This is a genomic window from Belnapia rosea, from assembly GCF_900101615.1.
In the GTDB taxonomy this organism is placed as follows: domain Bacteria; phylum Pseudomonadota; class Alphaproteobacteria; order Acetobacterales; family Acetobacteraceae; genus Belnapia; species Belnapia rosea.
In genome coordinates this window covers 54503-107660 of the sequence record NZ_FMZX01000002.1, presented here as the reverse complement: position 1 = coordinate 107660, position 53158 = coordinate 54503, and the positions used below count along the sequence as shown (strand labels likewise).

General features: G+C 71.3%; 62 protein-coding genes and 2 pseudogenes (2 of these 64 cut by a window edge). 27 read left to right on the top strand and 37 right to left on the bottom strand.

Annotation, left to right across the window (positions count from 1 at the left end; genetic code table 11):
- The 4 genes from BLR02_RS06685 to BLR02_RS06670 all read right to left on the bottom strand — a co-directional run.
- Positions 1 to 395 carry the start of an ABC transporter permease gene (locus tag BLR02_RS06685; protein ID WP_245704661.1) on the bottom strand. The gene continues 466 nt to the left of window position 1, outside the view, so 395 of the gene's 861 nt are visible here — the first part of the coding sequence; its start codon is at positions 393 to 395; the stop codon falls past the left edge of the window.
- A 22-nt stretch (positions 396 to 417) separates the two neighbouring features.
- The gene (locus BLR02_RS06680) at positions 418 to 1674 is read right to left on the bottom strand and encodes an ABC transporter substrate-binding protein (protein WP_090661819.1); all 1257 of its coding nucleotides are present in this window, start codon (positions 1672 to 1674) and stop codon (positions 418 to 420) included.
- A gap of 20 nt (positions 1675 to 1694) precedes the next feature.
- Positions 1695 to 2654 (bottom strand): ABC transporter ATP-binding protein, encoded by a 960-nt coding sequence (locus BLR02_RS06675; protein WP_245704660.1) that lies wholly within the window; start codon positions 2652 to 2654, stop codon positions 1695 to 1697.
- A gap of 185 nt (positions 2655 to 2839) precedes the next feature.
- Positions 2840 to 3841: an isopenicillin N synthase family dioxygenase gene (locus BLR02_RS06670; RefSeq protein WP_090564758.1), complete on the bottom strand. Its 1002-nt coding sequence runs from the start codon at positions 3839 to 3841 to the stop codon at positions 2840 to 2842.
- Between the two features lie 141 nt (positions 3842 to 3982).
- Here BLR02_RS06670 and BLR02_RS06665 point away from each other — a divergent pair, with 141 nt between their 5' ends.
- Positions 3983 to 4480 carry a PaaI family thioesterase gene (locus tag BLR02_RS06665; protein ID WP_090661816.1) on the top strand — a complete coding sequence of 166 codons (498 nt, stop codon included), beginning with the start codon at positions 3983 to 3985 and terminating at the stop codon, positions 4478 to 4480.
- Here the strand turns inward: BLR02_RS06665 and BLR02_RS06660 are convergent.
- Together BLR02_RS06660 and BLR02_RS06655 are read right to left on the bottom strand one after the other, a co-directional pair.
- A complete protein-coding gene (locus BLR02_RS06660; RefSeq protein ID WP_176849410.1) occupies positions 4435 to 4866 on the bottom strand; it encodes an acyl-CoA thioesterase in 432 nt (143 codons plus the stop codon). The genes BLR02_RS06665 and BLR02_RS06660 overlap by 46 nt on opposite strands.
- Positions 4863 to 5651, bottom strand: a complete 789-nt coding sequence (locus BLR02_RS06655; protein ID WP_090662422.1) for an alpha/beta fold hydrolase — start codon at positions 5649 to 5651, stop codon at positions 4863 to 4865. The genes BLR02_RS06660 and BLR02_RS06655 overlap by 4 nt, the downstream gene beginning before the upstream one ends.
- Positions 5652 to 5771: 120 nt before the next feature.
- Between BLR02_RS06655 and BLR02_RS06650 the strand changes: the two genes are divergently transcribed.
- From BLR02_RS06650 to BLR02_RS06640, 3 genes are all read left to right on the top strand, one after another.
- On the top strand, positions 5772 to 7055 hold the full coding sequence (locus tag BLR02_RS06650) for a thiolase family protein (RefSeq protein ID WP_245704659.1): 1284 nt from the start codon (positions 5772 to 5774) through the stop codon (positions 7053 to 7055).
- Entirely contained in the window at positions 7052 to 7468 is a 417-nt protein-coding gene (locus tag BLR02_RS06645) for an acyl-CoA thioesterase (protein WP_090564766.1), read from the top strand. Before BLR02_RS06650 ends, BLR02_RS06645 begins: the two co-directional genes overlap by 4 nt.
- Before the next feature lie 441 nt (positions 7469 to 7909).
- Positions 7910 to 9106, top strand: coding sequence for an FkbM family methyltransferase (locus BLR02_RS06640; protein ID WP_143018053.1), 1197 nt, complete (start codon positions 7910 to 7912; stop codon positions 9104 to 9106).
- Between the two features lie 172 nt (positions 9107 to 9278).
- On the opposite strand, the gene BLR02_RS06635 is transcribed toward BLR02_RS06640, so the two are convergent.
- Entirely contained in the window at positions 9279 to 10082 is an 804-nt protein-coding gene (locus BLR02_RS06635) for a TauD/TfdA dioxygenase family protein (RefSeq protein WP_090661810.1), read from the bottom strand.
- A gap of 249 nt (positions 10083 to 10331) precedes the next feature.
- On the opposite strand from BLR02_RS06635, the gene BLR02_RS06630 reads away from it, so the two are divergent.
- The 4 genes from BLR02_RS06630 to BLR02_RS06615 are packed head-to-tail and all read left to right on the top strand — an operon-like array spanning position 10332 to position 14012.
- On the top strand, positions 10332 to 11351 hold the full coding sequence (locus BLR02_RS06630; protein ID WP_090661806.1) for a sulfate ABC transporter substrate-binding protein: 1020 nt from the start codon (positions 10332 to 10334) through the stop codon (positions 11349 to 11351).
- Positions 11351 to 12169, top strand: coding sequence for a sulfate ABC transporter permease subunit CysT (gene cysT / locus BLR02_RS06625; RefSeq protein WP_090661803.1), 819 nt, complete (start codon positions 11351 to 11353; stop codon positions 12167 to 12169). The genes BLR02_RS06630 and cysT overlap by 1 nt, the downstream gene beginning before the upstream one ends.
- The gene (cysW, locus tag BLR02_RS06620; protein ID WP_090661800.1) at positions 12166 to 12996 is read left to right on the top strand and encodes a sulfate ABC transporter permease subunit CysW; all 831 of its coding nucleotides are present in this window, start codon (positions 12166 to 12168) and stop codon (positions 12994 to 12996) included. Before cysT ends, cysW begins: the two co-directional genes overlap by 4 nt.
- Positions 12993 to 14012 (top strand): sulfate/molybdate ABC transporter ATP-binding protein, encoded by a 1020-nt coding sequence (locus BLR02_RS06615; protein ID WP_090661797.1) that lies wholly within the window; start codon positions 12993 to 12995, stop codon positions 14010 to 14012. Before cysW ends, BLR02_RS06615 begins: the two co-directional genes overlap by 4 nt.
- On the opposite strand, the gene BLR02_RS06610 is transcribed toward BLR02_RS06615, so the two are convergent.
- Both BLR02_RS06610 and BLR02_RS06605 read right to left on the bottom strand, forming a co-directional pair.
- Positions 13978 to 15135 carry an MFS transporter gene (locus tag BLR02_RS06610; RefSeq protein ID WP_090661794.1) on the bottom strand — a complete coding sequence of 386 codons (1158 nt, stop codon included), beginning with the start codon at positions 15133 to 15135 and terminating at the stop codon, positions 13978 to 13980. The genes BLR02_RS06615 and BLR02_RS06610 overlap by 35 nt on opposite strands.
- A 110-nt stretch (positions 15136 to 15245) precedes the next feature.
- Positions 15246 to 15785 (bottom strand): NAD(P)H-dependent oxidoreductase, encoded by a 540-nt coding sequence (locus BLR02_RS06605; RefSeq protein ID WP_090661791.1) that lies wholly within the window; start codon positions 15783 to 15785, stop codon positions 15246 to 15248.
- 88 nt (positions 15786 to 15873) lie between these two features.
- On the opposite strand from BLR02_RS06605, the gene BLR02_RS06600 reads away from it, so the two are divergent.
- Positions 15874 to 16791, top strand: coding sequence for a LysR family transcriptional regulator (locus tag BLR02_RS06600; protein ID WP_245704658.1), 918 nt, complete (start codon positions 15874 to 15876; stop codon positions 16789 to 16791).
- A 23-nt stretch (positions 16792 to 16814) separates the two neighbouring features.
- On the opposite strand, the gene BLR02_RS06595 is transcribed toward BLR02_RS06600, so the two are convergent.
- Positions 16815 to 17726: an ABC transporter permease gene (locus BLR02_RS06595; RefSeq protein WP_090661788.1), complete on the bottom strand. Its 912-nt coding sequence runs from the start codon at positions 17724 to 17726 to the stop codon at positions 16815 to 16817.
- Positions 17727 to 17739: 13 nt separating this feature from the next.
- Positions 17740 to 18693 (bottom strand): ABC transporter permease, encoded by a 954-nt coding sequence (locus BLR02_RS06590; RefSeq protein ID WP_090564788.1) that lies wholly within the window; start codon positions 18691 to 18693, stop codon positions 17740 to 17742.
- Positions 18694 to 19043: 350 nt separating this feature from the next.
- Between BLR02_RS06590 and BLR02_RS06585 the strand changes: the two genes are divergently transcribed.
- From BLR02_RS06585 to BLR02_RS06565, 5 genes and pseudogenes are all read left to right on the top strand, one after another.
- The gene (locus BLR02_RS06585; RefSeq protein WP_090564789.1) at positions 19044 to 19988 is read left to right on the top strand and encodes a flagellar motor protein MotB; all 945 of its coding nucleotides are present in this window, start codon (positions 19044 to 19046) and stop codon (positions 19986 to 19988) included.
- Positions 19985 to 20386 (top strand): motility-associated protein, encoded by a 402-nt coding sequence (locus BLR02_RS06580; protein ID WP_090661785.1) that lies wholly within the window; start codon positions 19985 to 19987, stop codon positions 20384 to 20386. The genes BLR02_RS06585 and BLR02_RS06580 overlap by 4 nt, the downstream gene beginning before the upstream one ends.
- 34 nt (positions 20387 to 20420) lie before the next feature.
- Complete coding sequence (locus BLR02_RS06575; RefSeq protein ID WP_245704657.1) at positions 20421 to 22034, top strand: ISL3 family transposase; 1614 nt, start codon at positions 20421 to 20423, stop codon at positions 22032 to 22034.
- A gap of 41 nt (positions 22035 to 22075) precedes the next feature.
- Positions 22076 to 22600: pseudogene (locus tag BLR02_RS06570) on the top strand (MotA/TolQ/ExbB proton channel family protein); the annotation flags it as partial.
- An 18-nt stretch (positions 22601 to 22618) separates the two neighbouring features.
- Positions 22619 to 23077 carry a PaaI family thioesterase gene (locus tag BLR02_RS06565; protein ID WP_245704656.1) on the top strand — a complete coding sequence of 153 codons (459 nt, stop codon included), beginning with the start codon at positions 22619 to 22621 and terminating at the stop codon, positions 23075 to 23077.
- Positions 23078 to 23081: 4 nt separating this feature from the next.
- Here the strand turns inward: BLR02_RS06565 and BLR02_RS06560 are convergent, their stop codons facing one another.
- Positions 23082 to 23588: an MmcB family DNA repair protein gene (locus tag BLR02_RS06560; RefSeq protein WP_245704655.1), complete on the bottom strand. Its 507-nt coding sequence runs from the start codon at positions 23586 to 23588 to the stop codon at positions 23082 to 23084.
- An 81-nt stretch (positions 23589 to 23669) separates the two neighbouring features.
- On the opposite strand from BLR02_RS06560, the gene BLR02_RS06555 reads away from it, so the two are divergent.
- Complete coding sequence (locus BLR02_RS06555; protein WP_090564796.1) at positions 23670 to 24101, top strand: Rrf2 family transcriptional regulator; 432 nt, start codon at positions 23670 to 23672, stop codon at positions 24099 to 24101.
- Positions 24102 to 24146: 45 nt separating this feature from the next.
- On the opposite strand, the gene BLR02_RS06550 is transcribed toward BLR02_RS06555, so the two are convergent.
- Positions 24147 to 24437 (bottom strand): 4a-hydroxytetrahydrobiopterin dehydratase, encoded by a 291-nt coding sequence (locus BLR02_RS06550; RefSeq protein WP_090661779.1) that lies wholly within the window; start codon positions 24435 to 24437, stop codon positions 24147 to 24149.
- A 58-nt stretch (positions 24438 to 24495) separates the two neighbouring features.
- Between BLR02_RS06550 and BLR02_RS06545 the strand changes: the two genes are divergently transcribed.
- Complete coding sequence (locus BLR02_RS06545) at positions 24496 to 24888, top strand: metallopeptidase family protein (RefSeq protein WP_090564800.1); 393 nt, start codon at positions 24496 to 24498, stop codon at positions 24886 to 24888.
- 3 nt (positions 24889 to 24891) lie between these two features.
- On the opposite strand, the gene BLR02_RS06540 is transcribed toward BLR02_RS06545, so the two are convergent.
- The 6 genes from BLR02_RS06540 to BLR02_RS06515 are packed head-to-tail and all read right to left on the bottom strand — an operon-like array spanning position 24892 to position 28236.
- Positions 24892 to 25635 carry a trypsin-like serine peptidase gene (locus BLR02_RS06540; protein WP_090661776.1) on the bottom strand — a complete coding sequence of 248 codons (744 nt, stop codon included), beginning with the start codon at positions 25633 to 25635 and terminating at the stop codon, positions 24892 to 24894.
- A complete protein-coding gene (locus BLR02_RS06535) occupies positions 25635 to 26111 on the bottom strand; it encodes a copper chaperone PCu(A)C (RefSeq protein ID WP_245704654.1) in 477 nt (158 codons plus the stop codon). Before BLR02_RS06535 ends, BLR02_RS06540 begins: the two co-directional genes overlap by 1 nt.
- A 1-nt stretch (position 26112) precedes the next feature.
- Positions 26113 to 26661 carry a YcnI family protein gene (locus BLR02_RS06530; RefSeq protein ID WP_090661773.1) on the bottom strand — a complete coding sequence of 183 codons (549 nt, stop codon included), beginning with the start codon at positions 26659 to 26661 and terminating at the stop codon, positions 26113 to 26115.
- 53 nt (positions 26662 to 26714) lie between these two features.
- Positions 26715 to 27068 carry a DUF2946 family protein gene (locus BLR02_RS06525; RefSeq protein ID WP_176849408.1) on the bottom strand — a complete coding sequence of 118 codons (354 nt, stop codon included), beginning with the start codon at positions 27066 to 27068 and terminating at the stop codon, positions 26715 to 26717.
- 36 nt (positions 27069 to 27104) lie between these two features.
- Positions 27105 to 27644 carry an RNA 2',3'-cyclic phosphodiesterase gene (gene thpR, locus BLR02_RS06520; RefSeq protein WP_090564810.1) on the bottom strand — a complete coding sequence of 180 codons (540 nt, stop codon included), beginning with the start codon at positions 27642 to 27644 and terminating at the stop codon, positions 27105 to 27107.
- A gap of 13 nt (positions 27645 to 27657) precedes the next feature.
- Complete coding sequence (locus BLR02_RS06515; RefSeq protein ID WP_342670562.1) at positions 27658 to 28236, bottom strand: arylesterase; 579 nt, start codon at positions 28234 to 28236, stop codon at positions 27658 to 27660.
- An 85-nt stretch (positions 28237 to 28321) separates the two neighbouring features.
- Here BLR02_RS06515 and BLR02_RS06510 point away from each other — a divergent pair, with 85 nt between their 5' ends.
- Complete coding sequence (locus tag BLR02_RS06510) at positions 28322 to 29041, top strand: ABC transporter ATP-binding protein (protein ID WP_090564814.1); 720 nt, start codon at positions 28322 to 28324, stop codon at positions 29039 to 29041.
- A 67-nt stretch (positions 29042 to 29108) separates the two neighbouring features.
- Entirely contained in the window at positions 29109 to 29267 is a 159-nt protein-coding gene (locus BLR02_RS28450) for a DUF6726 family protein (protein ID WP_143018052.1), read from the top strand.
- A 15-nt stretch (positions 29268 to 29282) separates the two neighbouring features.
- Here the strand turns inward: BLR02_RS28450 and mltG are convergent, their stop codons facing one another.
- The 7 genes from mltG to BLR02_RS06475 all read right to left on the bottom strand — a co-directional run bounded on the left by mltG (position 29283) and on the right by BLR02_RS06475 (position 34974).
- Complete coding sequence (gene mltG, locus BLR02_RS06505) at positions 29283 to 30143, bottom strand: endolytic transglycosylase MltG (protein ID WP_281201033.1); 861 nt, start codon at positions 30141 to 30143, stop codon at positions 29283 to 29285.
- A gap of 125 nt (positions 30144 to 30268) precedes the next feature.
- Positions 30269 to 31552, bottom strand: a complete 1284-nt coding sequence (fabF, locus tag BLR02_RS06500; RefSeq protein WP_281201031.1) for a beta-ketoacyl-ACP synthase II — start codon at positions 31550 to 31552, stop codon at positions 30269 to 30271.
- 29 nt (positions 31553 to 31581) lie between these two features.
- Entirely contained in the window at positions 31582 to 31818 is a 237-nt protein-coding gene (locus BLR02_RS06495) for an acyl carrier protein (RefSeq protein WP_043338033.1), read from the bottom strand.
- A 212-nt stretch (positions 31819 to 32030) separates the two neighbouring features.
- A complete protein-coding gene (locus BLR02_RS06490; RefSeq protein ID WP_090661766.1) occupies positions 32031 to 32270 on the bottom strand; it encodes a hypothetical protein in 240 nt (79 codons plus the stop codon).
- 132 nt (positions 32271 to 32402) lie between these two features.
- Positions 32403 to 33143, bottom strand: coding sequence for a 3-oxoacyl-[acyl-carrier-protein] reductase (gene fabG, locus BLR02_RS06485; protein ID WP_090661763.1), 741 nt, complete (start codon positions 33141 to 33143; stop codon positions 32403 to 32405).
- 49 nt (positions 33144 to 33192) lie between these two features.
- Entirely contained in the window at positions 33193 to 34152 is a 960-nt protein-coding gene (gene fabD / locus BLR02_RS06480) for an ACP S-malonyltransferase (RefSeq protein WP_090661761.1), read from the bottom strand.
- A 75-nt stretch (positions 34153 to 34227) separates the two neighbouring features.
- On the bottom strand, positions 34228 to 34974 hold the full coding sequence (locus BLR02_RS06475) for a hypothetical protein (protein WP_143018051.1): 747 nt from the start codon (positions 34972 to 34974) through the stop codon (positions 34228 to 34230).
- Between the two features lie 143 nt (positions 34975 to 35117).
- On the opposite strand from BLR02_RS06475, the gene BLR02_RS06470 reads away from it, so the two are divergent.
- From BLR02_RS06470 to rplI, 6 genes are all read left to right on the top strand, one after another.
- Positions 35118 to 35645 carry a lipocalin-like domain-containing protein gene (locus BLR02_RS06470; RefSeq protein WP_176849406.1) on the top strand — a complete coding sequence of 176 codons (528 nt, stop codon included), beginning with the start codon at positions 35118 to 35120 and terminating at the stop codon, positions 35643 to 35645.
- Positions 35646 to 35772: 127 nt separating this feature from the next.
- Positions 35773 to 37365, top strand: a complete 1593-nt coding sequence (locus tag BLR02_RS06465; protein ID WP_176849451.1) for an ABC transporter substrate-binding protein — start codon at positions 35773 to 35775, stop codon at positions 37363 to 37365.
- 140 nt (positions 37366 to 37505) lie between these two features.
- Positions 37506 to 37979 carry a 30S ribosomal protein S6 gene (gene rpsF, locus BLR02_RS06460; RefSeq protein ID WP_090564826.1) on the top strand — a complete coding sequence of 158 codons (474 nt, stop codon included), beginning with the start codon at positions 37506 to 37508 and terminating at the stop codon, positions 37977 to 37979.
- Positions 37980 to 37982: 3 nt separating this feature from the next.
- Complete coding sequence (gene rpsR, locus BLR02_RS06455) at positions 37983 to 38270, top strand: 30S ribosomal protein S18 (protein ID WP_043362479.1); 288 nt, start codon at positions 37983 to 37985, stop codon at positions 38268 to 38270.
- A 78-nt stretch (positions 38271 to 38348) separates the two neighbouring features.
- Complete coding sequence (locus tag BLR02_RS06450; RefSeq protein WP_090661750.1) at positions 38349 to 39215, top strand: hypothetical protein; 867 nt, start codon at positions 38349 to 38351, stop codon at positions 39213 to 39215.
- A 15-nt stretch (positions 39216 to 39230) separates the two neighbouring features.
- Positions 39231 to 39785 carry a 50S ribosomal protein L9 gene (gene rplI / locus BLR02_RS06445; protein WP_090564829.1) on the top strand — a complete coding sequence of 185 codons (555 nt, stop codon included), beginning with the start codon at positions 39231 to 39233 and terminating at the stop codon, positions 39783 to 39785.
- Between the two features lie 133 nt (positions 39786 to 39918).
- Here the strand turns inward: rplI and BLR02_RS06440 are convergent, their stop codons facing one another.
- Together BLR02_RS06440 and acnA are read right to left on the bottom strand one after the other, a co-directional pair.
- On the bottom strand, positions 39919 to 40851 hold the full coding sequence (locus BLR02_RS06440) for an amidohydrolase family protein (protein WP_090661746.1): 933 nt from the start codon (positions 40849 to 40851) through the stop codon (positions 39919 to 39921).
- Positions 40852 to 40973: 122 nt separating this feature from the next.
- On the bottom strand, positions 40974 to 43670 hold the full coding sequence (gene acnA / locus BLR02_RS06435; protein ID WP_090661743.1) for an aconitate hydratase AcnA: 2697 nt from the start codon (positions 43668 to 43670) through the stop codon (positions 40974 to 40976).
- Between the two features lie 136 nt (positions 43671 to 43806).
- Here acnA and ccmA point away from each other — a divergent pair, with 136 nt between their 5' ends.
- The 3 genes and pseudogenes from ccmA to BLR02_RS31055 all read left to right on the top strand — a co-directional run bounded on the left by ccmA (position 43807) and on the right by BLR02_RS31055 (position 45770).
- Positions 43807 to 44397, top strand: coding sequence for a heme ABC exporter ATP-binding protein CcmA (gene ccmA / locus BLR02_RS06430; protein ID WP_090661740.1), 591 nt, complete (start codon positions 43807 to 43809; stop codon positions 44395 to 44397).
- Complete coding sequence (gene ccmB, locus BLR02_RS06425; protein ID WP_090661737.1) at positions 44394 to 45053, top strand: heme exporter protein CcmB; 660 nt, start codon at positions 44394 to 44396, stop codon at positions 45051 to 45053. Before ccmA ends, ccmB begins: the two co-directional genes overlap by 4 nt.
- A 63-nt stretch (positions 45054 to 45116) precedes the next feature.
- Positions 45117 to 45770 (top strand): annotated as a pseudogene (locus BLR02_RS31055) (SOUL family heme-binding protein).
- Here BLR02_RS31055 and BLR02_RS06415 read toward each other — a convergent pair.
- The 9 genes from BLR02_RS06415 to ctaD all read right to left on the bottom strand — a co-directional run.
- Entirely contained in the window at positions 45748 to 46209 is a 462-nt protein-coding gene (locus tag BLR02_RS06415) for a MarR family transcriptional regulator (protein ID WP_090564844.1), read from the bottom strand. The pseudogene BLR02_RS31055 and the gene BLR02_RS06415 sit on opposite strands and share 23 nt — an antisense overlap.
- Before the next feature lie 28 nt (positions 46210 to 46237).
- Positions 46238 to 47266, bottom strand: coding sequence for an acyltransferase family protein (locus BLR02_RS06410; protein ID WP_090661733.1), 1029 nt, complete (start codon positions 47264 to 47266; stop codon positions 46238 to 46240).
- Between the two features lie 27 nt (positions 47267 to 47293).
- On the bottom strand, positions 47294 to 48772 hold the full coding sequence (locus BLR02_RS06405; protein ID WP_090661729.1) for a carboxypeptidase M32: 1479 nt from the start codon (positions 48770 to 48772) through the stop codon (positions 47294 to 47296).
- Positions 48769 to 49452, bottom strand: coding sequence for an SURF1 family protein (locus tag BLR02_RS06400; protein ID WP_090564850.1), 684 nt, complete (start codon positions 49450 to 49452; stop codon positions 48769 to 48771). Before BLR02_RS06400 ends, BLR02_RS06405 begins: the two co-directional genes overlap by 4 nt.
- A gap of 95 nt (positions 49453 to 49547) precedes the next feature.
- Positions 49548 to 50381, bottom strand: coding sequence for a cytochrome c oxidase subunit 3 (locus tag BLR02_RS06395; protein WP_245704651.1), 834 nt, complete (start codon positions 50379 to 50381; stop codon positions 49548 to 49550).
- 123 nt (positions 50382 to 50504) lie between these two features.
- Positions 50505 to 51116: a cytochrome c oxidase assembly protein gene (locus BLR02_RS06390; RefSeq protein ID WP_090564853.1), complete on the bottom strand. Its 612-nt coding sequence runs from the start codon at positions 51114 to 51116 to the stop codon at positions 50505 to 50507.
- Positions 51117 to 51121: 5 nt separating this feature from the next.
- Positions 51122 to 51265, bottom strand: coding sequence for a hypothetical protein (locus BLR02_RS29305; RefSeq protein ID WP_176849402.1), 144 nt, complete (start codon positions 51263 to 51265; stop codon positions 51122 to 51124).
- Positions 51265 to 52188: a heme o synthase gene (locus tag BLR02_RS06385; protein ID WP_090564856.1), complete on the bottom strand. Its 924-nt coding sequence runs from the start codon at positions 52186 to 52188 to the stop codon at positions 51265 to 51267. The genes BLR02_RS29305 and BLR02_RS06385 overlap by 1 nt, the downstream gene beginning before the upstream one ends.
- A gap of 82 nt (positions 52189 to 52270) precedes the next feature.
- On the bottom strand, positions 52271 to 53158 hold the 3' portion of the coding sequence (gene ctaD, locus BLR02_RS06380) for a cytochrome c oxidase subunit I (protein ID WP_090564857.1). Its footprint extends 708 nt past the window's final position; only the last 888 of its 1596 coding nucleotides appear in the window; the start codon falls outside the window, past its right edge; it ends in the stop codon at positions 52271 to 52273.

The following is a 53158-nucleotide window of genomic DNA, read 5'->3' as shown; positions in this document are numbered from 1 at the left end:
TCCCGCCCCAGCAGCGGCAGCCAGGAGATCATGCGGATGACGTTGGAGGTGAAGAAGGGCGCGGTGCAGAGCAGGAACAGCGCCATCCGCACCGATTCCGACCGGATATGGAAGGCGAGGAAATAGGAGATGGTGAAGCCGAGCAGCGTGGTGATCGCCCAGACCATGAGGCAGAGGCGAAGCGTCGAGATATAGGTCCGGAAGGTGGCGCAGAGCCCGTCCGAGAGGTTGGAGCAGCCCTCGAACATCTCCACGTAGTTCCGCTGGGTGATGTCGGGCACCAGCGAATACTCGGTGTAATTCCACAGGCTGACGACCGCGGTCGCCAGCAGCGGGAACACGAAGAACAACAGCAGCACCAGCGCCAATGGCGCCGCCTGGAGCAGCGGCGCCATTGGTCGGCCCATCGGGCGGTGGTCAGGCGGCGATGAACTCATTCCATTTCCTGACCATGTAGTCGTTCTCGTCCATCACGGCGTTCCAGCAGGCGACGGCGCCCATGCGCGCCTCGAAGCTGCCGCCGTCGCGCACGCTGCCGGCCTTCTCCATCACCGTGCCGTCCGGCGCCTTGATGTCCTGCGCCGCCGGCTTGCCCATCATCCAGAAATCCCACTCATAGGGCTGCATGCTCTTCTGCGCGGTCGAGAGCACGGCGGAGTAGTAGCCCTGGCGGTTCAGGAAGGCGCCGGCCCAGCCGGAGAGGAACCAGTTGATGAAGTCATAGGCAGCGTCGAGCTTCCGACCCGTCAGCGTCTTCGGCAGGCCGAAGCCAGCGGCCCAGGCGCGGTAGCCCTCCTTCAGTGGCTGGTAGACGCAGGGGATGCCGCGGCTGCGCACCGCCGTCACCGCCGGCGACCACATGGACTGGATGATGGTCTCGCCCGAGGCCATCAGGTTGACGCTCTCGTTGAAGTCCTTCCAGAAGGCGCGGAACTGGCCGGCACGCTTGGCCTCGGTCAGAACCCGCATCGTCAGGTCGATCTCGGCGCGGGTCATGTTGCCCTTGTCGGCGTATTTGTGCCGGCCCGAGGCCTCGACCGCCATCGCCGCATCCATGATGCCGATGGATGGGATGTTGAGGATGCTCGCCTTGCCCTTGAATTCCGGGTTGAGCAACTCGGCCCAGCTCTCGATCGGCCGGGTGATCCTGTCGGGACGGATGCCGAGCGTATCGGCATTGTAGGTCGTCGGGATCAGCGTCAGCCACTGGGTCGGCGCGCCGGCGAAGGCCTTGCCGTTCTGTGCCGGGAGATACATCACCTTGCTCGGCGCCGTACCCTGGTCGCCGATCTTCCTGCCGGCGACCTCGCCCTTGGTGAAGATCGTGGTGATCTCGTCGACCAGCTTGATGCGCTTGGCATCCATGCCGATGAGGTTGCCCGAGGGGATGATCTTCTTGAGCATCCAGTATTCGGAATCGAGGATGTCGAAGCTGTTCGGCTGCGTCACCGCCCGCCGCACCACATCATCCGAGGTGACGGGGATGTACTCGAGCGTGATGCCGAGATCCTCCTTCACCTTCTCCTTGATGCCGGCATGCTGGTTCACCGCGGTGCCGACATAGCGCAGCGTCACCGCGCCCTGCGCATGCACCGCCGGCGCCGCGAGGCCGGCGGCCAGCCCGGCCGCGCCCTGCAGCACCCGGCGGCGCGCCAGCGTCATCGTCTTGTCCATGCCTGGATTCTCCTTGCTCGTCATGCTCCGTCCGCCAGGTAGCGGAGGTCCTGCTCGTCCCAGCCGAGGCCGACCTGCTCGCCGGGCTCGAGCGGCCGCTCGCGCAGCGCGGCCTCGCCCACCAGCGCCTGCCACTCCTCGCCGGCGGGGCCCGCCAGCGCCACGGCGAAGCCCGTGCCGGTGTATTCGACGCCGCGCACCGTCGCCCTCACCACGCCCTGGCCCGCGGGCCGCAGCGCCGTGCGGTCCGTCCGCACCGCCACCAGCCCGTTGGCGGGCAAGGCGATGACGTTGTGCCCGCCCATGAAGCGCGCGGCGAAGGCGGTGCGCGGCGCGTCGAACACCTCGAAGGGTGTGCCCTGCTGCTCGATCCGCCCGTCCTTCATCAGCACGACCAGGTCGGCCAGCGCCAGCGCCTCGTCCTGACTATGCGTGACATGGACGAAGCTGATGCCAAGCTCCCGCTGGAAGCGCTTCAGCTCCGCCCTTACCCGGCCGCGCAGGAACGGATCGAGCGCCGAGAGCGGCTCGTCCAGCAGCAGGGTGGATGGGTTGGTCACCAATGCCCGCGCGAGCGCCACGCGCTGCTGCTGCCCGCCCGAGAGCTGCGCCGGTAACCGGTCCGCCAGCGCCTCCAGCTCCACCAGGCGCAGCATCTCGCGTGCCTTGGCATGGCGTTCAGCCTTGCCAACCCCGCGCATGCGAAGCGAGAAGGCGACGTTGTCGAGGCAGCTCAGATGCGGGAACAGAGCATAGGACTGGAACATCATCGCGGTGCCGCGCTTGGCCGGCGGCAGGCCACTCACCTCGCTGTTGTCGAGCAGGATGTCACCGCTGCTCTGCCGCTCATGCCCGGCCAGCATCCGCAGGCTCGTCGTCTTGCCGCAGCCCGAGGGCCCGAGCAGGCAGCAATAGGTGCCGGCGGCGATCTTCAGATCGAGCGAATCCACCGCGACCGAGCTGCCGAAGCGCTTGGTCACCTTGATGAACTCGATGGCGCCGCGGCCTGTCTGGCCGGTGCGCAGGAGTGTGGTCTCTGGCAGGCGAAGGGTCCCCCTCGCCCCGGAGCCTGCGGCAGAACCCCCTCCCCCTTCAAGCGGCCCCGCGGCAGGAAGAGGAGCCCTCCAGACCGGAACAGCCTCAATTCAGGGCAGCAAGCCCCTTCTCAAGGCATTTGCTGGCGGTGGGCGAAGTTGGTGCGGTTCAGTTTCTGCCGGTGGTCCAGATAGCGCAGCGGTTCGTATTTCGGCGGGTTGCCAGGGCCGATGCAGCTCGGCACCACCTTGATGATGGCGTCATTGCCGGGACCGAAGAAGAAGGGGATGGCATAGCGCATCTCCCGGTTCGTGTTCACCACGCGATGCGGCGTCGGCGCGAAGCGGTCATTGGAATAGCGGCCAAGCATCTCCGCCGTGTTGACGACGAAGGTGCCTGGGATGGCGGGCGGCCGCAGCCATTCTCCCTCGCGCGTCCGCACCTCGAGCCCGGGCAGCGCCGATTGCGCGAGGAAGGTGATGAAATTCGTATCGATATGCGGCGCGAAGCCGAAGCGGTCCGCCTCCGGCTCGGGCTGCGGCTGGTAGCGGATGAGGCGCAGCGTGCAGCTCGGCTCCGTGAAATCCTCGGCGAAGTAATCGGGCCGCAGGCCAAGCGCCAGGGCGAAGGCCGGCAGCATCCGCTGCGCCAGGCCGAGCATCGCCGTGTAGTAGGCCATGGTCGCAGGGCGGAAGCCGGGCAGCGCGGGCGGCCACCGGTTGAGCCCGATCATCGGCTTGCCGGCGAGGATGTCGGGATCGTCCGGCGCATAGTCGCGCGAGATGTAGAAGCTCTCGTTCAGGTTCGGCTTGGTGTTGTTGTGGATGGTCGAGGTGCGGATCACCTGCGCCCCGGTCGGCAGGAAGCCGAGATTGAGCTGCCCCACCTTCAGCGCCAGCTTCTCCTCCTCTGGCAGGGCGAAGAACTCCGCCGCGGCGGCGAAGCAGCCCTCGACCAAGGCGGTGGGCACGCCGTGATTGGCCAGCACGAGGAAGCCGGTATCCTCGCAGCTGCGGGCGATGCTGCCGGCCAGCGCCTCCATCGCCCCGGGCGCGCCGGCCAGGGCCGGGCCGATATCGAGCACGGGGATGCGGCCCTCGGGCCCCTCGGCGGTTGCGGCGGCCTGGCTCATGCGATGCCCTCCTGCTCAGCTTGACGATGAGTGCAGCACGGGCGGCGGCGGGAGGCCAGGGGCACCGCTTGCCAGCCGCTGGCCCGCCACCTACTCCAACCCCGACCGTGGCCATGGCCCGGTGTCAGGAGCGACGACTGCATGACCGATGTGCCGACCGGCTATCTCCGCCTGCCCAGCCATGCGCTGCCCATCTTCAACAGCCTGGTCGGCCCGTTCTGGATCAGGCCGGAGCGGGATGGCATCACCTTCGGCTTCCGCGTCGAGCTGCGGCATTGCAACCCGATGGAGCTCTGCCATGGCGGCATGCTGGCTGCCTTTGCCGACATCGTGCTCACCGGCGGCTGCAACCATGTGGCGCGGCTCAGCAAATTCCTCGTCACCGTCAGCCTCGCCACCGACTTCATCGGCCCCGCCCGCATTGGTGCCTGGGTCGAGGCGCGGCCTGAGGTGCTGAAGGTGACGCGCGGCATGCTCTTCGGCCAGTGCCTGATGACGGCGGATGGCGAGCCGGTGCTGCGCGCCAGCGGCACCTTCCGCCATGCCGGCGAGCCGGACCCGCGCTTCAACCGCATCGCGCGACTGCTCGAGGCTCAGCCCGAGGCGAGCGCCGCCTCCGCCTCCAGCGCCGGGCGGTAGCGGTCCGGCGCCGGAATCGGCTTCATCCGCGCCGTATCGACGAAGGCGCAGACCAGCTCCGCCTCATAGGCCAGCCGCTCGCCGACACGGCCCACCACGGCGAAGCGCAGCGAGGAGCCGCCGAGGCGGGCCAGCCGCACGGTGCTCGTCAGCGTGTCGCGCGGCGTGACGGGGCTGCGGAAATCCATCTGCACATGGACGAAGGGCGTGCCGATGCCCTCATCCACATTCATCTCGTACCAGCCGGTGCCGAGCCGGTCCTGGAACCAGCGCTCGACCGCCTCCATGGCGAAGTCGAGGAAGCGCGCCGTGTAGCCGATGCGCGCCGCATCCGTCTCACCCCAGGTGATGCGGCGGGTATGGGTGAAGGCTTCGGTCGGTGTCACGGTGATGGCGTTCCTGCTTCGAAGATCCGGGCGGCGAATTCCCGTACCGCCGCGAGCACCGTCTCCGGCGCTTCCTGATGCGGTACGTGGCCGGTGCCGGTCAGCAGCCGCGTCTCGACCGGCGCGGTGGCCGCCCGCGCGATGGCATGGACCTGCTCCGCCGTGCCATAGGCATCCGCCTCGCCCTGGATGACCAGCATGGGGATGCGGATGCGGGCGACCTCCGGCCGCAGGTCGAACACCTCCGGGAAGGCCGGGTCCAGCCAGGCGCCGCTCCAGCCGAGGAAGGCTGCCTCCGGGTCGCGGTGGTGGCGGGCCAGACGGGCGCGAAGGTCGCCCGCCTCCCAGCGTTGCAGCGTGGCGCGGATCCCATCGAGCGAGATCGCCTCGACGATGACATGCGGCGCCAGCAGCACCAGCCCCTCGACACGAGGGTCCGCCGCGCCGCCCGCATGGGCGATGGCGATGGAGCCGCCATCGGAATGGCCGAAGAGGATGCAGCGGCGGATGCCGGCGGCGTCCAGCACGCGCGGCAGCACCGATCGGCCCTCGCGCAACAGGTAGTCCAGAGGCCGTGGCAGGGCGATACCATCCGACTGGCCATAGCCGAAGCGCGAATAGGCCATGACGCCGCAGCCGGTCGCAGCCACCAGCCGCTCCGGCAGGTCGCGCCAGAGCGAGACGCTGCCGAGCCCTTCATGCAGCAGCAGGATGGTCGGTCGCGCCTCCGGCCCCGGGCCCCACCAAACCGCCTCCAGCCCGCCCTCCGCCAGGTCGATCCTCATGCCCGCAGCATGGGCCGGCCCGGCGCGGGGCCGCAAGCCGGTGCGGGGGTGTCTCCCCTCGTCAGGGCGGCCGTGCCATGCTGCGCGGCAAGGAACAACGACACCGGAGGTCCCGCCGCCATGAACGCCCCTGTCACCCTGACGGACACTCCCGACTGGAGCCGCTACGCCGGCGCCGCCATGGTCGAGACCTTCGCCGATGCGGTGCTCGTGGCCGGGGCACGGACGCCCTTCACCGATCTGAACGGGGCGCTGGCCGCCATCTCGCCGACCGATCTCGGCATCCATGCGGCGCGGGCGGCGATCGCGCGCGCCGGGATCGACCCGCAGCGGATTGGCACCACCGTCGCCGGCAACTGCACCCAGGCAAGTTTCGACTCGCTCTTCTTTGCCCGGCATATCGGCCTCTATGCCGGCATGCCGGATGACCGGCCGGCGCATGGCGTGCAGCGCCTCTGCACCACCGGCTTCGAGGCCATCGCCCAGGCGGCGCGGGCCACCAGCGCCGGGCAGGTGGAGGCGGCGCTCGCCGTGGGAACGGAGAGCATGAGCCGGGCGCCGGTCGCCAGCTACACCTCGCGCGGCGGCTTCGGGCTCGGGCAGGTGGAGTTCAAGGACTTCCTCTGGGAGGCGCTGTTCGACACCGGCTGCGCCACGGCGATGGGCGGCACGGCGGAGAACCTCGCCCGCCTGCACGGGATCACCCGCGAGGAGACGGATGCCTATGCGGCGGCCAGCTTCGCCCGCGCGCTCGAGGCCCAGGCCGCCGGGCGCTTCGGCGAGGAGATCGCGCCGGTGACGGAGGCCGTGTTCGAGGGCCCCGGCCTCAAGCCGCGCCGGCTGAAGCTGCCGCGCAAGACCGCGGAGGTGGCGCAGGACAGCCATATCCGCCCGACGCCGATCGAGGTGCTGGCGAAGCTCGCCCCCGTCTTCGGCGGGGTGCAGACGGGCGGCAACAGCAGCGCCATCGTGGATGGCGCGGCGGCAGTCGTCGTCACCACCGGCAAGCTTGCGGCCGAGGGTGGCGGTGGGGCGCCGCTCGGGCGCGTGGTGGCCGCGGCGGCGGCGGGCGTGCCGGGCGAGGTGATGGGCATCGGCCCCGTGCCGGCGGCGCTCGCCCTGGTGCGAAAGCTTGGCCTCGCCATCGGGGATATCGACCTGTTCGAGATCAACGAGGCCTTCGGCGCCCAGGCCGAGGCGGTGCGGCGGGCGCTCGGCGTGCCGCATGGCCGGTTCAACGTGAATGGCGGCGCCATCGCCTTCGGCCATCCGCTGGCGGCGACGGGCGTGCGCTGCGTGCTCTCCCTCGCCATGGAGCTGCGGCGACGCGGGCTGAAGCGCGGCATCGCCGGTGCCTGCGCAGGTGGTGGCCAGGGCATGGCGGTGCTGGTGGAGGTGGCGTGACGGAGTTCGTGCGTCGCTTCCTCGTCCACTGGAATGACTGCGATCCGGCAAGGATCGTCTTCCATGGCAATTTCATCCGCTGGATGGATGAGGGCTTCACCGACATGACACGGGCGCGCGGCGTGGATTTCGCTGCGCTGGCCGCCGAGGATCCGCATTTCCGCGGTGCGCCGCTGGTCGACCTGCGATGCAGCTTCCGTACGCCGGCGCATTTCGCCGACATGCTGGAGCATCGCATCGCCCCGCCCGCCTTCCCGGGCGGGCGGGCCTTCCGGGTGGCGCATCGCTTCCTGCTGGAGGATGGGCGGCTGGTGGCCGAAGGGGAGCAGACGCGGATCTGGGGGCGGGACGAGGGCGATGGGTTGCGGGCGGTGCCGATGCCGGCGGATGTACTGGCCAGGCTCGGCGGCTAGGCTTCAATCTGCCTCAAACCGCTTGAAGCGGCATCCGCCAAGCCTCTGAAATTCTTCGATCCTTGTGCCGGAATTGAGCGTTTGAGGGATTGAGGCGGAGGTGCCCTGCCATTCGGGCAAAATCCGGAATTGGGCTAAAAGTCCTATATCACGCCCCTAGTCTCGGCTGCAAGGCAGGGCGCTGCGGGATGGCAAGCGGCCGCCGGAGACCGGCTTCGACCCGGAGCGCGATCCAGGATCGCCGGAGCGCGGATGGTGCCCTCACCGGCTGTTGGATCGTCCGGGCCTGGTCTCCGGCGAGGACACCACAGCCACCCAGCCCCGAGGGGACCAGCATGGCAGGCCTGCCCATGGCCGCAGCGTCCCCTCATGCGTGCTCCCGGGCAAGGTTTTGTATACCTTCGGTGCGCATTGACAGTTCACCGAGGAGCGCAGCCCAATATGCTGAAGCCATTATGGCGCCGCCTGGCGCCGGGCCTTGCGGCGCGCCTGGCTCCCCGTGTCCTCGCTGCCGTGCGTGCGGAGGTCGAGGATGCGACTGCTTCCATCCAGGAGGAGCTGACGCGCCTTCGGCTGCGCGTGGATAGCCTCGATGCCATGCCGAAGGTCAGCACGGACCTGCCCGGGCGCCGCGAACCGATGCTCTCGCTCCCCTCGTCCCTGGCGCTGCTGGAGTTGCAAAGGGAGTGCGGCCCGGCCGTGACCCTGGTCCGCTCGGAGCCTCCGGGTGCCTACGAGGCCGGCCTCATGGCGGGGAGCAGTTGGGGCACCGAGGATGTGCTCTGGCTGCTGCGAATGCTGCTCGCGGAAGGGGGCAGCCTGCTGGATGTAGGGGCCAATATCGGCGCCATCTCGCTGCCGATCGCCGCGGATGGCCATCCGGTCGTGGCGGTCGAGATGCTGCCGGCCAATGCGCTGAAGCTGCATCTCGCCTGCCTGGCGAATGGGGCAACGAATCTCCGCGTGGTGCAGGCCGCGGCATCCGCGGAGGATGGGGTGCTGCACTATGGCGGGACCGAGGCCTGGGGCGCGGTCGGCACCGGTTCGAGTGTCGCCGCGGCCATGCGTCTCGATACGATCATGGAGATGGTGCGCCTGAGCATGCCGGATTTCATGGCCGAACCCCTGGTGGTGAAGCTCGATGTCGAAGGGCATGAGATGGAGGCGCTGCGTGGCGCAGCCGGCCTGATCGAAGGCTGCCGCCCGGCCATCGTGTTCGAGTCGATCGAGGCCGCGGATGCCGGCGGGAGTCAGGTCTCGAAGCAATGCAAGCGGCACCTGGCGGCGCTGGGCTACGACCTGTTCCTGCAGCGCGGGAGGGTGCTCGTGCCGCGCGGCGCCGGGGACCTCCAGGAGGGGGCGGTCGCCGATTTCCTCGCGCTTCCCCCCCATAGGCGCCACGTCCTGGATGGCGCCGAGGTCAGGGCCCTGTCTCCGGCCGAGCGGGTAGCTTGGCTTGCCGAAGATGCCCTGCAGCAGGAGGCGGGCCACCGGCTCGGTGCCTGCGCGGCGATCGAGGCCATCCGGCAGGAGGGCGCCTCCTACGTCACCGCGACCGACCCGCTTCTGGAGATGCTCGAGAGCGATGCCGATGAGTGTGTCGCCGCGCGGGCGCGAGCGGCCCGCGCATGCGGATAGGGTCGTACCGGCGTCGCTGGCCAACAGCATAGCGCAGGGGACCACAGGGGCCTTCCAGCCCTTGGTGGGGGTGTGAGCGGGCGGCCGTCCCCAGCCTGCCATGGCCCGCACCCTGCCAGAGCAAGCCAGGGGTTGGTCCGGTGGCCGTGAGCCAGTGCGGACGGATGCGGCTCTAGCCGGCGACGACCCAGGGCATCTCCAGCGCGCCGAGGCCGAGCGGGCGGTCGCCCTCGATCCGTACCCGTTGCAGCGCATCCGCCGGGGCGCCCGTATGCAGCACCGCGCGGTTGTCCCAGAGGATCAGGTCGCCCGGCTGCCAGGCATGGCGCCAGGTGACGGCGGGCGCGGTCGCCGCGGCGAAAAGGGCGGCGAGCAGCCGGCTGCTCTCGCCGGCCGGCAGGTTCAGGATGCGGCGGGTGAAGGCCGGGTTGACGAAGAGGGCCCCCTCCCCCGTCACCGGATGGCTGCGGACCACCGGATGCTCGGCCAGATGCCCTTGATGGGCGTGCTCCGCGCGCAGCTCCTCCACCCGGCGCCGGAGCGGGGCGGGCAGCAGGGCGAGCGCGGCGCGCTGGTCGGCGAAGGCGATCCCGCTCGCCTCGGCCGCCGGGGCATGGGCGATGCAGGCGAGGCTCGGCTCCGCCTCATGCGTGTGGTCGGCATGCCAGGCGGCGCCGGGAGGCGCCTCGCCCTCCGGGATGCCGGCGACGACGCGGAGCGCGGGCGGCAGCAGCATGCTGCGCCGGTCTAGCAACGGTGCCTCGATGGCGGCCAGCGCCTCGGCAAAGCGGGACTGGGCGGCGGGGCTCAGGCGCTGGCCGCGGAAGAGCAGCACCGCATGCTCGAGGAAGGCATCGTGCAGCACCTCGATCGTCGGGGCATCGAGCGGGGCGGCGAGGTCGAGGCCGGTGACCTCGGCGGCGAAGGCAGGGTGGAGGGACTGGATCTGCATGGCGGGCTCCGAGGCGAGGATCATGGATGTCGAGGAGGGTCAGCCTCGACAGCGGTCCCGTGTGGCTTTCGGCCCTTGCTGCCGCCGCATTTCACATGCCTTCCCGATGGTTTTAACCGTTATTCACGATTCAGGATGACTATAATGAACTTTGCACGCTGGAGCGCAAGCTTGGTTCCGTCACGATCAGGCGTTCATCCCGGCAGATGGCGATTGAATTTACCGATCGGGAATTGTTAATCATCGGCGTCACGACGCTCCCTGGAGGCTGCGATGACGCTTGCCCTCGGACGCCGGGCCCTGCCCGGCCTCGCTCTCGGATTGGTCGGGGCGTCCACCAGCGCCCGGGCGCAGGGTGCCGGCCAGTTGCTCAATGTGAGCTACGACCCCACCCGCGAGTTCTACCGGGCCTACAACGCCGCCTTCGCCGCCCATTGGCGGGAGCGGTCGGGCGCGGCGGTGCGGATCAGCACCTCCCATGGCGGCTCGGGCCGGCAGGCGCGGGCGGTGATCGACGGGCTGGCGGCGGATGTGGTGACGCTGGCCCTGGCCTATGACATCGACGCCATCGCCGAGCGCGGGCTGATCGCGCCCGACTGGCAGCGGCGTCTGCCGGAGAACAGCGCGCCCTATACGAGCACCATCGTCTTCCTGGTGCGGAAGGGAAATCCGAAGGGTATCCAGGACTGGGGCGACCTGGTGCGGCCCGGCATCGGCGTCGTCACCCCGAACCCCAAGACCTCCGGCGGGGCGCGGTGGAACTACCTGGCGGCCTGGGCCTGGGCGCGGCGGCAGCCGGGCGGGTCCGAGGCAACGGCGGCGGAGTTTCTCGGCCGGCTGCTGCGCAACGTGCCGGTGCTCGATACCGGGGCGCGCGGCGCGACCACCAGCTTCGTCCAGCGCGCCCAGGGCGACGTGCTGCTGGCTTGGGAGAACGAGGCGCATCTGGCCTTCGCGGAATTCGGCGAGGGCGGGTTCGAGATCGTGGTGCCGAGCCTGTCCATACTGGCCGAGCCCCCGGTCGCGGTCATCGACCGCAATGTGGACCGGCGGGGGACGCGGGCGGTGGCGGAGGCCTATCTCCGGCATCTCTATTCGCCCGAGGCGCAGGCGCTGGCGGCGAAGCATTTCTACCGGCCGCGGGACAAGGCGGCGCTGGCGGGGGCGGCCCTGCGCTTCCCCGAGCTGCCGATGGTGACGGTGGACGAGGCTTTCGGCGGCTGGGCGGAGGCGCAGCGGGCGCATTTCGCCGATGGCGGCAGCTTCGACCGCCTCTACCAGCCGGGACGCTGATGCGGCGGCGGGATGCGCTGCCGGGCCTTGGCCTCACCCTCGGGATCACCTGGCTCTGGCTCGGGCTGATCGTGCTGGTGCCGCTCTCGGCGCTGGCGATCCGGCCCTGGGAACTGGGGCTGGCCGGGGTCTGGGCGAGCGTGACGGAGCCGCGCGTGCTGGCCTCGCTGCGGCTTTCCTTCGGCGCGGCGCTGCTGGCGGCGCTGGTGGACCTGCCGCTTGGCCTGCTCGTCGCCTGGGTAGTGGTGCGCTACCGCTTCCCGGGACGGCGGTTGCTGGATGCGGCGATCGACCTGCCCTTCGCCCTGCCGACCGCGGTGGCGGGGCTGGCGCTGACCGCCCTCTACGCGCCGAATGGCTGGCTCGGCGCGCCGCTGGCGGCGATGGGCGTGACGGTGGCCTTCACCCCGCTCGGCGTGGTGGTGGCGCTGGCCTTTGTCGGCCTGCCCTTCATCGTGCGGATGGTGGAGCCGGTGCTGCGCGACCTTGGGCCCGAGGCGGAGGAGGCGGCGGCGACGCTGGGTGCCACGCGCTGGCAGGCCTGGCGGCTTGTGGTGCTGCCGGCGCTGGGGCCCGCGCTCGCCTCCGGCCTGGCGCTCGCCTTCGCCCGGGCGGTCGGGGAATATGGCAGCGTGATCTTCATCGCCGGCAACCGTCCGATGGAGAGCGAGATCGCGCCGCTGCTGATCGTCGCGCGGCTAGAGCAGTACGATTACGCCGGCGCGGCGGCGCTGGGGCTGGCCATGCTGCTGCTCTCCTTCGCCCTGCTGCTGGCCTTTGGCTTGGTGCAACGGTGGCTCCGCCGGGGCATGGCATGAGGAGGGCCACGGAGGAGCCCGCCTGGCTGCGCTGGCTGCTCTGCCTGGCGGCGGTGGGGCTGCTCGCCCTCTTCCTCGCCTTGCCGCTGGCCGCGGTCTTCACCGAGGCGCTGCGGCGCGGCATCGGCCCGGCACTGGCGGCGCTGGAGGATCCGGATGCGGTGGCGGCGATCGGGCTCACCCTGCTGGTGGCGGCGATCGCGGTGCCGGTGAACCTCGTGGGCGGCGTGGCGGCGGCCTGGGCGATCGCGCAATTCGACTTCCCCGGCCGGCGGCTGCTGACGGTGCTGATCGAGCTGCCCTTCTCCGTCTCGCCGGTGATCTCGGGCCTCGTCTATGTGCTGGTCTTCGGTGCGCAGGGCTGGCTCGGGCCCTGGCTGGAGACTCGCGGCCTGCAGGTGATCTTCGCCCTGCCCGGCCTCGTCCTGGCGACGATCTTCGTCACCTTCCCCTTCGTCGCGCGCACGCTGATCCCCCTGATGCAGGCGCAGGGGCGCGCGGAGGCGGAGGCGGCGGCGACGCTCGGGGCCAGCGGCTGGCAGATCTTCCGGCGGGTGACGCTGCCGAATATCCGCTGGGCGCTGCTGTCGGGCGTGCTGCTCTGCAATGCCCGGGCGATGGGGGAGTTCGGCGCCGTCTCGGTGGTCTCCGGCCATGTGCGGGGGGAGACCAACACCATGCCGCTGCATGTCGAGATCCTCTACAACGAGTATCAATTCGTCGGCGCCTTCGCGGTGGCGGCGCTGCTCGCCCTGCTGGCGCTGGTGACGCTCGGCGCCAAGGCGGTGCTGGAGCGGATGGGTGGGCGGCGGCTGGAGAGCGCATGACGATCGAGGTCCGGGGGCTCATGCGGCGCTACGGCGGGGTGGCGGCGCTGGATGGGGTGGCGCTCGCGGTCGGCCAGGGCGAATTCGTCGCGCTGCTCGGCCCCTCGGGCAGCGGCAAGACGACGCTGCTGCGGAGCCTCGCGGGCCTCGAATTCCCCGATGCCGGCGAGGTGCTGATCGATGGCCGGGACATGGCGCAGGTCCCGGCGCGGGAACGGGGGATCGGCTTCGTCTTCCAGAATTATGCGCTGTTCCGGCACATGACCGTATTCGAGAACATCGCCTTCGGCCTGCGCATCCGGCCGCGGCGGCAGCGGCCGGGCCGGGCGGAGATCGCCCGGCGGGTGGAGGAGCTGCTGGCGCTGGTGCGGCTGCCGGGGCTGGAGGCGCGCTATCCGGAGCAGCTCTCGGGCGGGCAGCGGCAACGTGTGGCGCTGGCCCGGGCGCTGGCGATCGAGCCGCGGGTGCTGCTGCTCGACGAGCCCTTCGGCGCGCTGGATGCCAAGGTGCGGAAGGAATTGCGGCTTTGGCTGCGCGGCCTGCACGACCGGCTGGGGCTGACGAGCCTCTTCGTCACCCATGACCAGGACGAGGCGCTGGAGCTGGCCGACCGCGTGGCGGTGATGCGCGACGGCCGCGTGGTGCAATTCGACACGCCCGAGGTGCTGCTGGCACGGCCGGCGGATGCGGGGGTGGCAGGATTTCTCGGCGATGCGGCGCCGGTGGCGTGCGAGGTGCGGGGCGGCCAGGCGCATTTCGCCGCGCTGCCGCCGGTGGCGGCCGAGGGCGTGCGGGACGGGCGGGCGGTCGCCTTCCTGCGGCCGGTCGACCTGCTGGCGGAGCCGGGGGCCGGAGCGGCGCGCGTGGCCGCGGCGCGGCAGGATGGGCGAGGCGTGCGGCTGACGGTGGAGCTCGGCGGGATGCTGCTCGAGGCGCTGCCGGCCCAGGGCTGGGTGCCGCAGCGAGGCGAGGCCTGCTGCGTCAGGGTGCTCGGGGCGCGGGTCTTTCCGGCCTGAGGCGGGGGCCGGGCAGCGCGAGGCCGGCCCAGAGGAGCGCGAGGCCGGTCAGGCCATAGACCAGGGTGGGCGGCAGGACTGGCAGCAGCAGCCCGGCCGCGAGCGGCCCGGCACCGGCCCCGAGGTCGCGCCAGGTGGCGAGGCGGGCAAGGGCCGGAACGCGGTCGGCGCCGGGGTTGAGGGCGGCGACGGCCGGAGCCGGCAGGGGCTGCAGCAGCCCCCGCAGCAGCACGACGGAGAGGGCGCCGATCCAGAGGCCAGGGCCGCCAAGGCCGATCGCCGCCAGGGCGAGGGCCGAGGTGGTGGAGAGCAGCACCAGCATTCGCATCGCGCCGAAGCGGTGCGCCAGCGCGCCGCCGGCCGGGCCAAGGGCGATCTCCGAGGCGTAGCGCAGGGCAAGCGCGAGGCCGGCCGCCAGGGCCGCCCCCTGCCCCTGCCCGCCGAGCGCCGACGCGGCCAGGACCGAGAGGCCGAGGACGAAGACGCCGTCCAGCGCCATCCCCTGGACGAAGGACCACACATCGATCCGCGCCGGCAGGCCGAAGCGCGGGGCGCCGCGGACCCTTTCCCCATGGCCGCCCGGCAGGCGAAGGGCGAATGGCAGGGCGAGGAGGGCGATGCCGCCGAGCAGCAGGAAGACGAAATGCGGGCCACGGGCCTCGGCGATCAGCGCGCCGGCGACCAGCCCGATCATCGGGCCGGTGGCGATGATGGCACGGGAGCGGCCACTGCGGCGGGCGGCGCCCCCCGCCTCGGCGGTGGCAAGCGCCTGGGTGGCGATGTTCAGCGCGGCGAAGGAGAGGCCCCAGACCAGCCGCGCCGCCAGCAGCCACCAGAGTCCGGGCAGCAGCGCATAGCCGAGCGAGGAGGCTGCCGCGCCGAGCACGGCGAGGCTGCAGGCGGCGCGCGGGCCGTGCTGCTCGTAGAAGCGGGCGATCCAGCCATAGCCGAGGATGCGGACCAGCCGGTTGGCGGCGAGCAGCAGCCCGGCCTCGGCGAAGGTGACGCCGAAGGTGGCGGCGTGCAGCGGCAGCAGCAGGTAGAGGACCGTATCGGTCGGCAGGGTCAGGCCGAGGGCGATCGAGGCATCGCGCGAGGCGCGATCGGCGGCTGGGGCGTCCATGCCGGGAGGCTGTGCTTGGTTAGACACCTAGACAAGTAGATGATATAGAAGTTTATCTATATTTCACCGAAACAAGCTGGTTGGGGATGGTGCCGGGACCCGCCAGCCGATCATTCCTGGCCGAGCGCAAGAAGCCGCTCCCGGTAGGCCGCGCCGGCGCTCGCCAGCTCGCCGTCCGAGGCCGCCTTGGCGTTGAAGAGCAGGAAGGGCGCCTGCCATGCCAGTCCGCAGCGATGGGCGGTCGCGTGCAGGGGACGCAGCAGCTCCGGCAGGGGGTAGAGGTTCACCCCTGCCGCGCTGTACGCCTCGGGCCGGTTGCCGGCCGTGGCCGCGACCAGCAGCGGTCGGCCAGCCAGGCGGGCACCCTCGGCTTCGGCCTTGACGTAGAACATCCGGGTCAGCACCGCGTCCTGCCAGGCCTTGAGCAGCGGCGGGGTGGAGTACCACTGCACCGGGAATTGCAGGACGATGCGGCGGGCCGCCAGCAGCCGCGCCACCTCCGCCTCCAGGTCGAACCGGCCATCGGGACAGAGCGCCTCCAGATGCGCCACCTCCACCCCCGGCAGCGTGGCAACCGCCCCTACCAGCGCCCGGTTGGCGCGCGAAGTGGCGTAGTCGGGATGGGAGAGCAGGATCAGGGTCTCGGTCACGATGTCGCTCCTTGGCTGTTGCCAGGGAGGATGGGGCGGGGTCTGGTATCGATCCAACGGATGATTGGTATGGGCCATCATGGATCCGGTGAATGGTTTGCGTGGGGTCGACCTGAACCTCCTCGTCGTCCTGCATGCCTTGCTGGAGGAGGCGCATGTCACCCGCGCGGCGCGGCGCCTCGGCCTGTCGCAGCCCGCGGCCTCGAATGCGCTGGACCGGCTGCGCCACCTCTTCGGTGATCCGCTGCTCGAGCGAGGGCGCGGCGGCCTGCGCCTCACTCCGCTGGCCGGGACCTTGCGGGCGCCGCTGCGGGAGGCGCTGGCGGGCTTGCAGGAGGTGCTGCGGCGCCCGGGCCGCGACCTGACGACCGCGCGGCAGACCGTCCGGATGCTGATGGCCGATGCGCCGGCCGCGTCCCTGCTGGTGGCGCTGCAGGCGCGGCTCGCCGTCACGGCGCCCGGCGTCACCCTCGCGCTGCTGCCCTGGGCCGGCGCGGCGGACGCCCTGGCCCGGCTGCATCACGGGGATGCGGATCTGGTGGCCTCGGTCCTGCCGCCGCTGGATCCGCCGCTCCGCCAGCGGCGCCTGCTGGAGGAGAGCTACTGCGTCGCCATGCGCCCCGGCCATCCGGCGGCGGCCGATTTCGGCCTCGCCCGCTGGCTGGACTTCCCCCATGTCGTCGTCTCCGGCCATGGCGGGATGGAGACGCCGCTGGATGCCGTGCTGGCGGCGCGTGGCCTGGCACGCCGGGTCGGGGTCGTGGTCCCGAGCTTCCTCATGGTGCCGCCCCTGCTGGCCGGGTCGGACCTGATCGCCATGCTGCCGACGCGCTGCGTCCCCGACGGGGCGGCGCTCACGCTCCGGCCCACGCCCCTGCCGGTCGAGGGCTTCCGGCTCGACCTCGCCTGGCATGACCGGCGCAGCGGCGACCCGGTGGTGATGCATGTGGCCAGGGCCATGACCGAGGCCTTCGGCGCGGACGGGATCCCCGCGCCGCCGGCCTGAGGAAGCCCCCGCCGGGGCGAGGCTCAGCCCTTCACGTCCATCGCCTGGCGCAGCCCGTCGCTGAGCAGGTTGAAGCAGATGGAGGTGACGAAGATGCAGGCGCCGGGCAGGACGGCGACCCAGGGCTGGACATAGATGGCGGTGCGCAGCGTGTTCAGCATCAGCCCCCATTCCGGCTCCGGCGGCTTGGTGCCGAGGCCGAGGAAGCTGAGGCCGGAGGAGAGGATCATGCAGACGCTGATGAGGCCCGTGGCATAGACGAAGATCGGGCCGAGGACATTGCCCAGCACATGCACGCGGACGATGGTGAAGCCCGAGGCGCCGGAGGCCCGCGCCGCATCGACGAAGTCGAGGTTCCGCACCCCCTGCGTCACGCTCTCCGCCACGCGGATGATCTGGGGGACGAAGACCAGCGTCAGCGAGAGGATGGCGTTGAAGATGCCCGCACCCAGCGCGCCCGAGATGGCGACGGCGAGCAGCACCGAGGGGAAGGCGTAGAAGATGTCCGTGGTGCGCATGATCGCCATGTTCACCTTGCCGCCCATGAAGCCGGCCGTCACGCCGAGGGTGGTGCCGATGACGAAGGCGAGGACCACCGGCACGATGCCCATGAACCAGGAGAGGCGGCCGCCATAGAGCAGGCGCGTGACGATGTCGCGGCCGAGCTCGTCGGTGCCGAGCGGGTAGTTGGGCGTGCCGATGCCGCGCAGGCGGCGGATCATGCTGCCCTGATAGGGCTCGTGCGGCGCCAGCAGCGGGGCGAAGACGATTGCCAGCAGCATCAGCAGCAGGATGGCGGCGCAGGCGATCGTCACCGGATCCCGCCTGACGCGCTTGAAGACGCCGGCCCAGTAGCCCTGGGAGCGGACGGGTGCCTGGCGGGCCTGGACGGCGAGTTCGGCCTCGGCGGCCGTCGGGGTGGTGGCCGTGCTCATGGAAACGGGTTCCTCAGGCGCGCTTGATGCGGGGGTCGAGGGCGGTCTGGATCAGGTCGACCAGCAGGTTCAGGGCGACGAAGAACATCGCCAGCACCAGGATGGTGCCCTGCAGGACGGGCAGGTCGCGCTGGAAGATGGCGCTGTTCAGCAGCAGCCCCGTGCCCGGCCAGGAGAAGACGGTCTCGACCAGGATCGAGCCGCCCATCAGGTAGCCGAGCTGCAGGCCCATGATGGCGAGCGCGTTGGGCGCGGCGTTCTTGACGACATGGTAGAAGATGCCGCTGCGCGTCATGCCCTTGCCGCGCAGCGCGGTGATGAATTCCTGGTTCATGATCTCGGCGACGATGCCGCGCACGGTGCGCGTGACGATGCCCATCGGGATGACCGAGAGGGTGATCGTCGGCAGCACCAGATGCTGGATGTGGTCCCAGTCCCAGCCCCAGTCGGAGGAGCCGCCGGGGCCGGCGCCCATGGCGGGCAGCCAGTTGAGCTGCACCGAGAAGATCACGACCAGCACCATGCCGAGCCAGTAATGCGGCACGGAGACGCCGGCGACCGCGATGCCGACCGCGCCCCGGTCGATGGCCGAGCCGCGGAAGGTGCCGGCGAGGCCACCCAGGATGCAGCCGAGGATGAAGCCGAGGGTGGAGGCGGCGAAGGCCAGCATCAGCGTGTTGCCGATGGCGGTGCGGAGATCGGCCCAGACCGGGCGGCCGGTGGCGAGCGAGCGGCCGAGGTCGCCGACCACGACCTTCGAAAGCCAGAGGCCGAATTGCACCGGCAGCGGCTTGTCGAGGCCGTAATCCTTCCGCACCTGCTCGACCACATCGGCCGGCGCATCGGGCGGGACGATGGCGTTGATCGGGTCGCCCGGCGCGATCTGCACCAGCATGAAGCAGACAAAGCCGACCGCCAGCGCGATGGGGATCGCGTAGACGATGCGCCGGAGCAAATAGAGGATCATGCGAACGCTTCCGGATTGCTGGAGATGGGGCAGGCGGCCGCGTGGAGGCCGTCCGGCGTCATGCGGCCGGCGCCCCGGGCCGCGGCCTGGCCGGCGGCGGGCGCGGGCACGGCGCCGCCGGCAGGCGGCAGGCGTCGCAATGTCTGGGCCCGGATGGGCATGGGTGGTGGTGTCCCGGTCATCCCCACCCCGACGCAAGGCCCGTGCCAGCGTGCGGGGCCATGCTGCGGTGCGGCACGGCAGGGAACTGCCCAGGGCGGGGGCAGGGTGCCTGCATTGCGGGCGGCAGCGGGGTTAGGCGGAAATTAAGGGGGATGGCCGGAGAGTGCCGCGAGCGGAGCGGCTGAGGCATGGCGGGCAAGGGCAAGCAGGCGGGCGTCACCATCGTCATCCGGAAGGAGGAGGGCGGCGAGCACGGCCATCATGGCGGTGCCTGGAAGGTCGCCTATGCCGATTTCGTCACGGCCATGATGGCCTTCTTCCTGCTGATGTGGCTGCTGAACGCCACCTCGGAGGAGCAGCGCCGGGGCCTCGCCGACTATTTCTCGCCGAACAACGTGCTGGCCCGGGCGAATTCGGGCAGCGGCGCCCCCTTCGGCGGGCGGACGCCGCATGCCGATGGCGCCTCGGTCTCCGATAGCGGGGCGGTGCGGGTCGAGCGCGGCCCGGCGCCTCCTGTCCTCGACCTGGAGGAGGAGGAGGGCGACACCCCTGCCCCGCCGCCGCCGGAGATGGCGCCCGCCACGCCGCGGCCCGACCCGGCCGCCATCCCCGATGCCGAGCTGCGCGAGGAGCTAGCGCGGCGGGAGCAGGTCGCCTTCGAGCGGGCCGCCGAGGATATCCGCGCCGCCGTGCGGGACGACCCGGCCCTGGCCGAGCTGGCGCGGCAGCTCGTCGTCGAGCAGGTGCCGGAGGGGCTGCGGGTCCAGATCCTCGATGCCGAGCGGCGGCCGATGTTCACCGCCGGCAGCGCCGCGCCGAACGAGCGTGCCCGGGCGCTGCTGCAACGGGTGGTCGGCATCGCCGCGCGGCTGCCGAACGGCCTCGCCATCGCCGGCCATACCGATGCGACCCCCTTCCGCGGCGGCGAGCGCAGCAACTGGGAGCTCTCGGCCGAGCGGGCCAATGCGGTGCGGCGGCTGATGGTCGAGGGCGGGATCGCCGAGGCGCGGCTGCAGAGCGTCACCGGCCATGCCGACCGGGAGCTGCTGCTCCCCGCCGAGCCGGCCAACCCGGCCAATCGGCGCGTCTCCATCACCCTGCTGCGGCAGCTGCCGGAGAGCGCGGCGCGATGACGACGATCGGCGGCTTCGTCTTCCTGCTGGCCATGGTGTTCGGCGGCTACATCATCGCCGGCGGCAAGTTCGGCATCATCCTGCATTCCCTGCCCTACGAGATGATGATGATCGGCGGCGCCGCCGTCGGCTCCTTCGTCATGTCGAACAGCATGCACGACATCAAGCACGTGCTCGGCGGCTTCGGGAAGATCATCAAGGGCGCACGCTTCCACAAGCACGAGTACTCCGATCTCCTCGCACTGCTCTACTTCTTCGTCCGGCTCGCCCAGCAGAAGGGCGCCATGGCGCTGGAGCCGCATATCGAGAAGCCGGAGGACAGCGCCGCCTTCCAGAAATTGGTTCTTCCGCACTTCCCGTGCTGCGGGTCGTCGTTCCGGGGCGGAGTGAGCACATAGAGAGGGTACGTTCCTCTCCCCTGAAGTCTGATTGTTGTCAAAGCGTCTTCTTCCGCTTATCCCGGCAGGGCTGCTGGTCCAGCAGATCCTGCCCTCCCACGAACTCCTCACCGTCGTCGTCGCACCGCGTGAGCCCTGGGCAACCTGCCCGGCCTGCGGCAAGCCGTCCTGGCGGGTTCATAGCCGGTATGACCGCATCCTCAACGATCTGCCCTGGCAGGGGCGGCCAGTCCAGCTGCGCGTTCAAGCCCGGCGCTTCCGGTGCCTGGAGCTGGCGTGCCCGCGCCTGACCTTCGCCGAGCGGCTGACCGACACTGCGCTGCCAGCCGCACGGCGGACAGGGCGGCTGGACGACCTCCAGCGACATCTGGGCCTGGCCGCCGGCGGCGAGGTCGGCTCGCGGCTGGCGGCGCGCCTGGCCATGCCGGTCAGCGCCGATACCCTGCTGCGGTTGGCGCGCCGTACTGGCGCTGTGCCGCAGGTGAGACCGCCGGTGCGGGTGCTGGCGGTCGATGAATGGGCTTGGCGCCGTGGTCACCGCTACGGGACGGTGCTGGTTGACCTCGAGCGCAACCGGGTTGTCGACCTGCTGCCGGACCGCAGCGCTGAGAGCCTGGCGTCGTGGCTGAAAGCCAACCCTGGCGTCACGGTGGTCGCCCGCGATCGAGCCGGCGTCTACGCCGATGGTGTCCGGCAGGGTGCACCCGATGCCGTCGAGGTCACCGACCGCTGGCACCTGTTGCGCAACCTCGGCGACGCCGTCCATGCCGCAGCCGAGCGCCACCATGCGGCGGCGCGCCGGGTCGCCCGGGAGGTAATGCGGCAGCCTGCGGTGCCCAGCACCCCTGTCCTGGCTGACAGCGCCCGTCCAGGCGCTGCAGGGCGCCAGATCGTCGCGGCACGCGAGCGTCGGCAGGGCCGATTCGACGAGGCGGCGCGCCTGCACGCGGCAGGAGCCTCGTTAAGCGCGATTTCCCGCCAGCTTGGCGCCGACCGCAAGACACTGCGGCGGTGGCTCCGCGCCGGCACCGTGCCGTCCTGGCAGCAGCCCCGGCGCGGCAGCGTGCTTGATCCCTACCGCGACCATCTGGAGCACCGCTGGGCCGAGGGGTGCCACAACGCCGCCCGGCTGTGGCGGGAGCTGGCGGCGCTGGGCTTCTCAGGACGTGACGCCGTCGTCCGCAGCTGGGCAACGGAGCGTCGCAGGACGGAGCCGAATGGAACCTGGGCGACCCGGACCGTTGGCGGCAAACCATGGCGGCCGCCCTCGGGCCGGCGCGTGACGCGGCTGCTGATGGCCGAGCCCCGGACCCTGTCGCGGCCTGACCGCGCCTTCACCGCGCGTCTGCTGGAGGAAGTGCCCGCACTGGCAGCAACCGCCGCCGCAGCGAAGCGGCTTGAAGGCGTGCTGCGGAAGAGGAGCGGCGAGACCTTGGCAGACGTCTTGGCCGCCGCGGAACGGACGCACCTCTCCGCCTTCGTCACGGAGCTACGGAAAGACATCACCGCCGTCGAAGCCGCGCTCCGCCTGCCCTGGACGACCAGCCCGGCCGAGGGACAGATCTGCCGCATCAAAATGATCAAGCGCACCATGTACGGCCGAGCGGGCTTCGCGCTGCTCCGTGCCCGCGTGATGCACCCCGCATGACGGCAGAACGGCAGCACGGGAAGTGCGGAAGAACCCAGAAATTCCCCAAGATCGCGGCCGACAAGGTCGCCACCACCATGATCTGCGACTACCTGCGCATGGTCGGCATGAATGCCGACGACCCGCACCAGATCGAGGACATCATGGCACGGGAACTCAAGAAGGTGGCGAACGAGGAGATGCACGCGGCGCATGCCATGCAGGCCATCGCCGATGCGCTGCCGGCGCTCGGCATCGTCGCCGCGGTGCTCGGCGTCATCAAGACCATGGCGAGCATCGACCAGCCGCCCACCGTCCTCGGCAGCATGATCGGCGGCGCGCTGGTCGGCACCTTCCTCGGCATCCTGCTGGCCTATGGCCTGATGGGGCCGATGGCGGCGCGGCTGAAGGGCGTGGTCGAGGAGGAGTGCAAATTCTACGAGGTGATCCGCGCCGTCCTCGTGGCCCACCTGCACGGCAATGCGCCGCAGGTGGCGGTGGAAGCCGGCCGCAAGACCGCGCCGAGCCATTCCATGCCGACCTTCCAGGAGCTGGAGGCGGCGCTGCAGGAGCTGCAGATCGCCTGACGCGGCATACTTGACCGGATGGGACGGCGCGGGCACCAGGGCCGGATGGATCAGCCGGAATTCCCCCAGGCGGGCTCGCCCTACCACACGCATCTCGGCATCGCTGTGGAGGAATGGCGGGAGGGCTATGCGCGGCTGGTCTGCGGGACCGCGCCCTTCCATGCCAACCGCTCCGGCATCGTGCATGGCGGGCTGCTGCTGTCGATGATCGACCAGGCGGCGGCCTTCTCCGGCCTCTACTGCCCCCATCCCGGGCGGGTACGGCGGGCGGTGACGCTCGACCTCGACTGCCGCTTCACCGGCCAGGCGCAGATCGGCGGCCGCCTGGTCGCCGAGGGGCGGGTGGTGACGGGCGGGCGCAATGTCTTCTTCGCCCGCACCGAGGTCTTCAATGCCGAGGGGCAGCTGGTGGCCTTCGGCTCCTCCACCCATCGCTACCGGGCGGGTAGCGGGGACCCGGAGGGCGTGCCGGCCTGATCCGCTACTCGACCCTGAGGGCGGCGCGGCGCTCGGCGCGGCCGGCCGGGTCGGTCAGGGCCGAGAGGCGGTCGGCGGCCAGCATGGCGAAGCGGTGCAGCAGGGCGCGGCGGCGGGCGGGTGCCAGCGGATGGGGCGGGGCGTCGCGCAGCTGGGCCATCTCCAGCCCATCGGCGACGAGCAGGCCGGCATCCTCGGGCAGCAGCTCCTGCGGGAAGTCGAGATCGACCGCGAAGAACAGCCGGTCGCAATACTCCCGGTAGTCAGGCCATTTTGAGTCCGACAGGAAGTCCCGGGCACAGGACTTGACCTCGAGGATGGCGAAGCCCCCATCGGGCAGCAGCGCCAGCAGATCCGCCCGACGGCCATTCGGCAGCGGCATCTCGCCCAGCACGGACCATCCGCGCAGCCCGCAGAAACGCTGCGCGGCCCGGCAGACCGCGGCGGTGCGTTCGGCAGGCGCAAAGGTGCATCCCGCGGCGATATCCGGCGTTGATGGGAGAATGGTCACAAAATTACGGCTCCGGCGTCAGCGAAACGATGGAAAGTGCCCCGGCGACCCGGGCTGGGCCGCACTGTTATATGAAAAATCATGATAGCGACTCGGTTCTCCGTCGGCCTCCACATCCTGATCATCGTCGCCAGCGACCCACCGGGTGGCGCGACCAGCCTACGCCTAGCCGCCAGCATCGGCACCAACCCGGTGGTGGTCCGGCGCATCGCCGGGCAGCTCTCCCGCGCCGGGCTGATCTCCGTGCAGCGGGGGCCGGGGGGCGCCAGCCTCACCCGCTCCGCCGAGGCCATCAGCCTGCGCGATGTCTGGCGCGCCATCCATCCGGCACCGGAGGCGATGCTGCGGGTGCACCGGGCCAACGCCAAGGCGGAGCCGCTCGGCCAGCGCATCCCGCCCCTGCTGCGGCAGCGCTTCGATGCGGCGGAGGCCTCGATGCTCAACGACCTCGGCCGGACCAGCCTCGCCGAATTGCTGGCCCAGGCCCAGGAGATGCCGCAGGCGGCGGATTGATCGTACCGCCTCGGCCCGGCCTCAAGCAGGCTCCGCGGAGCTACCCTACCGCAGCAGCGCGTCGATGGCATGGGCCAGGCGGAGGTCGCGGGCGGAGAGGCCGCCGGCATCATGCGTCGTCAGCAGGATCTCGACCCGGTTCCAGACATTCGACCATTCCGGGTGATGGTCCTGCGCCTCGGCCAGCAGGGCGACGCGGGCCATGAAGCCCCAGGCTTCCGAGAAGTCGCGGAAGCGGAATTCGCGGTGGATGGCGTCCCGCCCCTCCACGGGGCGCCAGTCGGGCAGCTCGCTTGCCAGCGCGGCACGGGCGGCGGCATCCAGCGTCTCGACCATCGGCCTCTCCCCTTCCTTGCTGCTTGACCTTGGCGCCGTGGCGGCCTCCGCTAAGGGCATGCGCCATACCACCCCGCCGAGCCTCGAGGATATCCTGGAACTGGCCGAACAGGCCTTCGGCGCCATCCCCGCGGTCCTGCGGGACATGGTGCGCGGCACGGCCATCATGGTGGAGGATGCGCCGGATGACGAGACGCTGGAGGGGCTGGGGATCGAGAATCCCTGGGAGCTCACCGGCCTCTATCGCGGCGTGCCGCTGACCCAGAAGAGCGTGCTCGACGTGCCGCAGGAGCCGGACACGATCCTGCTCTACCGGGAGCCGATCCTGCTGGAGTGGATCGAGACCGGGGAGGAGCTGTTCGGCCTGGTGCGGAACGTGCTGATCCACGAGATCGGCCATCATTTCGGCCTCTCCGACGCCGATATCGACCGGCTGGAGAGCGAGGAGTAGCCGCTACTCGCCCGCCGCCAGCATTGCGGCGACCGCGGTGGCGGGGACGGCGGCACCGAGCGCTGCCGAGGGGGCGCTGCGCGAGGCGATGCCGGCGACGGCCCAGCCGCCATCCGGCCCACGCGCCAGCAGGGGCGCGCCGCTGACGCCGCGGGTGCCGGCGCAGTCATGCAGCAGCATCGCGGCGGGGCCGGCGGCGGAGAGGCCGAGCAGCCGGCAGCCGGTATCGGCGAGCAGCACCTCCGGCCGGTCGCGCTGGTAGCCGCCGAGCATCAGCGGCGTGCGCGGCGATGGCGGCGTGGCCAGCAGCGGCAGCACGCGGTCGGGCAGGCCGAGCGGGGCATCCAGGGTGAGGATGGCCCAATCCGCCGGCGCCGGGCCACCCCGCGCCGGGTCGAAGCCCGGGCCGATGCGGTAGGCAACCACGCGGGCATGGCCGAGCGCCGTGCCGCGGTCATAGCCGAGCAGCACATGGATGGTGCCGGGCTGCACCAGGGCGCGGCTGCGCGGGGCGACAAGGCAATGCGCCGCCGTCAGCACCTGGCGGAGGCCGATCAGCGCGCCGGTGCAGCGGCCGCCGATCTCGAGCTGAACGCGGCCGAGGGCGCGCCAGGGCGCCTCGGCCAGGGCGACGGGGCGGCGGGGATCGGTCTCGCCGATGCCGGGGCGGAGCGCCGGCTGCGCCGCGGCAAGGCCCGGCGCCAGCAGCGCGGCGAGGGCCAGGAGGCGGCAGGCCGGCCGCCGCATCAGTGGTGCATCGGCCCGCGGGCGCCGGCGGCGCCGACATGCAGCATCACCTGCACCTCCCCCGCGCGCTCGAAGCGGAGGGTGAGTGGCACCTCGCCGCCCTGGCTCAGCGGCTCCTTCAGGCCGATCAGCATGACATGCAGGCCGCCGGGCTGGAGGGTGACAGTGGCGCCGGGCGGGAGGGGGATGCCCTCCACCGGCCGCATCCGCATGACATCGCCCTCGCGCACATGGCTGTGCAGCTCGACGCTGCGGGCGATGGGCGAGGCGGCGGAGAGCAGCCGGTCAGGCTGGCTGCCGCCGTTGCGGATGGTGAGGAAGCCGGCCCCGGTGCCGTTGGCGCCCGCGGCGCGGGACCAGGGCTGGGTCACCGCGATGTCGCCGACCGTCGCGCCATGAGCGAAGGCCGGGAGGGGGGCGAGCAGGGCGAGGGCGAGCAGGGCGCGGCGCGTCGGGGTCATGGTCGGGGTCCTCATCTCAATGATGGCCCGCATGCGGCGGGGCCGGCAGCAGGCGGAGGGTGGGGGCGGGCAGTGTGCCGGCGGCAGGGTGCTGCCCGGCGGCGGGGATGGCCACCCAGGCGGCGGTGGCGCCGCCGCCGCAGCCCTGGATGACGGGCAGGTGCAGCGTCGTGCCGGGAGCCTCGGGGGTGCGGAGCATGACGGTGAACTCGTCATACTGCTCGTCGGGCAGCGGGCCGCCCTCCCAGGTGATCTCGCTCACTGCTTCGGTGATGGTGCCGCCATGCCCGTTCGGCACCGGCACCTCCAGCGCGCGGCGGGTGATGGTCAGGCGCCAGCCAGGCTTCGGCATGGGGCGGGCGGCGAGGATAGTCTCGGGCAGGCGGAGGGCGATGCGCTCCGTCGCGGCGCCGGCGCAGCCATGCGGCACGCGGAGGGTGGCGCGCAGATAGGCGCCGGCCGCGGCCTGCGGCGGGTCAAGGGTGACATGGGCGAAGGCGGCGGGGGCGAAGGCAGCGGGGGCGACGGCGGCCATCAGGGCTGCCGCCAGGGCGGTAGGGCGCATGGGAACTCTCCGGGACGGGGCAGGCGCGGCCGGGACCGGCCGCGGGCAGCGGATCAGGAGAGGCTTGGAGGTGCTCGGGCGCCGCCCGGCGGGCCGCGGATGCCCGGAGGCATGGTGGCGGGCGTGGCAGGCCTCGGCTGCGCGGCGAGGCGCGTCCAGGCCGGGGCCGGCAGCAGGGGCGGGTCGAGCGCGGCGCCGGCCGGCAGGGCATGGCAGGCGAGGCAGGCGCCGGCATGGTCGGGCTCGGCGGGCGTGCCATCGGGCTGCTGGTGGATGGTGCGGAGGCCATCCGCCGTGCAGATCTCGATGGCGACGGAGCGGTCGGCCATCACCAGGCAATGGGCCGGCGCGAGCACCGCCTGCAGCAGCAGGGCGCAGAGCAACAGGAAGGGCAGCCGGCGTGTCACCGGCCGAACCCTAGCCAGGACGCCGGGAAAAGTCGATCAGGCGGCCAGGGCGTATTCCACCTCGGGCACATAGAAGGCCTGCTCCTTGCCGAGCAGGCTGGAATAGAGGGTGAAGCTCTCGATCGGCACGGGCGGGGCACGGAACAGGTTATGCGCCTGGACGAACTCGATCAGCTTGTCGGGCGGGGCGCGGTCGGTGCGGGCGAGCGTCACATGCGGGGCGAAGCGCTTGCGCTCCGGCTCCAGCCCGACGCGCTGCAGGGCGGTCTCGACCTTGGCCTGGAGGAAGGCCAGCGCCTCGGTCTTCTCGACGCCGACCCAGAGGGCGCTGATCCGCCCCGCCTTCTCGAAGGTGCCAAGGCCGCGGAGCGAGAGTTCGAAGGGCCGGGCGCGGATATTGGCCAGGGCATCGTCCACGTCCTGCGCCTGCCAGGATTCCACCTCGCCGATGAAGCGGAGGGTGAGGTGGTAATTCTCGGGCGGCACCCAGCGGGCGCCGGGGATGCCGCCTGAAAGCTCCGCGAGCTGGTCCTTGATGGCGGGCGGCAGGGCCAGGGCGACGAAGAGGCGGATCATCGGGGAACACTCCTCAGCCGGAGGGAACTCGGTCCAACAGGGCCTCGACCGCGGGCAGGATGCGGGCGACCAGTCGCTCTACGCCACGTGGGTTGGGATGGATGCCGTCCACCTGGTTCAAAGCCGCGTCGCCGGCGATGCCCTCTAGGAAGAAGGGGTCGAAGATGACGTCCGGGCGCTCCCGCGCCAGATCGTGGAAGACAGCGGCGAATTCCCGGCCGTAGTCGGCGCCGAGATTGGGCGGGGCGAGCATGCCGGTGAGCAGCACCGGGATGCGCCGCGCGGCGAGCCGGTCGAGGATGGCAGCGAGGTTGCGGCGCGTCTCGGCCGGCGGCAGGCCGCGCAGCCCGTCATTGCCGCCAAGCTCGACGATCGCGGCCTGTGGCTGGTCCGCCATTGCCCAGTCCAGCCGGGCGAGGCCGCCCGCCGTGGTATCGCCCGACACCCCGGCATCGAGCATGCGGACCTGGCGCCCGCGGGCGGTGAGCGCCGCCTGCAGGCGGGGCACGAAGCCCTCGCCCGGCGGCAGGCCATAGCCGGCGGTGAGGCTGTCGCCCAGCGCGAGGAGGCGGATCGGCTCCGCGGCCCGCACCTGCAATACTCCGATACCCGATAGAGCTAGGCCAATCGCGCCTCTGCGCCCATATCGCCTGGTATCCCGGAACCCGCATGGCACCATGGACACCATCACAAGCCACTCCCGACCCCTGGACGACCGATCAACGGACGAATCGCTCATCAGCGCCAGGGAACTGACCTTCAGGGTGGCGGGGGCGGCCGGTGCGGTCAACATTCTACGCGGGGTCGATCTCAGCATCGGGAAGGGCGAGGTGGTGGGGCTGGTCGGCCCCTCCGGCTCGGGCAAGACCTCTCTGCTGATGCTGCTGGCGGGGCTGGAGCGGGCCAGTTCGGGCAGCCTGACCGTCGCCGGCCGGGTGCTGGCCGGAATGGACGAGGATGCGCTGGCGCGCTTCCGCCGCGAGACCATCGGAATCGTGTTCCAGGCCTTCCACCTGATCCCGACCATGACGGCGCTCGAGAATGTCGCCGTGCCGCTGGAATTCGCCGGAAGGCGGGATGCCTTCGCCCGCGCCACCGAGGCGCTGCGCGAGGTCGGGCTCGGCCATCGCCTCGGGCACTACCCGGGCGAGCTGTCGGGCGGCGAGCAGCAGCGCGTGGCGTTGGCCCGGGCGACGGTCGCCGAGCCGCCCCTGCTGCTGGCCGACGAGCCCACCGGCAATCTCGACCGTGGCACGGGGGGGCAGGTGATGGACCTGCTCTTCGGCCTGCGGGCGCGGCTCGGCACCACGCTGCTGCTCATCACCCATGACCCGGTGCTGGCCGGGCGCTGCGACCGGGTGGTGCGGATGGAGGACGGGCTGATCGTCCCCGGATGATGGGCCGGGATGAACGGCGGGCGGCGCCGGGGCGTTCGGGCGGCCAATGACTGGAGGACTGAGACCCATGCGGATCATGATGTTGCTGCTGGCCGCCCTGTCGCTCTCCGGCTGCGGCCTGGTGGCGCTGCCCTTCCGGGTGACCGGCGACGTGCTTTCGGTGGTGCCGGTGGTGGGCAAGCCGCTCGGCGCGCCGATCCATGCCGTGGGCGATGTGATCGACTGAGCCTGGCCCGGCGGCTCAGCGCGCGGGCGCGGCCTCCGCGCGGCGGCGCTCGACCTCGCGCCAGCGGGCGACGTTGCGGTTGTGCTCCTCGAGCGTCCGAGCGAAGGCGTGGCCGCCGCTGCCATCGGCGACGAAGTAGAGATCCTCGGTCGTGGCCGGACGGGTGACGGCGCGCAGCGCGGCGAGGCCGGGCGCCGCGATCGGGGCGGGCGTGAGGCCCTTCACGCGATAGGTGTTGAAGGGGTGGTCGCGGTCCAGATCCGCCCGGCTAAGCGGACGGTCGAGCGGCGCGCCGTCGGCGGCGGCATAGGCGACGGTCGGGTCGGACTGCAGTGCCATGCCGGCGCGGAGCCGGTTGAGGAAGACGGCGGCGATGCGGGGGCGCTCCTCCGGCACCGCCGTCTCGCGCTCGACGATGCTGGCGAGGACCAGCGCCTCGCGCGGCGTCGCCAGGGGAAGGTTGGGCGCGCGGTCCGCCCAGGCCTCGGCCAGCGCCCGCTCCATCGCCGCCTCGGCACGGCGCAGCAGGGCGGCGCGGCTCTCGCCCCAGGCATAGGCGTAGGTTTCCGGCAGGACGGCGCCCTCGGCGAGGGTCGGGGCCTCGCCGGTCAGCCCCTCGGCGCGCGCGAGGAGGGCGGCGATCTGCCGGGAGGTCAGGCCTTCGGGAATGGTCAGGCGACGCTGCACCGGCCGGCCCGTGCGCAGGATGCCGAGCACCTGCTCCATCGAGGCGCCGGGCGGGAAGGCGAATTCGGCCGCGCGGATCGGCCCCTCGCCCCGCGTCGCCAGCGCGGCCAGGGCGAAGAGGCGCGGATCGGTGATGACGCCGGCCCGGTCGAGGGCGGCGGCGATGGCCTCCGTCCCGCCCCGGGGGATGACGAGCTGGGCCTGCTCAACCAGCGGGCCAGGGGCGCGGTAGAGATGGAAGGCCCAGCCCGCGCCCGCCGCGGCCAGCAGGGCCAGGGCGGCGAGCGCCGCCCCGGCAAAGCGGAGGAACCGCCTCAGGGCGCCGCGCGGAAGACGATGCTGGCGTTGGTGCCGCCGAAGCCGAAGCTGTTCGACAGCGCCACATCGATCTTCCGCTCCTGCGCCACCTTGGCGACGCGGTCGATCGGGCTCTCCTTCGAGGCCTTCTCGAGGTTCAGCGTCGGCGGGGCCACGCCGTCGCGGATGGCGAGGATCGAGAAGATACCCTCCACCGCGCCGGCGGCGCCCAGCAGGTGGCCGATCGCCGACTTGGTCGAGGACATGGCGAGCGTCTTGCCGTCATCGCCCCAGAGGCGTTCCACCGCGCCGAGTTCCAGGTCGTCGCCGAGCGGCGTCGAGGTGCCGTGGGCATTGACGTACTGCACCTCGCCCGGCGTGACGCCGGCGCTCTTCAGCGCGGAGCGCATGGAGCGGTAGGCGCCGTCGCCGGTATCGGAAGGGGCGGTGATGTGGTGGGCGTCGCCCGACATGCCGTAGCCGATGACCTCGGCATAGATCTTCGCGCCGCGCCGCTTGGCGTGCTCGTACTCCTCGAGCACGACGACGCCGGCGCCCTCGCCCATGACGAAGCCGTCGCGGCCCTCGTCCCAGGGGCGGGAGGCCTCGGCGGGCGTGTCGTTATAGCCGGTGGAGAGGGCACGGGAGGCGCAGAAGCCGGCCATGCCGATCTCGCTGACCGCGGCCTCGGCCCCGCCGGCGACCATGACATCGGCATCGCCGAAGGCGATCAGCCGGGCGGCGTCGCCGAGGGCGTGCACGCCCGTCGCGCAGGCCGTGACCACCGCATGGTTCGGCCCCTTGAAGCCGTAGCGAATGGAGACATGGCCGGAGGCGAGGTTGATCAGCGCGCTCGGGATGAAGAAGGGCGAGACCCGCTTGTGCTTGCCCTGGGCGATGAGCTGCGAGCTCTCATAGATGGTGGTGAGGCCGCCGATGCCGGAGCCGATCATCACGCCGGTGGCGCAGCGGCTCTCCTCGTCCTCCGGCATCCAGCCGGAATCCTCGACCGCTTCCACCGCCGCCACGACGGCGAGCTGGATGAAGCGGTCCATCTTCTTCTGGTCCTTGACCGGGATCCATTCGGCGAGGTCGAGCTTGCCCTCGGCCTTCGCCCCGACCGGAACCTGGCCGGCGATCTTGGCCGGCAGGTCCTTCACGTCGAAGGACTGGATGGCGGCGATGCCGCTTTCGCCCTCGACCAGGCGCTTCCAGACCCGCTCGACGCCGAGGCCGAGCGGGCACGCGATCCCCATGCCGGTGACGACAACCCGCCGCGGCGCGGCACTCTGTGCGAACACGCTCAACCTCTCCTTAGGTCAATCGGGCCTTAGCCCTTCTGCCCGTCGATATAGGCGATGGCGTCCTTCACAGTCGTGATCTTCTCGGCCGCGTCGTCCGGGATCTCGACGCCGAAGGCCTCCTCGAAGGCCATGACCAGCTCGACGGTGTCGAGGCTGTCGGCGCCCAGGTCGTCAATGAAGGAGGCGTCCTCGGTCACCTTGGCCTCATCCACGCCGAGGTGCTCGACGACGATCTTCTTAACCTTCTCGGCGGTCTCGCTCATCGCGTGCCAATCTCCAGTTCAGCAGCCATGCCCCAATGGTTGCCGGCCCATGCCCGGAATCCCGGCACGCCACGCTGGCGCCAGCCTGGGGCGGGTGGGTGGCAACTCGGAACCCGGAGGGGGGCGTAGGCGGTGTTGGCGGCGCTGGCAAGTCCCTTTGGCGCCTTTGCGGTGGCCGAAGCGGATGCCGCAGCGCAGCAAAGCGGCCTGCTTCAGCGCGGCGGGGCAGCCAATTGGGCGAGGCGCGCGACGCCGAGCACCGCCTCGATCGCCGCCGGGGGCGAGGCCAGGCAGGCGAGGCAGGCCACCACGGCAAGGTGCAGGTCGGCCCCCTGGCCGAGCACGGCGAAGGGGGCCGCCAGCGCCGCGGCGCCGAACAGCCACCAGGGACCTTCCGGCCAGGGGCCGACCAGGGAATCAGGGGCGAATCGCGGCTGGACCAAGCGCACCATGGCTGCCTCGGGCTGCTGGGGCTGAAGCGGCCAGGGCAGTCTCGGGTTGCGGCGGCGATGGTGCAACAAAAAGCGATGGGAGGCAGCGTGCCGCCCTGCATCCGGGGCGCCGCGGGGGCGGCGCCCTGGGCGCTAGATCATCGCCATGCCGCCATTGACGTGCAGCGTCTGGCCGGTGACCCAGGCAGCCTCGGCGCTGGCGAGGTAGACGACGGCGGCACCGATATCCTCCGGCGTGCCCATGCGGCCGGCGGGGATGCGCTCGAGCAGCTTGGTGCGGGCGGCCTCGGGCAGCGCATCGGTCATCGCCGTCTTCACGAAGCCCGGGGCAACGACGTTCACCGTCACGCCGCGCGTCGCCACCTCCTGCGCCAGCGACTTGCTCATGCCGATCAGCCCGGCCTTGGCCGCCGCGTAATTGGCCTGGCCGGCATTGCCGGTGACGCCGACGATCGAGGCGATGGAGACGATGCGGCCATGCCGGCGCTTCATCATCCCCCGCAGCGCCGCGCGGGCGAGGCGGAAGGGGGCGGTGAGGTCCACATCGAGCACCGCGGCCCAGTCGGCATCGCCCATGCGCAGCGCCAGCATGTCGCGGGTGAAGCCGGCATTGTTCACCAGGATGTCGAGGCTGCCGAGCTTGCCCTCCACCTGCTCGACCAGCGCGGCGGGCGCCGCCGGGTCGGCCAGGTCGGCGGGGGCGACCAGCACCGCCTCCCCGCCCAGCTCGGCCGCCAGGGCCTCGAGCTCGGCGGCGCGGCGGCCGGTGAGGGCCAGTTTGGCGCCGCGGGCATGGAGGGCACGGGCGGTGGCGGCGCCGATGCCGCCCGTCGCGCCGGTGACGAGGGCGACGCGGCCGGTCAGGTCGAACATGGATGGGCTCCGATCAAGGGTTAGGGCCGCGGGCCGGCTCCGGGCGCCGTCAGAGGGTCTTGAGGAAGGCCTCGACCTCGGCCGGGCTGCCGATGGCGGAGGCGGTGGCCTCCGGCGCGTTGCGCTTCATGAGGCCGGTGAGGACGCGGCCGGCGCCAAGCTCGACGAAGCGGTCGCAGCCCATCGCCGCCATGGTGGCGACGCAGTCGCGCCAGCGGACGGTCGCCGTCACCTGCTCGACCAGCAGGCGGCGGATCTCTGCCGGGTCGGTCGCCTTGGCGGCGGTGACATTGGCGATGAGGGGGACGAGGGGCGCGGTGATGCGGGCCTCGGCCAGCGCCTGCGCCATGGCATCGGCGGCCGGCGCCATCAGCGCGCAATGGAAGGGCGCCGAGACCGGCAGCGGCAGGGCGCGCTTCACCCCAAGGCCGGGGGCGGCGGCGATGGCGCGCTCGACCGCCGGCTTGGCGCCGGAGATCACCACCTGGCCGCCGCCATTGTCGTTGGCGATCTCGACCACCTCCTCCGCCCCGGTCTCCGGGTCGGCCTTCGCGGCGTCGCAGATGGCCTGGGCCTGGGCGAGCTCGGCGCCGAGCAGCGCGGCCATGGCGCCGGTGCCGGGCGGCGTCGCCCGCTGCATGGCCTCGCCCCGGAGGCGGAGCAGGCGGGCGGCGGTGGCCAGGTCGAAGGCCCCGGCGGCGGTGAGCGCGCTGTACTCGCCGAGCGAATGGCCGGCGACCAGGGCGACCCGGGCCGGGAGCTCGAAGCCCCCCTCCCCCTGCAGCACGCGGAGCACGGCGACGGAATGCGCCATCAGCGCCGGCTGGGCATTGGCGGTGAGGGTGAGCTCCTCGGCCGGGCCCTCGAACATCAGGCGGGAGAGGTGCTGCTTCAGCGCCTCGTCCACTTCCTGGAACACTTCGCGGGCGGCGGGGAAGGCGGCGGCCAGGTCGCGGCCCATACCGGGGGCCTGGCTGCCCTGGCCAGGGAAGACGAAGGCCATTGCCATGGACGGTTCCTCAGCGGGTTTGGCGGGCGGCCCTAGCGGGCAGCCCGGGCGGTGTCAATCGCCCGGCCGATGGGGTCAGGGGGCGGCGGCGCTGCGGGCGACGCTCTCGGCGACCGGAGGCAGCTGATAGCCAAGGGCATTCTGCACCGCCGCCGAGGTGCCGGGGGGGAGCCCGGCCTGGGGCGGCGCGGCGGGGGCCTCACCGCCGGGTGGCGGGGGCGGCGGGACCACCACGGGCGGCGCCGGCGCAGGGGGCATGCCGACGCCCGTGGCGGAGGGTGTGGTGGTGGGGGCGACGGGCTGGGCGGGGGGTGGCGTGGTCCCCGGGATGGGGCCCTGGGCGGCGGCGGCGGCCGGGCTCGCCGGCGGCTCCGTCGTGTAGTCGGGGACGATGCGGGCCTGGTTGCCGGTGATGACCAGCACGCGCTGGCCGACGACGAGCGGCGTCTGGTCGCGCTGCGTCACCGAGATCAGCTCGCTCTTGCCGGTGCGGACGACATATTCAAAGGCCTTGGTGTCGCCCGCCACATGCTCGGCGGTGGTGCCGATGAGGCCGCCGATCAGCGCGCCGCCGACGCCGCCCAGCGCCGAGCCGATGCCGCCGCCCGGCGTCTGCGCCCCGAGCACGCCGCCGGCGGCGGCACCGGTCGCGGCGCCGGTGCTGCCCTCGGCGGTGACGCTCACCTCGCGCCGGCCGACGACCATCCCCTGCTCCACCTTGTTGGCCTGCTGGACGGCGCGCGTGGCGTAGGTGTCCGGAGAGTAGTCGGGACCGCAGGCGGTGAGCAGCAGGAGGAGGGAGAGTCTGGGGAGGCGTTGCAAGGGCGGTTCACCGTTCCGGCTCAAGAGGAATTGGCCGCGCTGCATAATGCGGATGGGGGATGTTTGTCAGCCCTGGTCTGCTGGACGAGACCGCACGGATCCCGCCCTGGGGCGCGATGCGGAGTTCCTGGAAGGAGGATTGCATGTTTCGCCGGACCGGCCTGGCCCTGCCCGGGGCGATGATGCTGGCCTTGTCCTGCCTGCCAGGGAGGCGCGCCGCGGCGCAGGCGGCAACGCTCGGCGATGGGATCCTCGGCACCTGGACCCTGGTCTCGGCGACAAGCCAGCGGGAGGACGGCACCCGGGGCGAGCCCTTCGGCCCGAACCCGAAGGGTGTCATGATGTTCGCCCGCGACGGCCATTTCAGCCTGTTCCAGTCGCGGGCCGAACTGCCGCGCCTGGCGGCGAACGACCGTGCCCGGGCGACGCCCGAGGAGGCCATGGCTGTCGTCCGGGATTCCATTGCCTATTACGGGACCTATACCGTCGATGAGGCCGGCCGTTCCCTCTGGCTGCGGCTTGAGGGCAGCACCTATGCGAATCTGCTGGGCGATGCCCCGCAGCGGCGGATCATCAACCGGCTGACTGCGACCGAGCTCGCGTTCAGCAACCCGCGCACGCCGAACGGCCTGACCCTCCACGCGGCCTGGCGCCGGGCGCCGCCGCCATAGCGGGGCGGCACCGGAATTTCCTCGCCCTCCCTCGTTCCACTCCTGGCCGCGATGGCCTAGCCTCCGGCCGGGGAACGACGCCGGGCCGCACGCCACCGCCAAGGGGCACAGAGCCATGGATATCCGCCTGAACCGACGCAGCCTGCTGGCCGGCGCCGCCAGCCTCGGCGCGCCGCTCGCCATGCCGCGCCTTGCGGCCGCGCAGGGCTCGCGCGTGCTGAAATTCCTGCCGCAGATCGACCTCGCCTTCCTCGATCCGCACTGGACCACGGCCTATGTCACGCGCGGCCATGGGCACATGGTCTTCGACACGCTCTACGGGCAGGACAGCAGCTTCAAGGCCTCGCCGCAGATGGTGGAGGGGCATGTCGTCGAGAATGACGGCAGGCTCTGGACGCTGACGCTGCGGCAGGGCCTGCTCTGGCATGATGGCGAGCGGGTGCTGGCGCGGGACTGCGTCGCCAGCATCCGCCGCTGGGCCAAGCGGGATGCGCTGGGCGGGGCGCTGATGGCGGCGACGGAGGAGCTCTCGGCGCCGGATGACCGGACCATCCGCTTCCGCCTCTCCCGCCCCTTCCCGCTGCTGCCGGAGACGCTCGGCAAGGTGAGCTCGCCCATGCCGGCGATGATGCCGGAGCGGCTGGCCAATACCGACCCCTTCAAGCAGATCACCGAGATGGTGGGCAGCGGGCCCTTCCGCTTCCTGGCCGATGAGCGGGTGGCCGGCTCGCGCAACGTCTATGCCAAATTCGAGCAGTACGTGCCGCGCGAGGGCGCGCGGATGAGCTGGAATGCCGGGCCGAAGGTGGTGCTTCTCGACCGCGTGGAGTGGACCACCATCCCCGATGCGGCGACCAAGGTGGCGGCGATCCAGCGTGCCGAGCAGGACTGGTGGGAGAACCCGACCCACGACCTGATGCCGCTGCTGCAGCGCGACCGGCGCATCCGCATCGAGGTGACGAACCCGACGGGCACCGTCTGCATGATGCGGCCGAACCACCTGCAGCCGCCCTTCGACAAGCCGGAGGCGCGGCAGGCGCTGCTGCATGCCTTCGACCAGGCCTCCTTCATGCAGGCGATCGTCGGCGACAACCCGGCCTCCTACAACCTGCCGCACGGCATCTTCTGCCCGGGCACGCCGATGGCGAGCGAGGCCGGGCTCGAGCCGCTGAAGGGGCCGCGCGACTACGGGAAAGCGCGGCGCCTGCTGCAGCAGGCCGGCTACAACGGTGAGAAGGTCGCCATGCTGGTCGCCACCGACTACTCCCACCTCAAAGCCATCGGCGAGGTGGCGGCGGATGCGATGGGCAAGATCGGCCTGAATGTCGACTATATCGCAACAGACTGGGGCACCATGCTGCAGCGGCGCAACAACCGTGGCCCGGTGGCGCAGGGCGGCTGGAGCTGCCTCAACACCAGCTGGGAGGGCGCCGACCACATGGACCCGGCGAGCCACTACGCCATCCGCGGCAATGGCGCCGAAACCGGGGCCTGGCCCGGCTGGTGCGTGAGCGAGCGGCTGGAGCAGCTGCGCGACGCCTGGTTCGCCGCGCCGGACCTGGCCGGCCAGCAGGCCGCCTGCCGCGAGATGCAGGTGCAGGCGATGCGGGACGTGCCCAGCATCCCGCTCGGCCAGTACATCCAGCCGACGGCCTACCGGACGAACATCACCGGGGTGGCGAAAGGCTTCCCCACCTTCTGGGGCGTGCAGAAGGGGTAAGTCAGCCCTTGCTTATGGCGGGGCGGCGTGCTTTACGCCCCGCTTCCCTGCCGCCGCGGAGGCATCGCGCGCGGCTATGCCCATTTGTGCGCCCGGCATCCCGCCTGTCGCCTCGGGCTGAGACAGCCAGAGGGGTATATATGCCGCTATATGAAAGCGTGTTCATCGCACGCAACGACGTCACGCAGCAGCAGGTCGAGACGATCGCCGAGCTGGTCGCCACCATCGTCGCCGAACAGGGCGGCGAGGTGAAGAAGCGGGAATACTGGGGCCTCCGTGGCCTCGCCTACCGCATCAAGAAGAACCGCAAGGGGCATTACATGCTCCTCGGCATCGACGCCGTCCCGGCAGCGATGCAGGAAGCGGAGCGCCAGCTGGGCCTCAACGAGGACGTGCTGCGCGTCATGACCCTGCGCGTCGAGGCGATCGACGAGGCGCCCTCCGCCATCCTGACCCGCCGCGGCGAGGAGCGTGAGCGCGACCGTGGCTTCCGTGGCCCCCGTCCGCCGGGCCGCTTCAGCAGCGGCCGCCGCGAGCGCGGTGACGAGCGCGAGGAATTCCGTGCCCGCCCGCGTGACGAGATGGCCGATCCCTCCATGGGCGGCGAGGAGTAAACCATGTCCGACGAGATCCCCGCTTCCGACATGACGCCGGCCGCGCGCCGCCCGGCCGTCGGTGCCCGCCGGCCCTTCTACCGGCGCCGCAAGTCCTGCCCCTTCTCCGGCCCGAACGCGCCGAAGATCGACTACAAGGACGTGCGCCTGCTGAGCCGCTTCCTCTCTGAGCGCGGCAAGATCGTGCCGAGCCGTATCACCGCGGTCTCCGCGAAGAAGCAGCGCGAGCTGGCCAATGCCATCAAGCGCGCCCGGTTCCTCGCCCTTCTGCCCTACGTCATCAACGACTGAGGCAGGCGGGGCCCGGGGTAGTGAGGCGTGGCGACGGTGACGGCGACAGCACCATCTGGCCAGGGTAGCACAGCACTCATGGCATCGGTCGCAGCGGCCCTGGCCGCCGTGGTCGGCGCCATGTGGGCCTTCCGTGGCCTGCCCGGCGGGACCATGCTGTTCTGGCTGGCGCCCTTCCCGCTCTTTGCGGCGGGCCTCGGCTTCGGCGTGGGCAGCGCGGTGGTGGCCTCGCTGCTGGCGACCCTGCTGATCGCGCTGGTCGGCGGCGGCCTGCCGCTGCTGGTCTTCCTGATGCTCTTTGGCCTGCCGGTGCCCCTGCTGTTGCTGGCGGCGTTGCGGGACGGAGGCGTCAGCCTCTCCCTGCCGCTGGCGCTGCTCGGGCTCTGGCCGCTCTCGGTGTTGCTCGGCGCCGCGCTCTTCCTCGCCGATGATGGCGGGCTGGAGCCGGCGATGCGCCGTGCCGTGGAGATCGCCCTCGCTCGGCTCGGCCTGCCGGCGCAGGAGATGCTGGTGGCGGAGCTGGTGCGGGTGAAGGCGGCAGCGATCGGCTTCTGGGCCAGCCTCGCCCTGCTCGGCAATGCGGCGGGGGCGGAGCGCTTCCTGGCGCGGCGCGGGCTGCTGGCCGTGCCGCCCCTGCCCTGGAGCGCGGTGCGGCTGCCAGGCTGGTACCTGCCACTGCCGGCCATCGCCGCGGGCTTCTTCCTGGCGGCGCCGGAGGATGGAGATGCCATCGCGCTCTCCGCCCTGCTGATGCTGCTGGTGCCGCTCTTCCTGCAGGGCTGCGCCGGCGTGCATGCGCGGCTGCGCGGGCGTCGCGGCGGGGGGCTGATGCTGGCGGGCTTCTACCTGCTGCTGCTGCTCTTCCTGCAAATCATGGGCCCCGGCCTCGTCGGCCTCGGCCTCTACGACCAAATCCGGCGGCGCCAGGCGCCGCGCAACAGCTGACGAGAGACGTTACCCATGATCGAAATCATCCTGATGCAGCGGGTCGAGAAGCTCGGCCAGATGGGCGAGGTGGTGAAGGTGAAGCCGGGCTACGCCCGCAACTTCCTCCTGCCCCTCGGCAAGGCGATCCGCGCGAACAAGTCCAACCTGGAGAAGTTCGAGTCGCAGCGCGCCCAGCTCGAGGCGCAGAACCTGAAGCGCCGCGAGGAGGCCGAGCGCGTGGCCGAGCGGATGGACGGCCTCACCGTCACCATCATCCGTCAGGCGGGCGAGAGCGGCGGCCTCTATGGCAGCGTCTCGGCGCGCGACATCGCCGATCTCTGCAAGGAGGGTGGCCTCACCGTCTCGCGCAGCCAGGTGCTGCTGGAGCAGCCGATCAAGACGCTGGGGCTCACCAAGGTGCGCGTCGAGCTGCACCCGGAGGTGCATATCCCGGTGACGGTGAACGTCGCCCGCAGCCTCGAGGAGGCCGAGCGCCAGGCCCGCGGCGAGGAGATCACCCGCGAGGAGGAGCCGAGCCTCGAGGACGAGCTGCGCGCCGAGATCGGCGCGGCGATGGACGACCGCTAAATCCCCACGACAACGCTGCGCGTTGCCGCGGGGGCCCCGTTAAGGGTGCCTGGCGAGCAGCGTTTCGGCATCCTTCCGCGGCAAAGCCGCGGAAGGCGCGAAGGAAGGGAGCCGTGAGGCTCCCTTTTTTCGTTCAAGAGCGTGGGAAGTCGTAGAGCCGGGCCGGGTTGTCGACGAGGACGCGTTGGCGCACCGCCGCGTCCGGCACCCAGCCGGCGAGCAGGTCGAAGAGGACGGCGTCGTCCGGCTTGTTGTCGGGCTTCTCGGTCGGGTGCGGCCAGTCGCTGCCCCAGACCATCCTGTCGGGCGCGATCTGGGCGAAGGCGCGGGCCACGGCGCTGCTGTCGGCATAGGCGGGCGGGCCGGACCTGGTGTCGGCATAGGCGCCGGACAGCTTCATCCAGACATTGCCCTTTTCCAGCAACGACTTGACGAAGGCGAAGGTCGGGTCGCTCGTGCCGGCAGGCTGCGGGACATGGGCGAGGTGGTCAAAGACCAGGGTGGCGTCGATGCGCTGGAACAGCTCCCGCTGGGCCATGATGACCGATGCCGGGGCGTTGATCTGGATGTGCCAGCCCATCGGTTTGATGCGGCGGGCCAGCGGCTCCATCATCTTGGGCGTCGTGGCGCCGGCCTGCGCCAGGTTGAAGCGGATGCCGCGGATACCGGCGGCATGCAGGCGGGCAAGCTCGGCATCCTCGACCTTGTCGTTGACGACGGCAACACCGCGGAAATTCGGGCCGAGCGCGGCCATCCCCTCCAGCGTCGGCCGGTTGTCGGTGCCGTAGAGCGAGGGCTGGACAACGACGCCGCGCGTGGTGCCGATGCGGCGCTGGAGCGCGCGGTAGTCGTCGGGCGAGGCGTTGGGCGCGGGCAGGCCGCCGGGCGCGGGCGGGTATTTGTCGTCGTAGATGTGGAAGTGGCAGTCGGTCGCGTTGGGCGGAGCCTGGAGCTTGGGCTTCTCCGTGCCGGCGGAATAGGGGACGGTCTGGGCGAGGGCCGGGGCGGCGAGCAGGCTGCCAGCGGCGGCCAGCATGGTGCGGCGCGTGGCTTTGGTCTCGGTCATGGCGTTCCTCCTGCGGCCTCTGCGGGCCGCGCGGCGAAAGGCTAGGCCCGCATCCGCGCAAGGAAAAGGGCGCGGCCCCCGCGGACCGCGCCCCCTTCCCTCTCGGCCTTGCGAAGCGAGGCTTAGGCCGCCTTCGCCATCCCGCGCAGCACGTAGTGCAGGATGCCGCCGTTCTTGTAGTACTCGACCTCATCTGCGGTATCGATGCGGCTGAGGACCTTGGTGCGGGTCTCGGTGCCGTCGGCGCGGCGGATGACCAGCTCCAGCGTCTGGCGCGGCGAGAGCTGCTCGAGGCCGAGGATGTCGATCACCTCGTCGCCCTGGATGCCGAGGGACTTGCGGTCCTCGCCATTCATGAAGACGAGCGGGAGGACGCCCATGCCGACCAGGTTCGAGCGGTGGATGCGCTCGAAGCTCTCGGCGATGACGGCCTTCACGCCGAGCAGGAAGGTGCCCTTCGCCGCCCAGTCGCGCGAGGAGCCGGTGCCGTATTCCTTGCCGCCGAAGACCACCAGCGGCACGCCCTCGGCCTTGTAGCGCATCGCCACGTTGTAGATCGGCGCGACATCGCCCGAGGGGTAGTGCTTGCTGATGCCGCCCTCGGTGCCGGGGACCATCTCGTTCTTGATGCGGATATTGGCGAAGGTGCCCCGCATCATGACCTCATGGTTGCCGCGGCGGGCGCCGTAGCTGTTGAAGTCGTCCTGCCGGACCTGGTGCTCCACCAGATACTCGCCGGCCGGGCTCGCCTTGCGGATGTTGCCCGCGGGCGAGATGTGGTCGGTGGTGATGCTGTCGGCCAACTCGGCCAGCACCCGCGCGCCATGGACCGAGGTCACCGGCTTGATGTCGGCCGACATGCCCTCGAAATAGGGCGGGTTCTGCACGTAGGTGGAGCCGCTGTTCCAGCGATAGGTGTCGCTGTCCGCATCGACGCGGATGGCCTGCCACTGCTCCGGGCCCTTGAACACGTCGCCGTAGCGCCCCTGGAACATCTCGCGCGTCACGCAGGCATGGACGGTGTCGTTCACCTCCTTCTGCGTCGGCCAGATGTCCTTGAGGTAGACCGGCTGGCCATCGCTGCCGGTGCCGATCGGCTCCTTGGTGATGTCCTTGGTGATGGTGCCGGCCAGCGCATAGGCGACGACGAGCGGCGGCGAGGCCAGGTAGTTGGCGCGCACATTGGCATGCACGCGGCCCTCGAAGTTGCGGTTGCCCGACAGCACCGAGGCGGCGACCAGCTTGTTGTTCTCGATGGCGTCCACGATCGGGTCCGGCAGCGGGCCGGAGTTGCCGATGCAGGTGGTGCAGCCATAGCCGACGGTCTGGAAGCCGATGGCGTCGAGATCCGCCTGCAGGCCGGACTTCTCGAAATACTCGGTGACCACCTGGCTGCCCGGGGCGAGCGAGGTCTTCACCCAGGGCTTCGGCGCCAGGCCCTTCTCGCGCGCCTTGCGGGCGACGAGGCCGGCGGCGACCATCACATAGGGGTTCGAGGTGTTGGTGCAGCTGGTGATCGCGGCGATGACGACATCGCCATGGCCGAGATCGTAGTTGGCGCCCTCGACCGGCACGCGCTTCGTCGCCTCGTCACCCGGCACGCCCATGGTGCCGGCGGCGAGATCCTTGGCGAAGCTCGTCGCGGCGTTGGACAGCGCCACGCGGTCCTGCGGCCGCTTCGGCCCGGCGAGCGAGGGCTCGACCGTCGCCATGTCGAGCTCGAGCGTGTCGGTGAAGACCGGGTCGGGCGAGCTGCTGTCGCGCCACATGCCCTGGGCCTTGGCATAGGCCTCGACCAGCTTGATCCGGTGCTCCTCGCGCCCCGAAAGGCGGAGATAGCCGATGGTCACCGCATCGACCGGGAAGAAGCCGCAGGTCGCGCCGTATTCCGGGGCCATGTTGCCGATGGTGGCGCGGTCGGCGAGCGGCAGATCGTCGAGGCCGGGGCCGAAGAACTCGACGAACTTGCCGACGACGCCCTTCTTGCGGAGCATCTGCGTCACGGTCAGCACGAGGTCGGTCGCGGTGACGCCCTCGCGCAGCTTGCCGGTCAGCTTGAAGCCGATGACATCCGGGATGAGCATGGCGATCGGCTGGCCGAGCATGGCCGCCTCCGCCTCGATGCCGCCGACGCCCCAGCCGAGCACGCCGAGGCCGTTGACCATCGTCGTGTGGCTGTCGGTGCCGTAGCAGCTGTCGGGATAGACATAGGTGTCGCCGATATCCTGCGAGGTCCAGGCGACCTGGGCGAGGTATTCGAGATTCACCTGGTGGCAGATGCCGGTGCCGGGCGGGACGACGCGGAAATTGTCGAAGGCGGCCTGGCCCCAGCGGAGGAACTCGTAGCGCTCGCCGTTGCGCTGGAACTCGATGTCGACATTTCGCTGCAGCGCCTGCGGCGTGCCGGAGACATCCACCATGACCGAGTGGTCGATGACGAGGTCGACGGGGACGAGCGGGTTCACCTTCCGCGGGTCGCCACCGAGGGCGATGATGCCGTCGCGCATCGCGGCGAGATCCACCACCGCGGGGACGCCGGTGAAATCCTGCATCAGGATGCGCGAGGGGCGGAACGGAACTTCCTTGTCGGAATGGCCGGAGGGGAGCCAGCCGGCGATCGACTTGGCGTCATCCACCGTGTAGCTGCGGCCATCCTCGTAGCGGAGGATGTTCTCGAGCAGCACCTTCAGGCTGTAGGGCAGGCGCGCGATGTCGCCGATCGAGCGGGCCGCCTCGGGCAGGCTGAAGTAATGGTAGGTCTTGCCGTCCACCTCGAGGGTGCGGCGGGTTTTCAGGCTGTCCTGCCCGATCATGCGCATGGTCCGGGGGCCCTTTTTCCTTAAACCGCATCGACTATGCTGCGATGCGGGGCTGCCGGTTTTAACCACGCTGCCGCGGGCTGGTCCATGGCCCGCGCGGTTGTCAAGGCCAGATGAGAAGGATTCGCAACTGGCCATGCTGCAAGCGGAAAACCTGGCCTGCGCGCGGGGTGAGCGGGTGGTCTTCGCGGGCCTGTCCTTCACCCTGGAGCCGTGCGGCGCCCTGTTGCTGGTGGGCGAGAATGGCGCCGGGAAATCGACGCTGTTGCGGTTGCTGGCAGGGTTGCTGGCCCCGGCAGAGGGGCGGCTGCTCTGGGATGGACAGGATGCGCTGGCCGACCGTGCGGCCCATGCCGCGCGGCTGCGCTACCTCTCCCATGCCGATGCGCTGAAGCCGGCGCTGACGGCGCGGGAGAACCTGGCCTTCTTCGCCCGGCTCTGGGGCGGCGCGGTGGAAGGGGCGCTCGAGTCGCTCGGCCTGCTGCCGCTCGCCGAATTGCCGGCGCGGGTGCTCTCCTCCGGGCAGAAGCGGCGGCTGGCGCTGGCGCGGCTGGCGCTCGGCCCGGCGCCGCTCTGGCTGCTGGACGAGCCGACGGTCGGGCTGGATGCGGCCTCGATCGGGCGGCTGGGCGGGCTGCTGGCCGCGCATCGCGCGGCGGGCGGGATGGTGCTGGCGGCGACCCACCTGCCCCTCCCCCTCCCCGGCGCGCGGGAGCTGCGGCTGTGAGGGCCTGGGGCGCGCTGCTGGCGCGGGAGCTGCGGCTGGCGCTGCGGCATCCGGCCGACTCGCTGGCGGCGGTGCTGTTCTTCGTCCTTGTCGCGGCGCTCTTCCCCTTCGGCATCGGCCCGGCGCCGGAGGCGCTGGCGCGGCTGGCGCCCGGGGCGCTGCTGGCCTCGGCCCTGCTGGCGGCGCTGCTGCCGCTCGACCGGCTGTTCGGGGCGGATGCCGAGGACGGGACGCTCGACCAGCTGCTGCTCTCCGGCCTCGGCGCGGCGGCGGTGGCGCTGGCCAAGGCGCTGGCGCATTGGCTGGTGACGGGGCTGCCGCTGCTGGTGGCGACGCCCATCGCCGGCGCCATGCTGAACCTGGCGCCGGAGGCCTGGCCGGCGGCGATGGCGGCGCTCGGCCTGGCGACGGGGTTCCTCTCCCTGCTCGGCACCGCGGGGGCGGCGTTGACGCTCGGCGCCCGGCGCGGCGGCGTGCTGCTGCCGCTGCTGGTGCTGCCGCTGGCGATCCCGGCCGTCATCTTCGGCGCCGCCGGGATCGAGGCGGCGGCGGCGGGCCTCCCGGCGCGGCCCTACCTCCTGCTGCTCGGCGCATTGCTGGCCGCCGCCCTGCCGCTGGCGCCGCTGGCGGCGGGGGCGGCGCTGCGGGTGGAGTAGTGGTGCCGCTGGCGCGCGCCGTGGCGCCGCCTATTTCCAGGGCATGATGAGGGGATCCTGCCCATGTTCGGCCGCCTGCTCTCCCTGGCTTCGGGACTGCTGCTCGGCGCCTGCTCGGTCTTCGGCGTGAGGTCGGGGACGGAGGAGCCGCGCTTCACCCTGGTGGAGCGGATGGGCGAGGTCGAGATCCGCGACTACGCGCCGCGCATCGTGGCCGAGACCCTGGTTGCCGCCGAGGGCGAGGCGGCGGCGCGGCAGGAGGGGTTCCGCCGCCTCGCCCGCTACATCTTCGGCGGCAACCGGGGGCAGGCGCGAATCGCCATGACGGCCCCCGTCGCCCAATCCTCCGTCACCTAGGCGCCGGAGCGGATCGCCATGACCGCACCGGTCGGCCAGGCAGCGGCGCCGGGCGGATGGGTGATCCGCTTCTTCCTGCCGGCCGATATCCCGGACGCGGCGGCAGCGCCGGTGCCGGAGGATGCACGCGTCACCATCCGCACCGTGCCGGGCGAGCGGGTTGCCGTGCTGCGCTATCCCGGAGTTCCGGATGCCGAGGCCGCGGCCGCCGCGCGGGCGAGGCTGCTGGCGGCGCTCGCCGCCGGTCCGTGGCAGGCCGGGGGCGAGGCCTTCGACTGGTTCTATGATCCGCCCTGGACCCTGCCGCCGCTGCGGCGGAACGAGGCGGTGGTGGGTGTCAGCCGCCGGCCGGGGGCGTAGCGAGGCCGGTCGCCACGCGCTCCAGCACGGCGAGGCAGGCGGCCAGGTCGTCCTCCGGGATGTCGGCGAGGATCTCGGCGCGGACGATGGTCGCCGCGGCCTCGATGCGCTGGATGAGCGGGCCGGCGCGTTCGGTCAGGTGCAGGGTCTTGGCACGGCGGTCCTGGGCGGAGCTGCGGCGCTCCACCAGCCCCTCGCCTTCCAGCCAATCCAGAGTGCGGACCAGGGTCGGCCCCTCGATCAGCAGCCGGTTGGCCAGATCCTTCTGGGTCAGCCCGTCGCCGTAGCGGGAGAGGGTGAGCAGCGCCAGCCAGCGCGCCTCGGTAAGGCCGAAATCAGCGATGCGCGCGTCGAGCCGCCCGCGCCACCGCCGCGCAATCTGCGCGATGGTCAGGCCGAGGCGCCACTGGGTATGCGCAAGGGTTGAGCCGTCCCGCATCGGCGCAGGCTAGACCGGGCGGGGATAGCTAGGAAGCTATATGTTCGACCCGCGGCGCGGGCAGGCGCGGCCGGGCCCGCATCAGCGGCGCCTCCACCGCGACATGCAGCAGCCAGGCGAGCGGCAGGGCGATGGCGAGGGAGAGAAGGGCGAAGAGGCCAATCTGGGCGGCGGGGCCGATATCGCCCGCGCGTGCCACCAGCGGCGCGGCCAGGGCGAGGCCGAGGGTGTGGGAGAGATAGAAAGGGTAGCTGATGCGGCCGAGGAACAGCAGCGCCGGCCGCAGCAGCCAGGCGGGGCGCCGCCAGGCGACCCAGGCCACCACCAGCACGGCGCCGAGCGACTCCGCCGCCCGGCCGGGGCCGCCATGGCCGAGAAGGAGGCTGCCCAGCAGCAGCGCGGCGAGCCCCAGGGCCAGGATCGGGGCCGGGGCCGGGCCACGCCACAGCAGGGGCGGCATGGCGCCGATCAAGGCGCCGGCAAGGAAGACGGGGAAATAGACCGCCATCGGCAGCGGGCCGCGCAGCAGCGGCAGCGCCAGGACCGAAAGCGCGAGGGCGATGGCGAGCCCCCCTGCCCGCCCGCCCACCGCCCGGTGCACGAGGAAGAGGCCGAGGCTCGCCACCATCTCCACCTGGAGGGACCAGGCAGGGCCGTTCAGGTCGTAGCGCAGCAGCAGCATGTTGCCGACCAGCCTCTCCGCCCCCGCCCCGGCGAGCAGGCCGAGCGGCAGGGCACTCATCATGGCGACGGGCAGAAGCCGGTAGAGGCGGGCGAGCGTCCAGTCGGGCAGGCCGCCCAGCAGCCCACCGGGATGCCGGGCGCAGGCCAGCCAGAGCACATGGCCGCTGAGGGCGAAGAAGAGCATGACCGCCGCATCGCTCGGTGCGGCGACATGGGCGAGGCGCGCCAGGATGGTCGCCGTATCGAGCCGGGGGAAGTCGGCAAGCCGGGCCTCCCAGGCAGCCTGGCCGGTGACGGTGAGCACGCAATGGCCAAGCGCCACGGCGAGGGCCGCGAGGCCGCGCAGGCTGTCGAGGGCGTGGTTGCGGTGCATCCCGCCCTTCTGCCAGCCGGGCCGAGGTTACTGAAGATAGCGCCCGCGCAGATGCGCCATGAAATCCTCCGGGTCGAGCGGCTTGCCGGTCGCGGCGCGCAGCAGGTCCTGGAAGCCGAGGCGGGAGCCATGGGCATGCACATTCGCCCGCAGCCAGCGAAGCAGCGGCGCCATGTCGCCCAGGGCCAGCGCCGCGTCCATGTCCGGCAGGGCGCGGCGGGCGGCGCCCATCAGCTGGGCGGCGGCCATGGCGCCGAGGGTATAGCTCGGGAAATAGCCGAAGGCGCCGTCATGCCAGTGGATGTCCTGCAGGCAGCCGCGCGCGTCATCGGGCGGGGCGAGGCCGAGCAGGCGGGTGAAGCTCTCGGCCCAGGCACCGGGCAGATCGGCGACGGCAAGGTCGCCCTCGATCATCGCGCGCTCCAGCCGGAAGCGCAGGATGACATGGGCCGGGTAGGTCAGCTCATCCGCATCGACCCGGATGAAGCCGCGCGACACCCGGCGCCAGAGCTTCGCCAGGTTGGCCGGGGCATAGGGCGCCGGGTCGCCGCCGAAGGCGCGGTGCAGCTCGCCGCCGAGGAAGGTGAGGAAGGCGTCGGACCGGCAGGCCTGCATCTCCATGATGAGGCTCTGGCTCTCATGCGCGGCCATGCCGGCGGCCTCGCCGACCGGCTGGCGGGCCCAGGCGGCGGGCAGGCCGGCCTCGTAGAGCGCGTGGCCGGTCTCGTGCAGCACGCCCATCAGCGCCTTGCCCACCTCCTCCTCGGCATAGAAGGTGGTGATGCGGATATCGGTCGGCGTGCCGCCGCAGAAGGGGTGCAGGCTCTCATCCAGCCGGGCATGGCTGTAGTCGAGGCCGACCCGGGCGGAGAGGCCACGGCAGAGCTCGCGTTGGATCGCCACCGGGAAGGGCCCCGCGAGCGGCTGGGGCGCCCCTCGCCCGGCCTGCAGCGCCTCCGCCTGCGGCAGGGCCTCGGCCAGGAAGGCCTCGTAGGCGGCGAAGACGGGCTCGACATCCGCGGCACCGATGCCGGGCTGGTAGCTGTCCATCAGCGCATCGTAGGGGCTGAGGCCGAGCGCGGCGGAGAGGGCGGCGGCGGTCTCGCGCTGCAGGCGGACGACCTCCTCCAGATGGGGGCGGACCATGGCGAAGTCGGATTGCGCCTTGGCGTTGCGCCAGACCTTCTCGCAGGCGGCATTGGCGCGCTCCGTCGCCTCCACCAGGGCGGTAGGCAGCGCGGTGGCGCGGCGATGGGCGCGGTGCATGAGGGCGAGGTTGGCGCTCTCCCACCGGCCCTCGGCGCCGGCCTCGGCGAGGTCGCCGGCGACCTCCGGCGCGGTCAGCAGCTCATGGCGGAGGCCGGCGAGGACGGCCAGCTGCTCGCCGCGGGCGCCGCCGCCGCCGGGCGGCATGATGGCGCTGGCATCCCAGTGCAGCATGGCGCTCGCCTCGCCGAGCGTGGCGATGCGGGCGAAGCGGGCGGCGAGGCGGGCATAGGCGCTCATGCGGCGGGCTCCCTGCGGCGGCGGAGGAGGAAGGCGATCAGCACGCCGACCAGGGCAGCGGCCAGGCCGTACCAGGTGATGGCATAGCCGAGATGCGGGTTGTCCGGCCGCGGCAGCCGGGTGGCGGCGGCGGGCAGCGCCCCGGCCGGGCTGCCCGGTGCGGCGAGGGCGACGAGACCGAAGGGGGCGGGCGGCGGCAGGCCGAGGGCGGCGCCGAGCGCGGCCGGGTCGAACAGGTAGAAGCGGCGGCCGGCCGGGTCGTCGCGCGGGCTGTTCCAGTCTCGCGTATCGGCCTGGCGGATATAGCCGGTGACGGCGACCTCGCCCTCCGGCCGGCTGATCTCCTGGCTGCGCTCCATCGGTACCCAGCCGCGATCGACCAGGAGCGGCGGCGCATCCGGGCGGAGCAGCGGCGTCACCAGATGCGCGCCGAGGGTCGTGCCGCGCAGCTCGACGCCGAGCAGCGCCTCCCGCGCGTGGTCGAGGCGGCCGGTGGCGACGACCTTGGTGTAGGGCGGTGGCTGGCCGGCGAGCGGCACGGCCGGGCCGGCCTCGGCGGCGGCGATGCGGGCGAGGATGTCCTGCTTCCAGTGCAGGCGCTGGACCTGCCAGGTGCCGAGGCCGAGCAGCGCGGCGAGGACCGGCAGGCTGGCGAGGATGGGGAGGAGAAGGCGGCGCATCACTCACCGATATGGGGCGGCCGGGCGGGCGCCCAAAAGGAAAGGGCCGCTGCCGCGATGCGGACAGCGGCCCTGCCGAGGGAAAGCCGGGTGGATCAGTGCTCAGCGATCTCGCCGGCACCGAGCAGGTAGATGCAGATGAAGAGGAAGAGCCACACCACGTCCACGAAGTGCCAGTACCAGGCCGCCGCCTCGAAGCCGAAATGGCGCTGGGCGGAGAAGTGGCCCTTGATGGCGCGGATCAGGCAGACGAAGAGGAAGATCGTCCCGACCATCACATGGAAGCCGTGGAAGCCGGTCGCCAGGAAGAAGGTCGAGGGGTAGACGCCGCCGGTGAACTTGAACGGCGCCTCGGCATATTCGATCACCTGGAAGGCGGTGAAGGAGAGGCCGAGGGCGACGGTAATGGCGAGGCCGGCGATCAGGCCCCGCCGGTCATTATGCAGCAGCGAGTGGTGCGCCCAGGTGACGGTGCAGCCCGAGAGCAGCAGGATCATGGTGTTCAGGAAGGGCAGGCCGAAGGGGTCGAAGGTCAGGATGCCCTTGGGCGGCCAGATTGCCTCCACCGCGCCGGAGACGTGGTCCGGGTAGAGGGCGTAGTGGAAATAGGCCCAGAAGAAGGCGACGAAGAACATCACCTCGGAGGCGATGAACAGCATCATCCCGTAGCGCAGACCGATCCGCACGACCGGGGTATGCATGCCCGGGGTCCGCGATTCGCGGATCACGTCGCGCCACCAGAAGAACATGGTGGCCAGCACGCTGGCGACGCCGAGATAGAGCATCCAGTGGATGCCGTAATGCGCCAGCAGGACGATGCCGAGCACCAGGGCGCCGCCCGCGAAGGCGCCAGCCAGCGGCCAGGGCGAGGGATCGACCAGGTGGTAGGGGTGCTTGTGGAGCGGCGCGGGTTCCGCGGTCGCCGTCATGTCGGGGGAGCTGGCCATTGCGCGTCCTGATCTTGCGGGAAAAGGCCCCGCCGGTCGTCGGGGCGCATCAATCCTGAAAAACCGGCTGTTATCAAGCCCTGGACCGGTGGCGTGGGCGGCTGGTCACGGCGTGGCGGTGCGGGCGGCGCCGACATGCTGGCCCGCATTGGCGAGCGCGCCCGAACGGGCGGCATCGTCGAGGCTGCGGAAGAAGGTGTAGCTGATGGTGATGGTGCGGATGCCCCGCGTGTTCGGGTCCTCCGCGATCTTCGGATCGACCCAGAAGCTGAGCGGCATGTCGGCCTTCTGGCCCGGCTCCAGCGTCTGCTCGTCGAAGCAGAAGCAGGCGGTCTTGTGGAAATACTTGCCGACCACCTCGGGCGTCACGTTGTAGGTGGCGACGCCGGTGACCGGTACCTGGGACAGGTTCTCGGCCCGGTAGAAGCCCATCCCCTCCTCGCCGACGCGAAGCGAGAGGCCCGGCGATTCCGGGGCGAAGCGCCAGGGCAGGCCCGGATGGGTGTTGGCGTTGAAGCGGACGGTCATCACCTGCGTGCCGGCGCCGGGCGCGGCAGGGCCGCCGGTCTGCACCGTGCCGTTATAGCCGGTGGCGCGGCAGAACATGTCGTAGAGGGGCACCGAGGCGAAGGCGACGCCGACCATGGCGGCGACGAAGCCGCCCACGGCGAGGCCGAGGCGGCGGTTGCGGCGGCGCAGCGTATCGCTTGGCGTCATTTCCCTCAGCCCCTCAACACGCGGGCGGTGCTGATGGCAAAGAACAGCACCACGAGCGCGATCAACACGCCGAGCACCGCCCAGTTCTTCTGGCGGCGGCGGCGCTCGAAATCGGCACGCTGCTCCGGCGTCATCGTCACGGGGCTCATCAGCCGAGCACCGCCTTGTCCACCGCGAGGGCGATGAACAGCAGGGCCAGGTAGAGCAGCGAGTAGCGGAAGGCCTTCCTGGCCGGGCGGTCCTCGGTGAGGCTGCGGCCGGTCTCGTCCTGCCGGTCCCGGTAGACGGCGATGGCGTGGCGCAGGAATTCCACCCCGAGCAGCACCGCGGCGGCTGCGTAGAGCCAGCCAGTGAAGCCGAGCAGGCTCGGCAGCAGCGTCAGCGGCAGCAGCACCAGGGTGTAGATCAACACCTGCTTCCGCGTCTCCCGCGCACCATGGGTGACGGGGAGCATCGGCACGCCGACCTTCGCGTAGTCGGCATGGGCGAAGAGGCTGAGCGCCCAGAAATGCGGCGGCGTCCAGAAGAAGATGATGGCGAAGAGGAGCATCGGCACCAGCGTCACGTCGCCGGTGACGGCGGCCCAGCCGATGACCGGCGGGAAGGCGCCGGCGGCGCCGCCGATGACGATGTTCTGCGAGGTCCGCCGCTTCAGCCATGCGGTGTAGACGAAGACGTAGAAGGCGATCGACAGCGCCAGCACCCCGGCCGCCACCCAGTTGGTGGCGAGGCCCATGATGAGGACGGAAGCGACGGCGAGGCCGACGCCATAGGCCAGCGCCGCGCCCGGCTCGATGCGCCCGGCCGGGATGGGCCGGCGCTGGGTGCGCCGCATCACCGCGTCGATGTCGCGGTCATACCACATGTTGATGGCGCCCGAGGCGCCGGCGCCGAGCGCGATGCAGAGGATGGCGGCGATGGCGAGGATCGGGTGCAGGCGCCCCGGCGCGACCAGCAGCCCGACAACGCCGGTCAGCACCACCAGCGAGATGACGCGCGGCTTCAGGAGGGTGACCCAGTCCTGGACTTCGGACAGGTCCTGCTGCGGGGCGGCTGCGGTGACGTCACTCATGGTGGCGATGTAGGCCCTCAAAGTGGAAAACGCCACACCCCGGCGAAGGGATGTGGCGCTTTCGGGTTAAACCTCGTGCTGCTCAGCGGATGCGGGGCAGTTCCTCGAAGGTGTGAAAGGGCGGCGGGCTGCTCACCTGCCACTCGAGGGTGGTCGCGCCCTCGCCCCAGTAGTTGTCGGCCAGCTTCTCCTTGGAGGTGAAGGTCTTCCAGCAGACATAGAAGAAGACGAACATGGAGGCGGCGGCGACATAGGCGCCCAGCGAGGACACCAGGTTCCAGCCCCAGAAGGCATCCGGATAGTCCGGGTAGCGGCGGGGCATGCCCTGGGCGCCCAGGAAGTGCTGCGGGAAGAAGATCAGGTTGGTGCCGATGAACAGCGTCCAGAAATGAACCTTGCCCCAGAACTCCGGGTACTGCCTCCCGCTCATCTTGCCAATCCAGTAGTAGAAACCGGCGAAGATCGAGAAGACGGCGCCCAGCGACAGCACGTAGTGGAAGTGGGCCACCACGTAGTAGGTGTTGTGCAGGATCACGTCGACGCTGGCATTGGCCAGCTTCACGCCGGTCACGCCGCCGACGGTGAAGAGGAAGATGAAGCCGATGGCGAAGAGCATCGGCGTCTTCAGGCTGATGGAGCCGCCCCACATGGTGGCGATCCAGGAGAAGATCTTGATGCCCGTCGGCACGGCGATGACCATGGTCGCGGCCATGAAGTAGGCCCGCGTGTCCACGTCGATTCCGCTGGTGAACATGTGGTGGGCCCAGACCACGAAGCCAACCACGCCGATGGCGGTCATCGCATAGGCCATGCCGAGATAGCCGAAGACGGGCTTGCGGCTGAAGGTCGAGACGACGTGGCTGATGATGCCGAAGCCCGGCAGGATCATGATGTACACTTCGGGGTGGCCGAAGAACCAGAACAGGTGCTGGAACAGCACCGGGTCACCGCCACCTTCCGGCTTGAAGAA

Coding starts and splice junctions, on each gene's coding strand:
- BLR02_RS06680 (WP_090661819.1), bottom strand. CDS start 1,674: ATGGACAAGACGATGACGCTGGCGCGCCGCCGGGTGCTGCAGGGCGCG.
- BLR02_RS06670 (WP_090564758.1), bottom strand. CDS start 3,841: ATGAGCCAGGCCGCCGCAACCGCCGAGGGGCCCGAGGGCCGCATCCCC.
- BLR02_RS06665 (WP_090661816.1), top strand. CDS start 3,983: ATGACCGATGTGCCGACCGGCTATCTCCGCCTGCCCAGCCATGCGCTG.
- BLR02_RS06655 (WP_090662422.1), bottom strand. CDS start 5,651: ATGAGGATCGACCTGGCGGAGGGCGGGCTGGAGGCGGTTTGGTGGGGC.
- BLR02_RS06650 (WP_245704659.1), top strand. CDS start 5,772: ATGAACGCCCCTGTCACCCTGACGGACACTCCCGACTGGAGCCGCTAC.
- BLR02_RS06640 (WP_143018053.1), top strand. CDS start 7,910: ATGCTGAAGCCATTATGGCGCCGCCTGGCGCCGGGCCTTGCGGCGCGC.
- BLR02_RS06635 (WP_090661810.1), bottom strand. CDS start 10,082: ATGATCCTCGCCTCGGAGCCCGCCATGCAGATCCAGTCCCTCCACCCT.
- BLR02_RS06630 (WP_090661806.1), top strand. CDS start 10,332: ATGACGCTTGCCCTCGGACGCCGGGCCCTGCCCGGCCTCGCTCTCGGA.
- cysT (WP_090661803.1), top strand. CDS start 11,351: ATGCGGCGGCGGGATGCGCTGCCGGGCCTTGGCCTCACCCTCGGGATC.
- cysW (WP_090661800.1), top strand. CDS start 12,166: ATGAGGAGGGCCACGGAGGAGCCCGCCTGGCTGCGCTGGCTGCTCTGC.
- BLR02_RS06615 (WP_090661797.1), top strand. CDS start 12,993: ATGACGATCGAGGTCCGGGGGCTCATGCGGCGCTACGGCGGGGTGGCG.
- BLR02_RS06610 (WP_090661794.1), bottom strand. CDS start 15,135: ATGGACGCCCCAGCCGCCGATCGCGCCTCGCGCGATGCCTCGATCGCC.
- BLR02_RS06595 (WP_090661788.1), bottom strand. CDS start 17,726: ATGAGCACGGCCACCACCCCGACGGCCGCCGAGGCCGAACTCGCCGTC.
- BLR02_RS06590 (WP_090564788.1), bottom strand. CDS start 18,693: ATGATCCTCTATTTGCTCCGGCGCATCGTCTACGCGATCCCCATCGCG.
- BLR02_RS06585 (WP_090564789.1), top strand. CDS start 19,044: ATGGCGGGCAAGGGCAAGCAGGCGGGCGTCACCATCGTCATCCGGAAG.
- BLR02_RS06580 (WP_090661785.1), top strand. CDS start 19,985: ATGACGACGATCGGCGGCTTCGTCTTCCTGCTGGCCATGGTGTTCGGC.
- BLR02_RS06565 (WP_245704656.1), top strand. CDS start 22,619: ATGGGACGGCGCGGGCACCAGGGCCGGATGGATCAGCCGGAATTCCCC.
- BLR02_RS06555 (WP_090564796.1), top strand. CDS start 23,670: ATGATAGCGACTCGGTTCTCCGTCGGCCTCCACATCCTGATCATCGTC.
- BLR02_RS06550 (WP_090661779.1), bottom strand. CDS start 24,437: ATGGTCGAGACGCTGGATGCCGCCGCCCGTGCCGCGCTGGCAAGCGAG.
- BLR02_RS06545 (WP_090564800.1), top strand. CDS start 24,496: ATGCGCCATACCACCCCGCCGAGCCTCGAGGATATCCTGGAACTGGCC.
- BLR02_RS06540 (WP_090661776.1), bottom strand. CDS start 25,635: ATGCGGCGGCCGGCCTGCCGCCTCCTGGCCCTCGCCGCGCTGCTGGCG.
- BLR02_RS06535 (WP_245704654.1), bottom strand. CDS start 26,111: ATGAGGACCCCGACCATGACCCCGACGCGCCGCGCCCTGCTCGCCCTC.
- BLR02_RS06530 (WP_090661773.1), bottom strand. CDS start 26,661: ATGCGCCCTACCGCCCTGGCGGCAGCCCTGATGGCCGCCGTCGCCCCC.
- thpR (WP_090564810.1), bottom strand. CDS start 27,644: ATGATCCGCCTCTTCGTCGCCCTGGCCCTGCCGCCCGCCATCAAGGAC.
- BLR02_RS06510 (WP_090564814.1), top strand. CDS start 28,322: ATGGACACCATCACAAGCCACTCCCGACCCCTGGACGACCGATCAACG.
- BLR02_RS28450 (WP_143018052.1), top strand. CDS start 29,109: ATGCGGATCATGATGTTGCTGCTGGCCGCCCTGTCGCTCTCCGGCTGC.
- BLR02_RS06495 (WP_043338033.1), bottom strand. CDS start 31,818: ATGAGCGAGACCGCCGAGAAGGTTAAGAAGATCGTCGTCGAGCACCTC.
- BLR02_RS06490 (WP_090661766.1), bottom strand. CDS start 32,270: ATGGTGCGCTTGGTCCAGCCGCGATTCGCCCCTGATTCCCTGGTCGGC.
- fabG (WP_090661763.1), bottom strand. CDS start 33,143: ATGTTCGACCTGACCGGCCGCGTCGCCCTCGTCACCGGCGCGACGGGC.
- fabD (WP_090661761.1), bottom strand. CDS start 34,152: ATGGCAATGGCCTTCGTCTTCCCTGGCCAGGGCAGCCAGGCCCCCGGT.
- BLR02_RS06470 (WP_176849406.1), top strand. CDS start 35,118: ATGTTTCGCCGGACCGGCCTGGCCCTGCCCGGGGCGATGATGCTGGCC.
- rpsF (WP_090564826.1), top strand. CDS start 37,506: ATGCCGCTATATGAAAGCGTGTTCATCGCACGCAACGACGTCACGCAG.
- rpsR (WP_043362479.1), top strand. CDS start 37,983: ATGTCCGACGAGATCCCCGCTTCCGACATGACGCCGGCCGCGCGCCGC.
- BLR02_RS06450 (WP_090661750.1), top strand. CDS start 38,349: ATGGCATCGGTCGCAGCGGCCCTGGCCGCCGTGGTCGGCGCCATGTGG.
- rplI (WP_090564829.1), top strand. CDS start 39,231: ATGATCGAAATCATCCTGATGCAGCGGGTCGAGAAGCTCGGCCAGATG.
- BLR02_RS06440 (WP_090661746.1), bottom strand. CDS start 40,851: ATGACCGAGACCAAAGCCACGCGCCGCACCATGCTGGCCGCCGCTGGC.
- acnA (WP_090661743.1), bottom strand. CDS start 43,670: ATGCGCATGATCGGGCAGGACAGCCTGAAAACCCGCCGCACCCTCGAG.
- ccmA (WP_090661740.1), top strand. CDS start 43,807: ATGCTGCAAGCGGAAAACCTGGCCTGCGCGCGGGGTGAGCGGGTGGTC.
- BLR02_RS06415 (WP_090564844.1), bottom strand. CDS start 46,209: ATGCGGGACGGCTCAACCCTTGCGCATACCCAGTGGCGCCTCGGCCTG.
- BLR02_RS06410 (WP_090661733.1), bottom strand. CDS start 47,266: ATGCACCGCAACCACGCCCTCGACAGCCTGCGCGGCCTCGCGGCCCTC.
- BLR02_RS06405 (WP_090661729.1), bottom strand. CDS start 48,772: ATGAGCGCCTATGCCCGCCTCGCCGCCCGCTTCGCCCGCATCGCCACG.
- BLR02_RS06400 (WP_090564850.1), bottom strand. CDS start 49,452: ATGCGCCGCCTTCTCCTCCCCATCCTCGCCAGCCTGCCGGTCCTCGCC.
- BLR02_RS06395 (WP_245704651.1), bottom strand. CDS start 50,381: ATGACGGCGACCGCGGAACCCGCGCCGCTCCACAAGCACCCCTACCAC.
- BLR02_RS06390 (WP_090564853.1), bottom strand. CDS start 51,116: ATGACGCCAAGCGATACGCTGCGCCGCCGCAACCGCCGCCTCGGCCTC.
- BLR02_RS29305 (WP_176849402.1), bottom strand. CDS start 51,265: ATGAGCCCCGTGACGATGACGCCGGAGCAGCGTGCCGATTTCGAGCGC.
- BLR02_RS06385 (WP_090564856.1), bottom strand. CDS start 52,188: ATGAGTGACGTCACCGCAGCCGCCCCGCAGCAGGACCTGTCCGAAGTC.